Source organism: Streptomyces sp. bgisy159 (assembly GCF_965341775.1).
Classification (GTDB): Bacteria; Actinomycetota; Actinomycetes; order Streptomycetales; family Streptomycetaceae; genus Streptomyces.
Window position 1 is genome coordinate 1 of record NZ_CBDQZH010000001.1, and the last position, 54,113, is coordinate 54,113.

The 54,113-nt window shown below is 74.5% G+C and carries 55 protein-coding genes and 1 pseudogene (1 of these 56 running past the window's edge); 26 read left to right on the forward strand and 30 right to left on the reverse strand.

The window, feature by feature from the left end; translation table 11 throughout:
* Positions 1–336 precede the first annotated feature (336 nt).
* Positions 337–669: a MerR family transcriptional regulator gene (locus ACSLTV_RS00005; RefSeq protein WP_432133682.1), complete on the forward strand. Its 333-nt coding sequence runs from the start codon at positions 337–339 to the stop codon at positions 667–669.
* 229 nt (positions 670–898) lie between these two features.
* Positions 899–1,102 carry a cold-shock protein gene (locus ACSLTV_RS00010; RefSeq protein WP_007383480.1) on the forward strand — a complete coding sequence of 68 codons (204 nt, stop codon included), beginning with the start codon at positions 899–901 and terminating at the stop codon, positions 1,100–1,102.
* A 158-nt stretch (positions 1,103–1,260) separates the two neighbouring features.
* Here the strand turns inward: ACSLTV_RS00010 and ACSLTV_RS00015 are convergent, their stop codons facing one another.
* The 3 genes from ACSLTV_RS00015 to ACSLTV_RS00025 form a co-directional block, all read right to left on the reverse strand.
* On the reverse strand, positions 1,261–1,695 hold the full coding sequence (locus ACSLTV_RS00015) for a VOC family protein (protein ID WP_432133681.1): 435 nt from the start codon (positions 1,693–1,695) through the stop codon (positions 1,261–1,263).
* A gap of 136 nt (positions 1,696–1,831) precedes the next feature.
* Positions 1,832–2,731 carry an LLM class flavin-dependent oxidoreductase gene (locus ACSLTV_RS00020; RefSeq protein WP_432157503.1) on the reverse strand — a complete coding sequence of 300 codons (900 nt, stop codon included), beginning with the start codon at positions 2,729–2,731 and terminating at the stop codon, positions 1,832–1,834.
* A gap of 35 nt (positions 2,732–2,766) precedes the next feature.
* Entirely contained in the window at positions 2,767–3,789 is a 1,023-nt protein-coding gene (locus ACSLTV_RS00025) for an aldo/keto reductase (protein ID WP_432133679.1), read from the reverse strand.
* Between the two features lie 167 nt (positions 3,790–3,956).
* On the opposite strand from ACSLTV_RS00025, the gene ACSLTV_RS00030 reads away from it, so the two are divergent.
* The gene (locus tag ACSLTV_RS00030) at positions 3,957–4,553 is read left to right on the forward strand and encodes a TetR/AcrR family transcriptional regulator (protein ID WP_432133678.1); all 597 of its coding nucleotides are present in this window, start codon (positions 3,957–3,959) and stop codon (positions 4,551–4,553) included.
* 166 nt (positions 4,554–4,719) lie between these two features.
* Complete coding sequence (locus ACSLTV_RS00035; RefSeq protein WP_435611391.1) at positions 4,720–5,175, forward strand: SRPBCC family protein; 456 nt, start codon at positions 4,720–4,722, stop codon at positions 5,173–5,175.
* 105 nt (positions 5,176–5,280) lie between these two features.
* On the opposite strand, the gene ACSLTV_RS00040 is transcribed toward ACSLTV_RS00035, so the two are convergent.
* Together ACSLTV_RS00040 and ACSLTV_RS00045 are read right to left on the reverse strand one after the other, a co-directional pair.
* Positions 5,281–6,006 carry a flavodoxin family protein gene (locus ACSLTV_RS00040; protein ID WP_432133676.1) on the reverse strand — a complete coding sequence of 242 codons (726 nt, stop codon included), beginning with the start codon at positions 6,004–6,006 and terminating at the stop codon, positions 5,281–5,283.
* Between the two features lie 310 nt (positions 6,007–6,316).
* Complete coding sequence (locus tag ACSLTV_RS00045) at positions 6,317–7,138, reverse strand: DUF2182 domain-containing protein (protein ID WP_432133675.1); 822 nt, start codon at positions 7,136–7,138, stop codon at positions 6,317–6,319.
* A gap of 162 nt (positions 7,139–7,300) precedes the next feature.
* On the opposite strand from ACSLTV_RS00045, the gene ACSLTV_RS00050 reads away from it, so the two are divergent.
* The gene (locus ACSLTV_RS00050; RefSeq protein ID WP_435611392.1) at positions 7,301–7,930 is read left to right on the forward strand and encodes a DUF4396 domain-containing protein; all 630 of its coding nucleotides are present in this window, start codon (positions 7,301–7,303) and stop codon (positions 7,928–7,930) included.
* A 52-nt stretch (positions 7,931–7,982) separates the two neighbouring features.
* Here the strand turns inward: ACSLTV_RS00050 and ACSLTV_RS00055 are convergent, their stop codons facing one another.
* The 6 genes from ACSLTV_RS00055 to ACSLTV_RS00080 form a co-directional block, all read right to left on the reverse strand.
* On the reverse strand, positions 7,983–8,582 hold the full coding sequence (locus ACSLTV_RS00055) for a MepB family protein (protein ID WP_435611393.1): 600 nt from the start codon (positions 8,580–8,582) through the stop codon (positions 7,983–7,985).
* A gap of 24 nt (positions 8,583–8,606) precedes the next feature.
* On the reverse strand, positions 8,607–9,044 hold the full coding sequence (locus ACSLTV_RS00060) for a luciferase family protein (RefSeq protein ID WP_432133672.1): 438 nt from the start codon (positions 9,042–9,044) through the stop codon (positions 8,607–8,609).
* A gap of 120 nt (positions 9,045–9,164) precedes the next feature.
* The gene (locus tag ACSLTV_RS00065; protein ID WP_432133671.1) at positions 9,165–9,860 is read right to left on the reverse strand and encodes a hypothetical protein; all 696 of its coding nucleotides are present in this window, start codon (positions 9,858–9,860) and stop codon (positions 9,165–9,167) included.
* Positions 9,844–10,335 (reverse strand): RNA polymerase sigma factor, encoded by a 492-nt coding sequence (locus ACSLTV_RS00070; protein WP_432133670.1) that lies wholly within the window; start codon positions 10,333–10,335, stop codon positions 9,844–9,846. The genes ACSLTV_RS00065 and ACSLTV_RS00070 overlap by 17 nt, the downstream gene beginning before the upstream one ends.
* Positions 10,336–10,374: 39 nt before the next feature.
* On the reverse strand, positions 10,375–11,049 hold the full coding sequence (locus ACSLTV_RS00075) for a class F sortase (protein ID WP_432133669.1): 675 nt from the start codon (positions 11,047–11,049) through the stop codon (positions 10,375–10,377).
* Positions 11,046–11,489 (reverse strand): sortase-dependent protein, encoded by a 444-nt coding sequence (locus tag ACSLTV_RS00080; protein ID WP_435611394.1) that lies wholly within the window; start codon positions 11,487–11,489, stop codon positions 11,046–11,048. Before ACSLTV_RS00080 ends, ACSLTV_RS00075 begins: the two co-directional genes overlap by 4 nt.
* 332 nt (positions 11,490–11,821) lie before the next feature.
* On the opposite strand from ACSLTV_RS00080, the gene ACSLTV_RS00085 reads away from it, so the two are divergent.
* The 3 genes from ACSLTV_RS00085 to ACSLTV_RS00095 all read left to right on the forward strand — a co-directional run bounded on the left by ACSLTV_RS00085 (position 11,822) and on the right by ACSLTV_RS00095 (position 15,729).
* Positions 11,822–13,432 (forward strand): carbohydrate-binding protein, encoded by a 1,611-nt coding sequence (locus ACSLTV_RS00085; protein ID WP_435611395.1) that lies wholly within the window; start codon positions 11,822–11,824, stop codon positions 13,430–13,432.
* Between the two features lie 130 nt (positions 13,433–13,562).
* A complete protein-coding gene (locus ACSLTV_RS00090; RefSeq protein WP_432133666.1) occupies positions 13,563–14,309 on the forward strand; it encodes a DUF4142 domain-containing protein in 747 nt (248 codons plus the stop codon).
* A 418-nt stretch (positions 14,310–14,727) separates the two neighbouring features.
* Positions 14,728–15,729: an NAD-dependent epimerase/dehydratase family protein gene (locus ACSLTV_RS00095; protein WP_432133665.1), complete on the forward strand. Its 1,002-nt coding sequence runs from the start codon at positions 14,728–14,730 to the stop codon at positions 15,727–15,729.
* Positions 15,730–15,765: 36 nt separating this feature from the next.
* Here ACSLTV_RS00095 and ACSLTV_RS00100 read toward each other — a convergent pair whose 3' ends face one another.
* The gene (locus ACSLTV_RS00100) at positions 15,766–16,878 is read right to left on the reverse strand and encodes a sensor histidine kinase (protein WP_435611396.1); all 1,113 of its coding nucleotides are present in this window, start codon (positions 16,876–16,878) and stop codon (positions 15,766–15,768) included.
* Between the two features lie 2 nt (positions 16,879–16,880).
* Entirely contained in the window at positions 16,881–17,645 is a 765-nt protein-coding gene (locus ACSLTV_RS00105; RefSeq protein ID WP_432133663.1) for a response regulator transcription factor, read from the reverse strand.
* 103 nt (positions 17,646–17,748) lie between these two features.
* Here ACSLTV_RS00105 and ACSLTV_RS00110 point away from each other — a divergent pair, with 103 nt between their 5' ends.
* From ACSLTV_RS00110 to ACSLTV_RS00120, 3 genes are all read left to right on the forward strand, one after another.
* Positions 17,749–18,441, forward strand: a complete 693-nt coding sequence (locus ACSLTV_RS00110) for a glycosyltransferase family 2 protein (protein ID WP_432133662.1) — start codon at positions 17,749–17,751, stop codon at positions 18,439–18,441.
* A 247-nt stretch (positions 18,442–18,688) separates the two neighbouring features.
* A complete protein-coding gene (locus tag ACSLTV_RS00115; protein ID WP_435611397.1) occupies positions 18,689–19,318 on the forward strand; it encodes a TIGR04282 family arsenosugar biosynthesis glycosyltransferase in 630 nt (209 codons plus the stop codon).
* Entirely contained in the window at positions 19,315–20,079 is a 765-nt protein-coding gene (locus ACSLTV_RS00120; RefSeq protein ID WP_435611398.1) for a class I SAM-dependent methyltransferase, read from the forward strand. Before ACSLTV_RS00115 ends, ACSLTV_RS00120 begins: the two co-directional genes overlap by 4 nt.
* A 403-nt stretch (positions 20,080–20,482) precedes the next feature.
* Here the strand turns inward: ACSLTV_RS00120 and ACSLTV_RS00125 are convergent, their stop codons facing one another.
* Positions 20,483–21,889: a molybdopterin-dependent oxidoreductase gene (locus ACSLTV_RS00125; protein WP_435611399.1), complete on the reverse strand. Its 1,407-nt coding sequence runs from the start codon at positions 21,887–21,889 to the stop codon at positions 20,483–20,485.
* Positions 21,890–22,129: 240 nt separating this feature from the next.
* Between ACSLTV_RS00125 and ACSLTV_RS00130 the strand changes: the two genes are divergently transcribed.
* The 3 genes from ACSLTV_RS00130 to ACSLTV_RS00140 all read left to right on the forward strand — a co-directional run bounded on the left by ACSLTV_RS00130 (position 22,130) and on the right by ACSLTV_RS00140 (position 25,534).
* A complete protein-coding gene (locus ACSLTV_RS00130) occupies positions 22,130–23,437 on the forward strand; it encodes a hypothetical protein (RefSeq protein ID WP_432133734.1) in 1,308 nt (435 codons plus the stop codon).
* 184 nt (positions 23,438–23,621) lie between these two features.
* Positions 23,622–24,635 carry a trypsin-like serine peptidase gene (locus ACSLTV_RS00135; RefSeq protein WP_432133658.1) on the forward strand — a complete coding sequence of 338 codons (1,014 nt, stop codon included), beginning with the start codon at positions 23,622–23,624 and terminating at the stop codon, positions 24,633–24,635.
* A gap of 101 nt (positions 24,636–24,736) precedes the next feature.
* Complete coding sequence (locus tag ACSLTV_RS00140; RefSeq protein WP_435611400.1) at positions 24,737–25,534, forward strand: hypothetical protein; 798 nt, start codon at positions 24,737–24,739, stop codon at positions 25,532–25,534.
* A gap of 40 nt (positions 25,535–25,574) precedes the next feature.
* Here ACSLTV_RS00140 and ACSLTV_RS00145 read toward each other — a convergent pair.
* A pseudogene (locus ACSLTV_RS00145) lies at positions 25,575–25,712 on the reverse strand (hypothetical protein); the annotation flags it as partial.
* A gap of 117 nt (positions 25,713–25,829) precedes the next feature.
* On the opposite strand from ACSLTV_RS00145, the gene ACSLTV_RS00150 reads away from it, so the two are divergent.
* Positions 25,830–27,377: a lysyl oxidase family protein gene (locus ACSLTV_RS00150; RefSeq protein ID WP_432157493.1), complete on the forward strand. Its 1,548-nt coding sequence runs from the start codon at positions 25,830–25,832 to the stop codon at positions 27,375–27,377.
* 15 nt (positions 27,378–27,392) lie between these two features.
* On the opposite strand, the gene ACSLTV_RS00155 is transcribed toward ACSLTV_RS00150, so the two are convergent.
* Positions 27,393–28,184 (reverse strand): M23 family metallopeptidase, encoded by a 792-nt coding sequence (locus ACSLTV_RS00155; protein WP_435611401.1) that lies wholly within the window; start codon positions 28,182–28,184, stop codon positions 27,393–27,395.
* Between the two features lie 227 nt (positions 28,185–28,411).
* Between ACSLTV_RS00155 and ACSLTV_RS00160 the strand changes: the two genes are divergently transcribed.
* From ACSLTV_RS00160 to ACSLTV_RS00170, 3 genes are all read left to right on the forward strand, one after another.
* Positions 28,412–28,897: a hypothetical protein gene (locus tag ACSLTV_RS00160; RefSeq protein WP_432133654.1), complete on the forward strand. Its 486-nt coding sequence runs from the start codon at positions 28,412–28,414 to the stop codon at positions 28,895–28,897.
* Positions 28,898–29,086: 189 nt separating this feature from the next.
* Complete coding sequence (locus ACSLTV_RS00165; RefSeq protein ID WP_435611402.1) at positions 29,087–30,013, forward strand: LAETG motif-containing sortase-dependent surface protein; 927 nt, start codon at positions 29,087–29,089, stop codon at positions 30,011–30,013.
* A 191-nt stretch (positions 30,014–30,204) separates the two neighbouring features.
* Complete coding sequence (locus ACSLTV_RS00170) at positions 30,205–32,124, forward strand: protein kinase domain-containing protein (RefSeq protein ID WP_435611403.1); 1,920 nt, start codon at positions 30,205–30,207, stop codon at positions 32,122–32,124.
* A 31-nt stretch (positions 32,125–32,155) separates the two neighbouring features.
* On the opposite strand, the gene ACSLTV_RS00175 is transcribed toward ACSLTV_RS00170, so the two are convergent.
* Positions 32,156–33,121 (reverse strand): nucleoside hydrolase, encoded by a 966-nt coding sequence (locus ACSLTV_RS00175; RefSeq protein ID WP_432133651.1) that lies wholly within the window; start codon positions 33,119–33,121, stop codon positions 32,156–32,158.
* Positions 33,122–33,164: 43 nt separating this feature from the next.
* Entirely contained in the window at positions 33,165–34,382 is a 1,218-nt protein-coding gene (gene thrS / locus ACSLTV_RS00180; RefSeq protein ID WP_432133650.1) for a threonine--tRNA ligase, read from the reverse strand.
* 461 nt (positions 34,383–34,843) lie between these two features.
* On the opposite strand from thrS, the gene ACSLTV_RS00185 reads away from it, so the two are divergent.
* A complete protein-coding gene (locus tag ACSLTV_RS00185; RefSeq protein WP_432157490.1) occupies positions 34,844–35,653 on the forward strand; it encodes a hypothetical protein in 810 nt (269 codons plus the stop codon).
* A gap of 47 nt (positions 35,654–35,700) precedes the next feature.
* On the opposite strand, the gene ACSLTV_RS00190 is transcribed toward ACSLTV_RS00185, so the two are convergent.
* The 3 genes from ACSLTV_RS00190 to ACSLTV_RS00200 all read right to left on the reverse strand — a co-directional run bounded on the left by ACSLTV_RS00190 (position 35,701) and on the right by ACSLTV_RS00200 (position 38,203).
* Positions 35,701–35,970, reverse strand: a complete 270-nt coding sequence (locus tag ACSLTV_RS00190) for a hypothetical protein (protein WP_432157489.1) — start codon at positions 35,968–35,970, stop codon at positions 35,701–35,703.
* Between the two features lie 57 nt (positions 35,971–36,027).
* The gene (locus ACSLTV_RS00195) at positions 36,028–36,747 is read right to left on the reverse strand and encodes a GAF and ANTAR domain-containing protein (protein ID WP_432133647.1); all 720 of its coding nucleotides are present in this window, start codon (positions 36,745–36,747) and stop codon (positions 36,028–36,030) included.
* Between the two features lie 112 nt (positions 36,748–36,859).
* On the reverse strand, positions 36,860–38,203 hold the full coding sequence (locus ACSLTV_RS00200) for a tetratricopeptide repeat protein (protein WP_435611404.1): 1,344 nt from the start codon (positions 38,201–38,203) through the stop codon (positions 36,860–36,862).
* A 180-nt stretch (positions 38,204–38,383) separates the two neighbouring features.
* Between ACSLTV_RS00200 and ACSLTV_RS00205 the strand changes: the two genes are divergently transcribed.
* Positions 38,384–38,554, forward strand: coding sequence for a hypothetical protein (locus tag ACSLTV_RS00205; RefSeq protein ID WP_432133646.1), 171 nt, complete (start codon positions 38,384–38,386; stop codon positions 38,552–38,554).
* A 32-nt stretch (positions 38,555–38,586) separates the two neighbouring features.
* Here ACSLTV_RS00205 and ACSLTV_RS00210 read toward each other — a convergent pair whose 3' ends face one another.
* The 3 genes from ACSLTV_RS00210 to ACSLTV_RS00220 all read right to left on the reverse strand — a co-directional run bounded on the left by ACSLTV_RS00210 (position 38,587) and on the right by ACSLTV_RS00220 (position 41,793).
* Positions 38,587–39,045: a PPOX class F420-dependent oxidoreductase gene (locus ACSLTV_RS00210; protein WP_432133645.1), complete on the reverse strand. Its 459-nt coding sequence runs from the start codon at positions 39,043–39,045 to the stop codon at positions 38,587–38,589.
* A gap of 83 nt (positions 39,046–39,128) precedes the next feature.
* The gene (locus ACSLTV_RS00215; protein ID WP_435611502.1) at positions 39,129–40,400 is read right to left on the reverse strand and encodes a hypothetical protein; all 1,272 of its coding nucleotides are present in this window, start codon (positions 40,398–40,400) and stop codon (positions 39,129–39,131) included.
* A 220-nt stretch (positions 40,401–40,620) separates the two neighbouring features.
* On the reverse strand, positions 40,621–41,793 hold the full coding sequence (locus ACSLTV_RS00220; RefSeq protein WP_432133731.1) for a PP2C family protein-serine/threonine phosphatase: 1,173 nt from the start codon (positions 41,791–41,793) through the stop codon (positions 40,621–40,623).
* A gap of 220 nt (positions 41,794–42,013) precedes the next feature.
* Between ACSLTV_RS00220 and ACSLTV_RS00225 the strand changes: the two genes are divergently transcribed.
* Positions 42,014–42,484, forward strand: a complete 471-nt coding sequence (locus ACSLTV_RS00225; RefSeq protein WP_432133644.1) for a hypothetical protein — start codon at positions 42,014–42,016, stop codon at positions 42,482–42,484.
* Positions 42,485–42,547: 63 nt separating this feature from the next.
* Here ACSLTV_RS00225 and ACSLTV_RS00230 read toward each other — a convergent pair whose 3' ends face one another.
* Complete coding sequence (locus ACSLTV_RS00230) at positions 42,548–43,363, reverse strand: alpha/beta fold hydrolase (RefSeq protein ID WP_432133643.1); 816 nt, start codon at positions 43,361–43,363, stop codon at positions 42,548–42,550.
* Between the two features lie 77 nt (positions 43,364–43,440).
* Here ACSLTV_RS00230 and ACSLTV_RS00235 point away from each other — a divergent pair, with 77 nt between their 5' ends.
* Positions 43,441–44,784 carry a PLP-dependent aminotransferase family protein gene (locus ACSLTV_RS00235; protein ID WP_435611405.1) on the forward strand — a complete coding sequence of 448 codons (1,344 nt, stop codon included), beginning with the start codon at positions 43,441–43,443 and terminating at the stop codon, positions 44,782–44,784.
* A gap of 210 nt (positions 44,785–44,994) precedes the next feature.
* Here ACSLTV_RS00235 and ACSLTV_RS00240 read toward each other — a convergent pair whose 3' ends face one another.
* Complete coding sequence (locus ACSLTV_RS00240; RefSeq protein WP_432133641.1) at positions 44,995–45,885, reverse strand: hypothetical protein; 891 nt, start codon at positions 45,883–45,885, stop codon at positions 44,995–44,997.
* Between the two features lie 181 nt (positions 45,886–46,066).
* On the opposite strand from ACSLTV_RS00240, the gene ACSLTV_RS00245 reads away from it, so the two are divergent.
* Positions 46,067–46,588, forward strand: coding sequence for an SH3 domain-containing protein (locus ACSLTV_RS00245; RefSeq protein WP_432133640.1), 522 nt, complete (start codon positions 46,067–46,069; stop codon positions 46,586–46,588).
* A gap of 320 nt (positions 46,589–46,908) precedes the next feature.
* Here ACSLTV_RS00245 and ACSLTV_RS00250 read toward each other — a convergent pair whose 3' ends face one another.
* From ACSLTV_RS00250 to ACSLTV_RS00265, 4 genes are all read right to left on the reverse strand, one after another.
* Positions 46,909–47,751, reverse strand: coding sequence for a carbohydrate ABC transporter permease (locus ACSLTV_RS00250; RefSeq protein WP_432133639.1), 843 nt, complete (start codon positions 47,749–47,751; stop codon positions 46,909–46,911).
* Between the two features lie 17 nt (positions 47,752–47,768).
* On the reverse strand, positions 47,769–48,776 hold the full coding sequence (locus ACSLTV_RS00255; protein WP_432133638.1) for a carbohydrate ABC transporter permease: 1,008 nt from the start codon (positions 48,774–48,776) through the stop codon (positions 47,769–47,771).
* A gap of 79 nt (positions 48,777–48,855) precedes the next feature.
* Positions 48,856–50,196, reverse strand: coding sequence for an ABC transporter substrate-binding protein (locus ACSLTV_RS00260; RefSeq protein WP_432133637.1), 1,341 nt, complete (start codon positions 50,194–50,196; stop codon positions 48,856–48,858).
* Between the two features lie 270 nt (positions 50,197–50,466).
* Entirely contained in the window at positions 50,467–51,486 is a 1,020-nt protein-coding gene (locus ACSLTV_RS00265) for a LacI family DNA-binding transcriptional regulator (protein WP_432133636.1), read from the reverse strand.
* Positions 51,487–51,718: 232 nt separating this feature from the next.
* Between ACSLTV_RS00265 and ACSLTV_RS00270 the strand changes: the two genes are divergently transcribed.
* The 3 genes from ACSLTV_RS00270 to ACSLTV_RS00280 all read left to right on the forward strand — a co-directional run.
* Complete coding sequence (locus tag ACSLTV_RS00270; protein WP_432157486.1) at positions 51,719–53,128, forward strand: mucin-1; 1,410 nt, start codon at positions 51,719–51,721, stop codon at positions 53,126–53,128.
* 59 nt (positions 53,129–53,187) lie between these two features.
* Positions 53,188–53,544: a hypothetical protein gene (locus ACSLTV_RS00275; RefSeq protein WP_432133634.1), complete on the forward strand. Its 357-nt coding sequence runs from the start codon at positions 53,188–53,190 to the stop codon at positions 53,542–53,544.
* Between the two features lie 94 nt (positions 53,545–53,638).
* Positions 53,639–54,113, forward strand: the 5' portion of a protein-coding gene (locus ACSLTV_RS00280; protein WP_435611406.1) for an endonuclease/exonuclease/phosphatase family protein. 434 nt of this gene lie beyond the right edge of the window; only the first 475 of its 909 coding nucleotides appear in the window; its start codon is at positions 53,639–53,641; its stop codon lies beyond the right edge, outside the window.

Genomic DNA, 54,113 nt, shown 5'->3' on the forward strand with positions numbered 1-54,113 from the left:
ACCCACCCGGCGCGGCGCGGCGCGGACAGGAACGCGAAAGCGGTCTGCTCCGCCTCGCTCCGCGTCCTCGCCATGACAGACGCCACAGGGCCTCGCTCGTCCCCGTCCGGACCCGTCCGGACGCCGCCGCCGACGCGGACCCGCCCCCGTACGGCCCGACCCGACGGCAAGGAATCCGTACGGGACGGTGGCGGATATCTGCCGGGGCCGGAACAGATTTCCGGGGTGGCGAGGTTAGGGTTGGGGCCGCAGGGTGCCGTCGGGCGGACCGCGGGCCCGGTGGGCCGGCGGGGCCGGCGCGGGACCCTCACCCTGTCCCCCGACGACGAAGGCTTCATGTCCGCCGCGAACTCCCCGGCCCACAACCTCGACGACGACGACTACCCCGCCTACACCATGGGCCGGGCCGCCGACATCCTCGGAACCACGCCCGCCTTCCTCCGGGCGGTCGGGGAGGCGGAACTCATCACCCCGCTGCGCTCCCGGGGCGGCCACCGGCGCTACTCCCGCTACCAGCTGCGCGTCGCCGCCCGGGTCCGCGCCCTCGTCGACCGGGGCACCCCGGTGGAGGCCGCCTGCCGGATCGTCGTCCTGGAGGATCAGCTGGAGGAGGCGCTGCGGCGGAACGAGGAGATGCGCCGCGGACCGGACGACGGTCCGGCCGAGTGAATATCTGTCGCGGCGGCAGCAGAATTACAGGCCGGGCGTCGCAGGATTTCTTTATTCCCTTCGGGTGAGAATCGAAATGTGTCCCGGCGCTTCGAGTTCGACCGTGTTACCGTGATAGCCGTTGCAGTTTGATTGCCGGAGATTTTTCACGGTCTTCCACAGGGTGATCATCGCGCGACCCGGGATCCGCACGGTGTGGATTCCGGAACTGCCCCTCAGGGAGATTCATATGGCATCTGGCACCGTGAAGTGGTTCAACGCGGAAAAGGGCTTCGGCTTCATCGAGCAGGACGGCGGCGGCGCCGACGTGTTCGCGCACTACTCGAACATCGCCACCTCCGGCTTCCGCGAGCTTCAGGAGGGCCAGAAGGTGACCTTCGACGTCACGCAGGGCCAGAAGGGCCCGCAGGCGGAGAACATCGTTCCCGCCTGACGCTGACGCATACCACGGGCCGGGGCCCGCGCTCTCGGAGCGCGGGCCCCGGCTTTTGTGCGCGCGGGGCTCGGCGAGCGCCCACGGCCACCCCCTCGGCAACCGTCGGCCTCCGGCCTCGGCCGGCGACCGACGCCACCACCTCGGCCACCCCGGCCTCAGCGAGCGCCCGGCACCTCCTCCGTCACGCCGTTCAGCGGGGAGGACGGATCGCTTCCGTACGGGCGGGTGAGTACCTCCAGGCCGTGCCCTGCCGGGTCGCGGAAGTACACTCCGCGGCCCCCGTCGTTGCGGTTGATCCGGCCGGGGTGCCGGCCCGCCGGGTCGGCCTGGACCGGGACGCCGTCCGCCACCAGGCGGGCGAGCACGCCGTCGAACTCCTCTTCGGACACGAGGAACGCGTAGTGCTGCACGGGTACGGGGACGTCGGTGTCGACGGTCGCGAAATCCAGCGTGACGCCGTTCGCGGTCGTCACGGGCAGGAACATCCCGGCCGGTTCCCCGACCTCCAGCCCCAGGATCCCGGCGAGAAAACGGGCGGACCTCTCCCGGTCGTGGGAGAGAACGATGGTGTGGTTGAACTCGACTGACACGGGTCAATGCCTCCACGGGCATCTCCACGGCGCCTCCATGCCTCACCCGGCCGGTGACCGACACGCGATGCCGCGCCGTGGATCGTAGACACCGGCGCCCCGGGACGTCGAGCGGTTTCCGGACGGACGGCTCGCCTCAGGGGTGACCGGCCACCGGCTCGGGCCGGTCCGGCAGGACGTGGGCGGTGAGCCACCGTGCCACGGACGGCGGGAAGGGGGCCGGCAGGCCCAGCACGATGTGGCGGAAGCCGGCGGCGAGGGCCGCGTCGACGGCGTGGCGGGTGCCGGCCGGGTCGGCGTAGTCGACGGGGAGGTGGATCGAACGGGTGAGGGTCGCCGGGTCGCGGCCGATCTCGGCGCAGCAGCGGTCGAGGAGGGCACTGCGGCGGACGGCGTCGTCGATGTCGCCGCCGGGGATGTTCCACAGGTCGGCATGGGCGGCGGCCACCCGCAGGGTGGCCAGGGAGCGTCCGCCGACGAGGATCGGCGGGTGCGGGCGCTGCACGGGTTTCGGGTTGCCGAACGCGCCGGTGAGCCGCACGTGGTCGCCGTGGAAGTCGAAGGGCTCGGTCTCGGTCCACAGGCGCCGGATCACCGTGCACGCCTCCGCGAGGCTCGCCACCGCCCGCTCGGTGTCGTGGAACGGCAGACCGTGGGCCGCGTACTCCCGCCGGGCCAGGGGGTGGCCCGGGCGGGAGCCGACGCCGATGCCGAAGTCGAGCCGGCCGCCGGAGACGATGTCGACCGTCGTGGCGATCTTCGCCAGCATCGCGGGTGGCCGGAAACGGTTGCTGGTCACCAGCACGCCGAGCCGCAGCCGGCGCGTGTGGGCCGCGAGGGCCGACAGCAGGGTCCAGCCCTCGTACGTCGGGCCGTCCGGGTCGCCGCCGATCGGCATGAGGTGGTCGAACAGCCAGGCGTGGTCGATCCCGGGTGTGGCGTCGGCTTCCCGCCACACGCGCAGGACGTCCTGGTAGTCGACCTGGGAGGGGGCGGTGAGGATGCCGAACGTGGGTCGCTGGGCGGGGGGTGACATGGAGGTCGGTCCTTTCGGCGGGGTGCAGGCGGGTGTCAGGGGCGGCGACGGAGGGACGGCGTGAGGAGGGCGGGCGGGGTGTCGGACTTCTCGTGGGCGGCGAGGTCGGTTCCGGGGGCGACGATCGCGTCGACGGCGTCCAGGACGTCGGCGGACAGCACGGTGTCGGCCGCGGCGAGCTGGGCGTGCAGGTGGGCGAGGGTGCGCGGGCCGATGAGGGCGCTGGTCACCCCCGGGTGGGCGGTGACGAACCCGAGGGCCAGCTGGATCATCGTCAGGCCGGCCTCGTCGGCGACCCGGGCCAGCCGTTCCACGGCGTCGAGCCGGGCCTGGTTCGCGGGCACGGTGAGGTCGAACCGGTCGGGCAGGATCCGGGAGCGGTGGGTGTCGACGTCGCGGCCCGCGCGGACCGCGCCCGACAGCCAGCCCGACGCCAGCGGGCTCCACGCCAGCACCCCGAGCCCGTACTCCTCGGCGACCGGCAGGACGTGGGCCTCGATGCCCCGCTGCAGGATCGAGTAGCTGGGCTGTTCGGTGACGTAGCGGCTCAGGCGGTGCTCGCGGGCGGCCCACTGCGCCTGCACGATGCGGTACGCCGGGAAGGTGGAGGAGCCGAAGTAGCGGATCTTCCCGGCGCGCTGAAGGTCCGTCAGGGCCGACAGCGTCTCCTCGTCGCCGGTGGTCGGGTCCCACCGGTGGATCTGGTAGAGATCGACGTGGTCGACGCCGAGGCGGCGCAGGCTGTCGTCCAGGGCGGTGACCAGCCAACGGCGCGAGCTGCCCCGGTGGTTGCGCTCGTCGCCCATCGGCATGGTCGCCTTCGTGGCCAGCACGATGTCCTCGCGCCGCCCGGCGACCGCCTTGCCGACCATCCGCTCCGACTCGCCCTCGCCGTACATGTCGGCGGTGTCGATGAGGTTGATCCCCGCCTCCAGGGCCGCGTCGACGAGGGCCGTCGCCTCCTCCTGTGTGGTGCGGCCGATCGGGCCGAAGTTCATCGCGCCGAGCGCGAGCGAGCTGACCTGCACACCGGTGCGGCCCAAGGTGCGGTACTGCATGACTGTGGTCCTCTGGTCGTGGGGGTGTCTGGGTGTCCGGCGTCTGGGTGTCCGGCGTCTGGGAGAATGAGAAACGGAACGGTGTTCCGGTACGCCCGTCGAGGACGATACGGAACGCTGTTCCGTTTTGGCAAGCGGGTACGGCGGTGACAGGGAGAGGGTTCGACGTGAACGAGAGCGGCAAGGGCGCGGAACCCGCGGTTCCGGCTCCGGCCCGGCGCAAGGACGCCCGGCGCAACAAGGAGGCGCTCCTGGAGGCGGCCGCCACCGTCTTCGTACACAAGGGCGTGGACGCACCGGTGCGGGAGGTCGCGGCGGCGGCGGGCGTCGGCCTGGGCACGATCTACCGGCACTTCCCGACCCGCGCGGAACTCATCATCGCCGTCTACCGCCACCAGGTCGACGCCTGCGCCGACGCCGGCCCCGCGCTGCTGGCGACCGCCGCCAGCCCGTACGCGGCGCTGGCGCAGTGGATCGACCGGTTCGTGGACTTCCTCGTCACCAAACACGGGCTGGCAGGCGTGATGCAGTCCGACAGCGCCGGCTTCGAGGCGCTGCACACCTACTTCCTCGACCGTCTGGTGCCGGTCTGCGCGGCGCTCCTGGAGGCTGCCGCCGACGCCGGAGAGATCCGCGCCGACCTCGACTCCTACGAGCTGATGCGCGGCGTCGGCAACCTCTGCGTCGGCGCCGACACCGACCCCCGCTACGACGCGCGCCGCCTGGTCGCCCTCCTGGTGGCGGGGCTGCGCCGACCGCTCTGAAGCCGAGGTCCCGGCATACGGCGGCGCGACCGACCGCCGGCCGCCTCGCCGTACGGGGCGGATGTGCTCATCCTGGACAGGGGGTCACCCGGTCATCCAGTCACCCGACCGGACACCGGGCCGGACACCGGGCCGGTCATCCGGTACGACGACGAGGCGGCGGGCCATGGGCATCGACGTGACCGTGCGGCGGGAGATCGCGCTGCCGCCCGAGCGGGTGGCCGCGTACGCCATGGACTGGCGGCACGACGCCGAGTGGACGCAGGGCATCCGCCGGGCGGAGCTGACACGGGAGGCGGACGGGGGCGGTTTCGGGACGGGCGCGGAGGTCACCCGGGCCGCCCGGTTCCTCGGGCGCCGCATCGACTACGTCCTGCGCGTCACCGCGTACGACCCGCCGTGGGTGCTGGACATGGAGTCCGTGGTCGCCCCGATGCCGATGCGTGTCACCTACTCCTTCCAGCCGTACCCGGGCGGCACCCTGGCCGCCATCAGGGTGCGCGGCGGGCCGGCCGGGCCGGCCCGCGTACTCGCCGGGCCGATGGCCCGGCAGGTGCGGCGCGCGCTCGGCAAGGACCTGCGGGACCTGGAGCGGCGGCTCACTCGTGACCAGGCCCCTTGATCACGGGCGTCGTCGGCGGTCACCGCCCGCGGCCCGCCCGGGTGTGCCGGGCGGGGCAGGGCCGCGCGGCCGTCCGGCCCCGCTCGCCCTCACCGCCCGGTCACGTCAGCGGTGCTCGGGGTTCTGCGCGTCGGGGCGGCAGCCCGCGTCCCACTGGGTGCGCTGGTTGCCGTGGGCGGGGATGCCGCCGGCCCGCTTGAGCAGGGCCGCCACGTGCATGAGGTTCCAGGTCATGAAGGCGGTGTTGCGGTTGGTGAAGTCGTTCTCGGGACCCCCCGAGCCCGGGTCGAGGTACGACGGACCGGGGCCGGCCGGGCCGATCCAGCCGGCGTCGGCCTGGGGCGGGACGGTGTAGCCCAGGTGCTGGAGGCTGTAGAGGACGTTCATCGCGCAGTGCTTGACACCGTCCTCGTTGCCGGTGATCAGACAGCCGCCGGCCCGGCCGTAGTAGGCGTACTGCCCGGCCTCGTTCAGCAGGGCGGAGCAGGCGTAGAGCCGCTCGATCACCTTCTTCGTCACCGAGCTGTTGTCACCGAGCCAGATCGGGCCGCAGAGCACCAGGATGTCGGCGGCCATCACCTTCTCGTACAGCGCCGGCCAGGCATCGGTGGCGAAGCCGTGCTCGGTCATGTCCGGGTAGACGCCGGGCGGGATGTCGTGGTCCACGGCCCGGACCACCTCAGTGGCCACGCCCTGGCCGTCCATCAGCGCCCGGCTCTTGTCGATCAGCCCCTGGGTGTGGCTGAGCTGCGGCGACGGCTTCAGTGTGCAGTTGACGTAGAGGGCGGTGAGGTCGTCGAACCGGTAGGGGTCGGGGACGGGAACGGTCATGCGGCTGCTCCTTCAACGCGGTCGCTCGGCGCGGGTCTCGGCGCGGGTCTCGGCGCAGCTTCTCGCGCCGCGTCCCTTTTGTCATTGATTGCCCCGCCGTGGTCATCAAGACGTCATTTCTCTCGGCGCCCTTTCTCTCGGCGCCCTTCCTCTCGGCGTCGCTGCGCGGCCCTCACCCGGAGTCGTTTCGCGGCCCTCACCCGGCGTCGCTGCGCGGTCTTCCCCCGGCGGCCTTTCGCGGCCTTCCTCCGGCGCCCCTGTGCGGTTCGCACCGGCGCCGGCCGCCGGCCGCCGAGTCGGCGGCCGGGCCTCACATCCCGCCCATGGAGGACCCCGAGTCCCGCAGCCCCGGCAGCAGCCACTCCTGGAACGGCTCGAACGGCGCGAGCACGGCCAGCACCAGGAAGGCCACGCCCATGACACGGCCCAGCGCCGGGCCCCGGGACCACAGCTTCTCCAGAAAGATCACCACGGAGAGCCCCGCCATCGCCGCGAGGTTCATCATGCCCAGCGGCACCAGGACCACCATCAGCCCGGCGCAGCAGCCCACGCAGTACGCACCGTGGTGGACACCCACCCGCAGATCCCTGACCGGCGGCCGGAAGCCGGCGTAGTGCACCAGGTGGCCCATGGGGTTGCGGCAGTGCCGCAGGCAGACGTGCTTCAGCGGTCCCAGCTGGTAGAGGCCGGCCAGGAGGAAGGCCGCGGACCCGATCCACCGCCCGGCGTCCGGGTGGCCGGCCACCACGTCGCCGGTCAGCGCCAGCACGCCGTACGCGAGCACGCCGAAGGCCGACCAGGCGATCAGATAACCGGTGACGACCTCGCCGGTCCGCAGGGCCCGGCTCCAGCCGGCGGACTGCCGGCCGATCCCGCGCACCCAGGTGATGGCCACCGGCGCCATCGACGGCAGCATCATCGCCGCCATCATCGTGACCCACAGCAGCAGGAACAGCGGGAGCGCCATCCCCATCGTGCCCGGCTCGACCCCCATCTCCCGGGCCTGCCCGGCCGTGAGGACCCACGCGGGTACGGCGATCAGCGAGACGAGGACCCAGGCGACGGCGAGTTCCCGCCTGGGCAGCAGCCCGGCGCCGCCCGCGCTCGGCGCGGACTCTCGACTGGGACGCATGGCGTGCCTCCTACGAGCCTCTCCAGCACACCACGCCATCGGTGCCCCCGCGAATCGGCGGAGACCTCCTCGACGGAATACCCCAGGGGGGTATATGGTTCCTGCTCGTGAGGCCGGGAACACCGGGCTCGCGCACACCACACCGGATGGGGGACGCAGGTCATGGAACACACCGCGCAGCAGGGGACACACGAGAGCCACGAGAACCACGGCGGCCGTGAGGCTCACGCCGGTCGTGACACGCACGGCACCGGCGCGGGCCACGCCGGCCACGGAAGCCACGAGGGCCACGGCCACGACAGCCATGCCCACGCCGACACGCACGCCCACGCCCACGCCCACGCCGGCCATGGCGGCACCTCCTGGGCCATGGCGATGAGGGCCACCCTGCACTGCCTCACCGGGTGCGCCGTCGGCGAGATCCTCGGCATGGTGATCGGCACCGCGCTCGGGTGGGGCAACGCGTCCACCATGGTCCTGGCCGTCGTGCTGGCGTTCGTCTTCGGCTACTCCCTCACCCTGTACGCGGTGGCGCGCGGCGGCCTGGACCTCAGGTCGGCCGTCCGGATCGCGCTGGCCGCCGACACCGTCTCGATCGCCGTGATGGAGCTCGCCGACAACGGCATCATCGCCCTGATACCGGACGCCATGGACGCCCAGCTGTCCGACGCCCTCTTCTGGTGGGCCCTGCTCGCCGGCTTCGCCGTGGCCTTCGCGGTCACCACCCCGGTGAACAAGTGGATGATCGGCCGCGGCAAGGGCCACGCGGTGGCCCACGCCCACCACCACTGACCGCGCCCGGACGGAGAGAGGGCCCCCGCCCGGCACGGGTGACGGCGGGGGATCAGTGGTGACGCGAGGACGTGCCGGTGCCGGCCCCGCCCGCCGGGTGGTAGAGCTCCCGGGCGCGGGCCAGGTCGACCGGCCCGTCCTGCGGCAGATGCAGGAAGAAGCCCAGCTGCCACGCCTGCGCCGTGCCGGCCTGGCGGTTGGGCGGGGTCACCCAGGGCGGGTAGACGCGGAAGGCCCGTTTCCCTCCGGTGCCGTTCGCCGACACGACACCGTGCCGGCGGAGCGCGTCCGGGGGAAGGACGAACTGGCCGAAGTGGTGGTCGTCGCGGGTGCTGATGACGAAGAGGTCGACGGGGTCCGTGACGTCGAAGGGCTGGATGGGCCCGGCCGGGGACCTCTTCCAGACGGTGACGAACTGGCCGGCCTTGGTGGGGGTCGTCCTGGCCGCGCGATACCGGACCGCGAGGCCGTCCAGGGTGAACGTGTGTGCGGCGTACTCGGCGCTCTCGGCCTCGGGCACCGGCAGCGAGCAGACGAACCCGCAGGGGTCGTAGACGAGCGCCTTCGCCGCCATGAGGTCCTGGTGTGCCGGAGCGCCGTCCGACCACGGCTCGGGACGGGGTTCGGCTGGGCGTTCGTGGTCCGTGGTCATGCGCCCACCCTGTCACGACGACTTTCAGACCAGCGGCGCGTCCCGGGGCACCAGCATCACCCGGTGGCGGTTGCAGTGGGCCGCGGCCGAGCCGCTGGGGGCCGTGCCGGGCCGTTCCCCCCGCGGAGCCTGGTGGGCCGGAAGGTTCGGGTGGGCCTGGTGGGCCTGGAGGGCCATGCTCACCAGGCTCAGCAGCAGGTGCACATCGGCATCGCAGTCGAGGTGGACGGTCACCCAACGGGAGCCCGGCAGCAGCCGTATGGCCGTGGAGGCGCGCAGGTCGGCGGCGAAACGGTGGATCGCGGAACCGGTGAGGTGCAGATCGACCTCGTGGTCCGAGTGGAAGTGGACTATCTCGGCGTGCGGGGTGCTCAGCGCCCGGCCCGTGCCGCAGGAGGCCGGACCTTCGGTGAGGTCGCGCCAGGTTTCCAGGTGAGCCATGGCTCGCTCGGCCGGAGTCATGGCACCCATCGTCGCCGCATCACCCCGGCGACACCAGACATTGAGCGAACCGTAACTCGGACGTGAGGCTTCCGCTTAAGCTGTCCCAACCCCGCGCGGGGGAAAGCCTTTTCGGCCGCCTCAGGGTCTCCCCGACGTATCCGGCTCGGTGCCGGGCCCCGGTGCGCCGGTCGCCGGGCTGGGCGTGCCCCCGTGGGACGTCGGCGACCCGCTCCGCTGACGCGAGGGGGTCGGGGCGGTCGTGGGGACCTCGCTAGCGGACGGCGTGCCGGGCGTCGGGACCACCGACGGCGAGAGCGTGGGCCGGGGGGTGTCGACCCCGCCGGAGAACGAGGGCGGCGGGGCCAGCGGCGGTGCCGGAGACACGGGGACATCGGAGCCACGCCCCAGCAGTACCGGTACCGCGACCAGCACCGCCACCACGCAGCCGACCCCCGCCGCCACCGCCGTACGGGCCAGCCTGCGCCGGTGTGCGGCCCGCCGGATCGCCTCGTAGCGGCCGGGCGGCGCGCCCAGGAACTCGGGACGGGGGCGCAGGATCACCGCGAGGGGGTCGTCCCCGGCCGCGAGTTGCTCGGCCGAAGCACCGCCGGGGTGACTCCCCTCACGGAGAGCCGCGTCGGGCAGACCCAGGTCCCCGAAGCCCCCGTCCGGCATACCCCTGCCGGGAAGCCCACCGCCGCTGCCGCCGTCACCACCGAGCCCACCACCGCCGGCCCCACCGTGGCTGGACCTGCCCCCCTCGGCCCCGCCACCGTGGAGTCCGTCGTCGTCGAGGCCGTCATCGTCGAGTCCGTCGTCAAAGCGTGCGGTCAAGGTCTCTCCTCAGGTGTGCGCGGAGCAGTTCCCGGGCCGCGTGGAGGTCGGCCTTGACGGTTCCTTCCTTCCGGCCGGTCAGCACGGACACCTCCCGGATCGGCATGTCAGCGTAGTAGTGCAGGAGGATCGGCACACGCAGTCGCTCCGGCAGCGACCGCACCAGCAGCCGGACCGCGGGATCGGCCTCCTCGCCCTGCGCCCGCACCACCGCCTCGGACCCCGCCCGCCGCACCGCGCTGCGCTCGCGCTCCAGCTTGCGCCAGTGGTCCCGGACGAGGTTCGCCGCCGTGACGTAGAGGAAGCCTCGCGGTTCCTCGACGGATGTCCACCGGGCCCAGAGCCGGGTGAACGCCTCCGACGCGATCTCATGAGCCGTCTCGTCGTCGTCCACCAGCCGACGGCACCAGCCCGCCAGCCGGGGGTAGAGGGCGGCGAACAACTCGGACGCCGCCCTGTCACGGGACCGTTTCAACGTTCTCCAGAATCAACGGGGTTGCGGACCATACTGCTGTCAGGCGACCAGCGCGGCGAACACGATGACGTTGTCCCGGTAACCGACGCCTCCACCGGCCCCCTCGGCGCCACCGGCCCCGGCGCCGCCGGTACGCGTGCGCGGCCCGCCGCAGGTGATCAGGCGGAGCTCGGGCCGGGCCACGTCCCCGTAGACCTCCGCCGTCGGGAAGTCGGCCTTCGCGACCGTCCGGACGGCGGTGACGGCGAACTCCGGTGCGCCGCCGTCGTCCAGGCGGGGCAGGATCCGGTCCCCCGGGCGCAGCCGCCCGAGGTTCTTGAAGACGCCGTCGCCGTAGGCGCCCACCGTGACGTGGCCGAGGATGACGGAGGGGCCGGTCCGGCCCGGCACCGGCGAGTACCGGTACCAGCCCGCCCGGTCGTCGTCGGTGACCGGCGGCACCTCCACCGTGCCGTCCGCCGCGAGCCCGAGGCGCAGCAGCGGGGTGTCGACACCGATGGCGGGGATTCTCAGCCGCACCGGACGCACCGCGCCGGGGCCGCCGGTTGCCCGGTCCGCCCCGGGGGCGGCGGGCGCCGACGGGGACGCGCCGCCGCGCGCGGTCCGCCGGCGGGCCGACGGCTCGACCGTCCCACCGCCGCCGCACCCCGTCAGCAGCACGCCCACGGTTCCCGCCGCCGCGACACCCAACCCGCGCCGGGAGAGCGGGGTCATGCTCCGCTCTCGGACATCCGCCTGCGCCGCCGCACGACGAAGACCAGCGCCCCGCCGGCCGCGACCGCCGCCGCACCGCCGGCCACCGCCCCGCCGCGGGTTCCGTCCGCCGGCCCCTCCGTGGCGACCCCGGTGTCGGGCGCCCCGGACGGCACGACGGCCACCTGCCCCGAGGGGGTGGAGGGTACGGGCGTCGGCACGGCGGTCGGCGCCGTGGTGGGGACGGGGCTCGCCGCCGGGTTCGCCTCGGACGGCACCACGCTCGGCACTGCGCTCGGCACCGTGCTCGGCACCGGGGTGGGCGCCGTCTTCGCCGTCGTCCCCGCCTCCGCCGGGGCCGGCACCGGCCCCCCGTCCGCGACCGCGGTCCCGGCTCCGGCCCCCAGCGCCGCCATCGCCGCGCACACAGCCGCCGCCATTGCCCACGTGGTTCGCCTCATCGGCTCGTTCCCCTTCGCTCGTCTCGTTCCGGCCGCGCTGAACGGCGATCGGACCGACCGCGCTGATCGCGCTGATCACCCCGACCGCGCTGATCGCCGCGGTCGGACCGGCCGCGCCTGATCGCGCAGACCGAGCCCAGAGACGAGCGAGCCCCGAGCCGCGTTGCAAAGAGATGGCAAAGCCCCGCAGCTTGTTCACATAGCTGAATGCTGATCACGTACGCGTCTATTGACGCGGGCACGCCACCCCTCCTACTTTCCGGAGAAAGCGCTTTCCAAGAGCCATCGCGGCACGGCACCCGCATGCCCGCCACCACCCCCTGGAGACGAAGATGCACCTGCGAACGACGCCCCGGCGAACGGCCTGCCTCGCACCGGCCCTCGCGTCCACCGCCCTCCTGGCCGGCACCCTCGTCGCCCTCACCGGCACCACGGCCGAAGCCGCGACCACCGCCTACGAGGCCGAGTCGTCCGCCGCCGTCTGCACCGGCACCATCGACTCCGACTGGTCCGGATACTCCGGCAGCGGCTTCTGCAACGGCACCAACACCGTCGGCGCCTACGCCCAGTTCACGGTGAACGCCCCGGCGGCCGGCACGGCGCAGCTCACCTTCCGCTTCGCCAACGGCACCGCCGGCGCCCGTCCCGCCGACCTGATCGTCAACGGGTCCACGGTGCAGTCCCCGTCGTTCGAGCCCACCGGCGCCTGGTCCACCTGGGCCACGAAGACGGTGTCCGTGTCCCTGAACGCGGGCGGCAACACCATCCGCCTGAACCCCACCGGCTCCGCCGGTCTGCCCAACCTCGACCGCCTCGACGTCGAGACCGGCGGCACGACCACCCCGCCCACCGGCGGCGCGCTCTACGTCGCGCCGAACGGCACCGACGGGGCGGCCGGCACCCGGTCCGCGCCCACCACGCTCACCTCGGCGATCAGCCGGGTCGGCTCCGGCGGCACCATCTACCTGCGCGGCGGAAGGTACGACCACTCCTCCACGATCACCATCCCGCAGGGCAACGACGGCACCTCCGGCGCCCGCACCACCCTGGCCGCCTACCCCGGCGAGACGCCGGTGCTGAACTTCTCCGGCCAGAGCGAGAGTTCGTCGAACCGCGGGCTCCAGCTGATGGCCTCGTACTGGCACGTCCAGGGCATCGTCGTCGAGCGCGCCGGCGACAACGGCATCTACATCGGCGGCAGCCACAACGTCGTCGAGCGGACGATCACCCGCTACAACCGGGACACGGGGCTGCAGCTCGGCCGGATCTCCTCCTCCACGCCGAGCAGCCAGTGGCCGTCCGACAACCTGATCCTCAGCGCCGAGTCGCACGACAACGCCGACTCCGACGGCGAGGACGCGGACGGCTTCGCCGCGAAGCTCACCACCGGCCCGGGCAACGTCTTCCGGTACGCCGTCTCGCACAACAACATCGACGACGGCTGGGACCTCTACACCAAGACGGCCACCGGCCCCATCGGCCCGGTGACCATCGAGTACTCCCTGTCCTACGGCAACGGCACGCTCAGCGACGGCACCGTGAACGGCAACGGCGACCGCAACGGCTACAAGCTGGGCGGCGACGGCATCGCGGTCGACCACGTCGTCCGGCACAGCATGGCCTACAAGAACGGCAAGCACGGGTTCACCTGGAACAGCAACCCGGGCAGGATGGCCGTCTCCGCCAACCTCAGCATCGACAACGCCACCCGCAACTTCTCCTTCGACAACGGCAGCACCGCGGTGTACCGCGACAACACGTCGTGCCGGTTCACCGTCAGCGGCTCCAACGACAAGACGGTCGGCGACGCCGACGGCTCCAACCAGTTCTGGACCGGCTCCAACGGCTCCCGCTGCTCGGCGTACTCGGGTGCCCTCGGCTGGTCCTACGCCTCGGACGGCCACCTGGTCGTGACGCTCGGCGGCAGGCAGATCACGCTGTAGCCCCGCGCCCTCACTCCACCTCGGCCGGTCCCGGCGGCGGCGAAAAAGTCGCCACCCGATTGATCGGACCGGCCGCCGGATCCGTACTCTCCTGTGTTCCGGCCACGAGAACCGTCCCAGTGGAGGCCTGATGCCCGTCACACGCAAGCTGGCAGGATCCGTCCTGGTGGCGGGTGCGCTGACGTTGACCGTCGCATCGCTGGCGTACCCGACGATGCTCGGCGTGCAGAAGACGACGGCCAACAAGGACCGGATCGTCCGCGAAACCCCCTACGGGCCGCTCACCGAGGCCGACCGCGACTTCGTCGTCAAGGTGCGGGCGGCCGGGCTGTGGGAGTACCCGCTCGGGGAACTGGCGATGGAGAAGGGGTCCACGCCGCAGATGAAGGAGGCGGGGGCGCATCTCGTCGTGGGGCACGCGGGCCTCGACGACCTGTGCCGCAAGATCGCGCCCGAGCTGGACATCGACCTGCCCAACCAGGCGAGCCCCCAGCAGCAGCAGTTCGTGGCGACGTCCGCGGCGTTGTCGGGGCGGCAGTTCGACAGCACCGCCGCCAACATCATGCGCGTCACCCACGGCCAGATCTTCCCGGTCATCGCCAAGGTCCGCGCCAACACCGAGAACACCCTGGTCCGGCAGCTCGCCGACCTCGCCAACGACACGGTGCTGGACCACATCACCGTTCTGGAGAAGACCGGCGTCGTCAACTTCGACCAGGTCAACCTCCAGCAGACCAGCCCGCCCAACCTCCCCGCCGACCAGCTCACCCCGCCGCCGCCGCAGCCCGGCTCCCCCATCGTCGTCCTCACCGCGCGCCCGGACCTCAACGTCAACACCAGGTCCCCGGCCCCCACTCCGGCACCGTCGGCGGGCTGAACCCGGCCTCTGTCGACCGGTGTTCGCGGGTGTATCAGCCGGCGGTGCGGACCTCCGCCCCGTTCGTTCGCTCAGGACGCACGCGGCGCCCGTCAGCAGGGAGCAGGTCCTTGGCCCGGCGGTGGGGGAACGGACCGGCGGACCGTCGACCAGGGGGGCGGGTTCGCGGGGCACCGTCGGGCGCCCGCCCATGTCGACGCGCGCCATGAGTTCGGCCACCCGCGCCCACGGAAACGTCCCGCCCGCGCCCCCGCCCGTTGCGGAAGCGGGCGACGCCCTGACCGACGGCGGGCGTGCGCGGCCCGCCGGCTCCGGGATCGGCCCCGGCTCCCCCGGGTGTCGCCCGAGAGGCTTACGGAGTGGTGACGTGGTGTCGTGGCTCGGGGTGCCGGGGGCCGGGGCGGCCTAGCGTGGGGGGATGCGCGTACTGGTCACCGGCGGTGCCGGTTTCATCGGGTCACATGTGGTGGATGCCCTGCGGGAGCGGGGACATGAGGCGGTCGTGTACGACGTGCGGGGTGAGCCGGCGCGGGACGTGCGGGATCCCGCCGCCGTCGCGGAGGCGCTGGACGGCGTCGACGCGGTGTGTCACCAGGCGGCGATGGTCGGGCTCGGCAACGGGGTCGCGGACGCCGCCGAGTACGTCTCGCGCAACGACCTGGGCACGGCCGTACTGCTCGCCGCCATGGCCGACGCGGGCGTACGGCACCTCGTGCTGGCCGGGTCGATGGTCGTGTACGGGGAGGGGCGCTACGAGTGCCCCCGGCACGGTGTCGTCCGGCCTGGGCCGCGTGCCGTCGAGGAGCTGGACGCGGGACGGTTCGAGCCGCTGTGCCCGGAGTGCAAGGAGGACCTGGTGCCGGGGCTGGTCGGCGAGGACGCTCCCGCCGACCCGCGCAACGTGTACGCCACCACCAAGCTGGCCCAGGAGCACCTGGCCGCCGCGTGGGCCCGGTCGACCGACGGCAGCGCGGTCTCGCTGCGCTACCACAACGTGTACGGGCCGCGGATGCCCCGCGACACCCCGTACGCCGGTGTCGCCTCCTTCTTCCGCTCCTCCCTCGCCCACGGCCGCCCGCCCCGCGTGTACGAGGACGGCCGGCAGCGGCGCGACTTCGTGCACGTCCGGGACGTGGCCGCCGCCAACGTGGTCGCGCTGGAGGCGGGGGTCGCGGGCGAGACGCCCGGCGGGGTGCTCGCCGCCTACAACACGGGCAGCGGCGACCCGCACACCGTCGGCGAGATGGCCGAGGCGCTGGCCGCCGCCGCCGGTGGCCCCGCCCCGGCCGTCACCGGGGAGTACCGGCTGGGCGACGTACGGCACATCACCGCCGACTCCTCCCGGCTGCGCGCCGCCTTCGGCTGGCGGCCCGAGGTCGCCTTCGCGGACGGGATGCGGGAGTTCGCCCGGTCCGAGTGACCGGGAGGCGGCTCGTCCGAGTGACGGGGCCGCGCCTCACGCCCGCTGCGCCACCGGCAGGGTCACCTCGAAGCGGCAGCCGCCCGGGATGTTGCGGACGGTGGCGCTGCCCCGGTGGGCCTCCACGATGCCCCGCACGATGGCCAGGCCCAGTCCGGCTCCGGCCGGCGGGGTCCGTGCGTCGGTGCCCCGCCAGCCGGTGTCGAAGACACGGGGCAGGTCCTCGGCGGGGATGCCGCCGCAGCCGTCGGTGACCGACAGGACGACGCCCTCGTCGGAGCTCTCCGCGGCGATCATGACGGTGCCGTCGGCGGGGGTCCGGCGGATCGCGTTGACCAGCAGGTTCCCCAGGACCCGGCTCATCTCCTTGCCGTCCACCTCGACCGGCACCGGGTCCACCCGCTGCCCCACCAGCCGTACGCCGTACTCGCGGGCCAGCGGGTCGACGCCGGCGAGGGCGTCGCCGACCAGGTCGTACAGGGATATCCGGCTGGGGCTGAGCGGCAGGGTGCCCGCGTGGATGCGGGACAGTTCGAAGAGGTCGCCGACCATGTCGTTGAGGCGTTCCACCTCGGTGCGGATCTGGCGCAGATAGCGGTGCGGGTCGGCGGCGACGCCGTCCTCCAGCGCCTCCGACATGGCGCGCAGACCGGCCAGCGGGGTGCGCAGGTCGTGCGAGATCCAGGCGACCAGTTCCCGCCGGGACGTCTCCAGGGCCCGCTCCCGCTCCCGCGACTCGGCGAGCCTGGCGCTGGTCGCCGCCAGTTCCCGGCTGAGCGCGGCCAGTTCGGCGGTGGCGGGCGCGGCCGGCGCGGCGAACTCGCCGTCGCCGAACGACCGTGCCGCGACGGCGAGTTCGCGGCTGCTCGCCACCACCCAGCGGCCCAGCAGCAGCGCGGTGAGGAGAGAGACCACGGCCGCCATCGCCACCACGGTGGTGACGACGGTCAGGTCGTGCGGGGAGAGGAACATCGCCCAGGCGACGGCGAGGGTGCCCGCGAGCATGGCGGTCACGCCCACGGCCGCCACCACGGCCAGCGACGCGGTCAGCGAGCGGCGGCGGACCAGCCGCAGCACGGCCGCGCCGGCCAGACCGGTGGCGGCGGCCCCGGCGAACGCGTAGAGGGCGATGAGGAGGGTGTCGCGCATGCTCAGGCCGCCCCTTCCGCGCCGGCCGGGTCGAAGCGGTAGCCGACGCCCCACACCGTCTGGATGAGGCGGGGGCGGGCGGGATCGTCCTCGACCTTGCCGCGCAGCCGCCGCACGTGGACGGTGACGGTGGACAGGTCGCCGAAGTCCCAGCCCCACACCTCGCGCATCAGGTCCTCCCGGCTGTAGGCCTGTCCCGGGTGGCGCAGGAAGAACGCGAGGAGGTCGAACTCGCGCAGGGTGAGGGCGAGTTCGGTGCCGCGCTTGGTGGCGCGGCGGGCGGCCGGGTCGACGGTCAGGCCGGCCGCGCCCAGCGGCCGGGCGCCGGGGCGGGCCGGACCGCCGTCACGGGGGCGGGTGCGGCGCAGCACCGACTCCACGCGCAGCACCAGTTCGCGGGGGCTGAACGGCTTGGTGACGTAGTCGTCGGCGCCGACCTCCAGGCCGAGGATCCGGTCGTCCTCGTCGCCGCGCGCGGTGAGCATGATGACCGCGACCGGGGCTCCCCGGTCGCGCATCCGGCGGCACACCTCCAGGCCGTCCATGCCGGGCAGCATCAGGTCCAGTACCACCAGGTCGGGCCGGTGGGCGGCGGCGCGGGTCAGGGCCGTCGGGCCGTCGTCGGCGCGGTCGACGACGTAACCGGCGCGGTCGAGGTATCCGGCGACGACCTCGGCGACGGTGGGGTCGTCGTCGACGACCAGGACACGGGACCCCGCGTGCGCCGGGGTGTCCTCGCGGGGCGGCTGGTACGGCTGCTGGTGCATGCCTCCAGCGTCGCACCGTGCCCGCCCGCGCGGGGGACCCTCACGGCGACGTCCGCGTTTCGTAAGGACCGCATGTCCGGATTGCCGGTTTTGCATTCGTAGGGTGAACCCCGTGACGACCTCACCACCGACGCAGGACGTCGACGTCGTGCTGCCCTGTCTCAACGAGGCCGAGGCCCTTCCCTGGGTCCTCGGCCGTATCCCGGACGGCTGGCGCGCGATCGTCGTGGACAACGGCTCCACCGACGGCTCCGCCGACCTCGCCCGCTCCCTCGGCGCCACCGTGGTGCACGAGGAGCGCCGGGGCTTCGGCGCCGCCTGCCACGCCGGGCTGACCGCCGCGACCGCCGACGTCGTCTGCTTCTGCGACTGCGACGCGTCCCTCGACCCCGGGCTGCTGGTGCCCTTCGTGCGGGAGGTGAGCGACGGCGACGCCGACCTCGTGCTCGGCCGGCGGCGCCCACAGGCCCGGGGCGCCTGGCCGGCCCACGCGCGCGCCGGCAACCTCGCCCTCTCCCGCATGCTGCGGCGCCGGACCGGAGTGCGCCTGCACGACATCGGGCCGCTGCGGGCCGCCCGCCGCGACCGGTTGCTCGGCCTCGGCCTCACGGACCGGCGCAGCGGCTATCCGCTGCAGATGGTCGTGCGGGCCGCCGACTCCGGGTGGCGGATCCGCGAGTACGACGTGCCCTACCGGCCGCGCACCGGAAAGTCCAAGGTCACGGGGACGTGGCGCGGGACGTGGCAGGCGGTCCGGGACATGAGCCGGGTCCTCTCCGAGGGGGCGGTCCGGTGAGGCGCCGTGGCGCGCCCGAGTCGTCCTCGCCCCGGCCGCCCTCACCCCGATTGTTCGCGTCCCGATTGTTCGCGTCCCGGTCGTTCGCGTCCCGGTCGTTCGCGTCCCGGTCGTTCGCGTCCCGGTCGTTCGCGTCCCGGTCGTTCGCGTCCCGGTCGTTCGCGTCCCGGTCGTTCGCGGACGGGCCGCCCCCGGGCGGGGCGCCCTCCGTCCCAGTCAACCCGCACCCCACCGAACGGAGCGCCCGATGACCACCTTGCTCGTCATCGCCAAAGAGCCCCTGCCCGGGCGGGTGAAGACGCGGCTGACGCCGCCCTTCAGCCCCGTCGAGGCCGCCGCGCTCGCGGAGGCCGCGCTGGCCGACACGCTCGACGCCGTGGCGGCGGCGCCCGCCGCCCGGCGGGTCCTGGTGCTCGACGGCGAGCCCGGCCCCTGGCTGCCGCCCGGCTTCGAGGTCGTACGGCAGTGCGCGGGCGGGCTCGACGAACGGCTGGCGCACGCGTTCGCGCGCCACGCGGGCGGGCCGGCACTGCTCATCGGGATGGACACCCCGCAGGTCACCCCGGAGCTGCTGACCGTCGGCTTCGCGGACTGCGACGCCTGGTTCGGGCCGGCGGCCGACGGCGGCTTCTGGGCGCTGGGCCTGGCCACACCCGACCCGGCGCTGCTGCGCGGCGTGCCGATGTCGACGGCGCACACCGGCGCCGCGCAGCGCGAGCGGCTGACGGCGGCGGGGCTGCGGGTGCGGGAGCTGCCGTGCCTGCGGGACGTGGACACCGCCACCGACGCCGAGGAGGTCGCCGCGCTGGCCCCGGACGGCCGCTTCGCCGCCCGGCTCGCCGCCCTCGCCGCGCCCGTTCCGGCGGGCCGCCGATGAGCAGCGCCCCCGAACTCACCGTCCCCGCCCCCGCCTGGGCGGCCTCCGACCCGTACGCCACCGCCCTGCGCGCCGGTCGCGGCCCCCTCTTCCTTCGCCGCACCGACGGCTGGCTGCTGCCGCTGGAGGTCGAACGGTGGTGTGCCCGGGCCGACCTGGTGGACCGGGCCGTGCTCGACCGCTGCGAGGGCGCCGTCCTCGACGTGGGCTGCGGCCCGGGCCGGCTGGTCGCCGAGCTGGCGGCGCGCGGCCGTACCGTCCTCGGCATCGACGTCAGCGAGGCGGCCGTCGCCCACACCGAGGCTCTCGGCGGGCAGGCGCTGCGCCGCTCGGTGTTCGACCCGCTGCCCGGCGAGGGCCGCTGGGGCACCGTCCTGCTGATGGACGGCAACATCGGCATCGGCGGCGACCCGCGCGCCCTCCTGGACCGAGCGGCCCGGCTGCTCGCCCCGGGCGGGCTGCTGATCGCCGAGACGGCGCCCGTGGACATCGACGAGCGCGCCCACGTGCAGGTCGTCGACGTCGCCGACGCCGACGCGCCCGACGCCCCGTTCCCGTGGGCGCGCCTGGGCACACCGGCCCTCCTGCGGTACGCCCGCGGCTGGCGGCGGGCCGGTCAGTGGAGCGCCGGGGGACGCTGCTTCGCCGCTCTGCGCACCCGCACCGCCAGCAGCAGCGCCGAACCGGCGAAGAGCACGCCGGTGATAAGCAGCCAGTGGGCGAGGAACGGCTCCGTCGACAGCCCGGACGCCGCCCGGTAACGGCGGTCCACCGAGCCGCTGATCAGCGGCCACCACACCAGGAGCAGCAGCGCGGACAGCGCCGCCGGCACCCGCACGTACAGCGCCCACTCGCGGCGCCGTGCGGCGCCGAAGCCGCGCAGGACGGCCCGGTCGGCGAGCGCGTACACCGGGAGCAGCACGAGGTCGTGCAGCAGCGCGGCGCCGACGAACCACACCGCCACCCCGAACCAGTCGTCGGCGAACAGCCGCACCCCCGCGTACCCGGCGAGCGCGAACGAGGCCGCCAGCAGAAGGATCTGGAAGGGGCTGCCGAGCGGCAGCCGGACGGCGGGCCGCGTCCTCAGCACCTTCAGCGCCCTCTCCTTCAGAGCCCTCGCCCTCAGCACCGTCGTCTTGCGTGCCCTCGTCCTCAGTGCCGTCATCACAGGTCTCCGAAGGTCATCCGGGCCACCCACTTGGTGTTCAGCACCCCGGGCGCGGCGGGCACGATCACCCGGGCCGGGTGGCCGTGGTCGGGGGACAGTTCCTCGCCGTTGACGTGCAGGGCGAGCAGGGAACGCGGGTCGGCGACCTGGTTGGCGCGCAGCGCGGCCCGGCGGAAGGCGCCGCGCCGCTGCAGGGACTCCACCAGGACGTCCGGCGGATCACCGTCGTACCCCACGAGCGCGGCCAGGTCCCGCAGCCGCACCCCGCGCCACCACTGGTCCGAGGTCGACCAGCCCTCGACACAGGCGATCGGCAGCGCCGAGCTGTGCTGGGGGAGCCGGAGCAGATCGGCCCGGCCGAGCCGGACCGTCGCGCCGTCCCGGCCGACGACGACCAGCCGCCACGCCTCGTCGGTGGTCTCGGCCGGCACGATGCCCGCGTAGGCGGCCGTCTTGTTGATCTGGAAGCCGTTCGGGCCGCTGCCCGGCTCGGCTCCGCCGTGCGGGGCGAGCAGCGCGGTGCGCCGCAGCGGACCGTCGAAGTTGCGCCCGACGCTGGTCAGGAACATCAGCAGCGAGCCTCCGCCGACGAACCACAGCGCCCCGCGCCGGGAGACCGTCGGCGGCTCGGGGCGCGGCGAGACGAGATCGCTGTCCCCGTCCGCGCGCCCGGCGGTCCGGCCGGCCTCGGCGGTCGTCCGGACGGCCTGACCGGCCTGACCGGCCTGACCGGCCCGGTCGGACTCGCCGGACTCACCCGCCTGGCTGGACTCTCCGGTTTGGCCGGGCTCTCCGGCTTGGCCGGACTCACCGGTGCGGCCGGACTCGGTGCGCATCCGCCGTACGTTCCGTACCGCCGTCGGCAGCTTCAGCGCCGCGTGCGCGAGGAACGCCGCGAAGAACACCCACGCGCCGTAGAAGTGCAGCGGGTAGAAGGAGCCGGGGAACACGTACTCCAGCTGGACGTTGAGCACGCCGGTCGTGAACTCGAAGAGCGCGCCCCCGACCAGCAGCAGCAGCGACAGCCGCTCCAGCGCGTGGGCGAGGGAGCGGGCCGGGGGCAGGGTGAACAGCCTCGGCACCACCGACCACAGCTTGGCCAGCAGCACCGGGATGAGCACCAGCCCGAGGGTGACGTGGACACCCTGGTTGAGCCGGTACAGCCAGGGCGGGTCGGTCGGCCAGGAGAACAGGTAGAAGCCGAGGACGCCCTTGTCCGGCGTCATGTCGTTCACCGGCGAGAGGTCCGGGTTGTAGGCGGCGTACGAGACGAGCCCGGTCACGAACAGCACGGTGATGCCGACGAGGAGGACGAGCCCGAGCACCGAGGTGAACCAGGGTCCGCGCAGCGGGCTGCGCCAGAAGCCGGGCGAGGTGGGAAGCCGGAGGCGAGGGTCGCGCATGCCTCGACCGTAGGCCGGGAGAGGGCCCGAAAAGCCCCTGCGACCCATGACGAAACGCTGACGTCCGCCGTGTGCGCCACCCATCGGAGCGCCGTCCGCCCTAGCGTGCCGGGTGTGATCCCCACACAGCCACGATCCGGCACAGACACCGACACGACCACCACCACGGGCACCGATCCCGGCACGGGCGCCGGGAAGCGCCCGGGAACCGGTACCGGCGCCCGCTCCGCGCGACGCGACCTGTGGGCCGCCACCGCCGCCGCCCTGCTGGTGACGGCGGCGATCGTCGTCGGCCGGCACATCGAGGACACCGAGCACACCCTCTACGTGCACTGGGCGCCCCTGGCGGCGACGTGGGACCCGCACCTGGGCCCCGGCACCCCGGCCGCCGTCCTGGTGGCCGGGGCCACGATCGCCTACGGCCCCCGGCTGGCCGACCGGCTGCCGTGGCGGGCGCTGCTGGCGGCGGCGTGGGGGACGGCGCTGGCCTGGATCTGGTCGCTGGCCCTGATCGACGGCTGGCACCGGGGCATCGCGGTCCGGCTCACCACCCGGTTCGAGTACCTCCAGGTCGTGCCGGACCGCTGGCGGGACATCCCGGCGACGCTGCGGACCTTCACCGACCACATCCTGATCGGCGCCCCCGACAACTGGCCCGCCCACGTCGCCGGGCACCCGCCCGGCGCCACGCTCACCTTCGTCCTCCTCGACCGGATCGGGCTGGGCGGGGGCGGCTGGGCCGGGGTCTGGTGCGTCACCCTCGGTTCGACGGCGTGCCTGGCGGTGCTGGTGGCGGTCCGGGCGCTGGCCGGCGAGGCGCTGGCCCGGCGGGCGGCGCCGTTCCTGGTGCTGGCGCCGGCCGCGGTGTGGCTGGGCGCCTCGGCGGACGCCTACTTCGCGGCGGTGGCCGCGTGGGCGGTCGCCACGCTCGCCCTGGCGCTCACCCGCCGGTCCGCGGCGTGGGCGGCCCTGTCCGGGCTGCTCTTCGGCCTGACCTGCTACCTCTCGTACGGTCTGACGCTGTTCGCGCTGATCGCCGGCGCCGTCCTGCTGCTGGGCCGGCGCGGTCTGCGCGCCCGGGGCCTCGCCCTGCTGCCGCCGCTGCTGGCCGGGCTGGCGGTCGTGCCGGTGGCGTTCACCGTGGCCGGTTTCTCCTGGTACGAGGGGTACGACACCCTGGTCACCCGCTACTACCAGGGCGCCGGCGGGGTCCGCCCGTACTCCTACTGGGTGTGGGCCAACCTGGCGTGCACGGTGCTGATCACCGGCCTGGCGACCGCGGCCGGCCTGGGCCGCGCGGCCGGCGCCCTGCGCGCCCCCGCGACTCCCGCGGCGCGCCGCCTGGCCGTCCTGACGGGGGCGGCGCTGCTGGCCGTGGTGGCCGCCGACCTGTCCGGCATGAGCAAGGCGGAGACGGAGCGCATCTGGCTGCCGTTCGCGATGTGGCTGCTCCCGGCGGGCGCGTTCCTGTCCCGGCCCCGCGCCTGGCTGGCGGCCCAGGCGGTCGTCGCGCTGCTGCTGAACCACCTGCTGTACACGGACTGGTGACGGGCGGGTGAGCCGCCGTCCACAGCCTGTGGACGAACGTCCGCACCACGGGAACGCACGGCGGCTGACCCGGCACTCCGTCAAGCCCCCTGAAAATCAGGCCTGTTGGTTTTCCCTAAACAACCTTGACCCCTCAACGCGCGCGAACTTACGTTCGGTTGCCCCTTACTGAACGGAGTGCAGCGTGACGTTACGAACCCAGCACGGCACGGCCCGGCAAGGACTGCGCAGCCGAGTCGCCGCCTCCCTCGCGACCCTCGCCCTGGCGGCCCTCTCCCTCACCGGAGCGGCCTCGACCGCCCCGGCCGCCGCCACGGAACCCCTCGCCGCCACCACGAGAGCGCCCGTCGACCTCCCCGGCGTGAACGGTCTGAGCCGGACCGCCCAGGAACGAGCCGTGGCCGGCTACTGGACCCCCGAGCGCACGGCCGAGGCCCTCCGCAACGGCACGCGTGACGACGGCGCCGGCACCCGGGACGACGGCACCCGCACCGCCGCCCGCGCCGCCGCCACCGCTGACGCGCGGGCCCTGGACGCCGGCCCCGGCCTCGACCCGGTCGGGAAGATCCTCTTCAACTACGCCGGCGGCTCACCCGGCTCCTGCTCGGGCACGGTGGTGAACACCCCGGCCGAGACCCTGGTGATCACCGCGGGCCACTGCCTGTACAGCGACGACGGCTGGCACAAGAACATCGCCTTCGTCCCCGCCTACGACGGCACCGAACCGCTCGGCGTGTTCACCGCCTGGAACATCGCCGTCGACCCCAAGTGGAGCACCGAGGAGGACGAGCGCTACGACTACGGAGTCGTCATCACCCACGACAACGCGGCCGGGGAGACGGCGGCCGACGCGGCGGGCGCCTTCGACGTCGCGATCGACCGGGGCACCGTCAACCCCGTGACCATCGTGGGCTATCCGGCGGTGGACGGGTACGACGGACGGCACCAGGAGTTCTGCGAGAGCATCAGCGAGCCCTCCCTGCCGCCCCGCGACGTGATCACCGCCGACTGCTCGAACATGCGGCAGGGCGCGAGCGGCGGGCCCTGGCTGATCGACTACGACCCGGCGGAGGAGATCGGCGACATCTACGGCGTCAACGGCCAGGCCAACGAGGTACTCGTCACCACCTGCAAGTTCACCCAGCGCACCCTGGACTTCGTCGTGCTGATGGACCAGCTCGCCGCCGCCCGGCCCTAGGGTGCTTCCGTCGCGACGCCGCGGAGGTCCGTCGAGAGGACCTCGGCGATGCCTCAGCCGGGTCCAGGGCTGTCCGGTGACGGCACGGAAGGAGCAGCCACATGACCTCCACGCCGCCCCCGGACGAGCCCTCCGACCGGCCCGAGCGGGGCAGGAAGCCCCGGTGGAAGCGGGAGGGCCGGCCCCGGCCCGAGGGCCGGCCCGGCGACCTGTCGGAGTACTGGACGCGGGAACGCGTCGCCCGGGCCCGCCCGCCCCGCACACCCCGGCACCCGCCCGTCCGCCACGCGGACTTCCCACGCGACACCCCGTACCTCCTCGACCCGGCGGCACCGGACCCGTTCCCGCGGGTCCCCCGGCACGGCCGCCCGGTCTGCTGGCTGCTGCCGGCGGACCGGCCGAGCCCGGCGGCCGTACGCCACGGCCTGCGCCGGCTGCTCGCCGCCGAGCTGGGCGAGGACGGCGCAGGCGGGGCCGGGGACCCGGCCGGTCCGACGGACGCCGCGGCGGACCCGGAGCCCTGCCCGGCGTGCGGGCTCCTGCACGGCCTCGTCGCCGGGCACGGGCCGCGACGGGTCCACCTCGGGTACGCGCGGGAGCCCGGGGCGGTGCTGTTCGCCCTGTCCGACACCCCGGTCGGCGTCGCCCTGGTGACGTCCGCCGACGCGGAGGACGAGGACGCGCTGCGCGCCGCCCGACTGGCGGCCCGCCGGCTCGCCCTGGAACGGGCGGCCGAGCGGGGCCGGTGCGGGCCGGGCCGCCCCGGCCGGCCGGCCCACGACCTGGCCTACGTCGCCGTACCGCCGCCGCTGGTCGGGTGCGTGGTCTGGCAGGAGGCGCGGCCGCGGGAGGCGCCGGTCCCGCCCCGCCCCGGCCCCACCCCACGCGCGCCGCGATGAGCCGCCCGCACGCAGGGGACGCCGTGCGGGTGGTGTCCACCTCCACGTCGTGGACGACGCCCCGGTGGACCGGCTCGGCCTGGGCAGCGGCCGTCCCGGCGTCCCGGCGGACGCCACCGGCCCACAGCCCGTGGAGGCCGTCAGGACCCCGGCCTCCCGAACGTTTCCGCGAGCTCACCCGATCCGTTGAAGTCTTCCCCAACAGGCAACCTCAGTAAGGGTTTTACTCCTCTCCCAGGGTGCTCACAGTCATTGTCCGACGCCTCTGACCAAGGCACTCGCAGACGAGGAACCGATGACCAGTCAGCAACACCGCAGGGGAGCAAGGCGCGCGGCGTTCGCCACGGGGGCCGCACTCGCCGTCGTCGCCGTCACCGGGGCCGCCCCCGGCGTCGGCGCCGCCCCGACGTCCAAGCCCTCGAAACCGCAGCTGAAGCTGATCGCCGCGACGCAGTCCGTGACGCTCGACCGCTGGTCGGGGGAGCCCGGGGTCTACCTCGACCTCGGCACCTACCTCACCGTCGACGGGGCACCGCTGGAGTTCCGGGTGACGCGCGCGTCGTACAAGGACCCCGTCGTCGCCCGGCAGATCCTGCGCGACGGCCGGAGGACCACGTCCCGCACCCTGCCCGCGGGCCTGGTGAAGGACTTCAAGGGACTGCCCGGCTTCCTGCAGGTGTCCGTCACGGACGCCGCCGGAAAGGAGGTCGTGAAGACCGCGGGCACCTTCTGCCCGAACAACGCCGCCGGCCGGCTGCGCCCCGACGCGCCGGCCACCTCGCACTACCCGGAGAGCTGCCCGGAGAACCCGTTCACCCTCGGCTCGGTGTGGGGCGTGGAGAAGGGCTGGGCGGCCCGCACCGGCACCGTCGACTACGAGAACCCGGTGGACCTGCCCGCGGGCGAGTACACCGCCAAGGTGTCCGTCGCCAAGAAGTACCGGGACCTGTTCGGCATCCCCGACGACCGGCCCACCATCAAGGTCACCGTCCGCGACGTCGGCGACGGGGACACCGGCGGGGGCAGCGAGGAGGGCGGCACGGCCCCGCTGCGCTCCGCCGCCCGCGCGGACCACGGCGACGCCTCGCACGGCGCACCGCGGGCCGCCGCCCGGCGGCCCTCCGGCCCCGCCCGCGTCCCGGCGAACACCCCCAGGCCGGACCTGCGGTCCCTGCCCGCCTGGGGCATCGCGATCACCGACGGGGAGGACGGCGACGCGCCGGGCCGGGACTACCTCGCCTTCAGCGCGACGGTGTGGAACGCCGGCCCCTCCCCGCTCGTCGTGGACGGCTTCCGCAAGCCCGGCCAGGACCTGATGGACGCCTACCAGTACTTCTACGACGGCAAGGGCAAGCAGGTCGGCTACACGCCCACCGGCACCATGGAGTGGGACGCCCGCGACGGGCACGAGCACTGGCACTTCACCGACTTCGCCGTCTACCGGCTGCTCAGCGAGGACCGCACCAAGGAGGTGCGCAGCGGCAAGGAGGCGTTCTGCCTGGCCAACACCGACGCCGTCGACTACACGGTGAAGAACGCCAACTGGCGCCCGTACAACACCGATCTGTCGACGGCCTGCGGCGAGCAGAACACGATCTCCGTGCGGGAGGTCCTCGACGTCGGCTCCGGTGACACCTACAGCCAGTACCGGCCCGGCCAGTCCTTCGACATCACGGACCTGCCGAACGGCACGTACTACATCCAGGTGACCGCCAACCCGGAGAAGCGCCTGCACGAGGCGAACCTGAAGAACAACGTCTCCCTGCGCAAGGTGGTCCTGGGCGGCACGCCCGGCGCCCGCACGGTGCAGGTCCCGCCGTACGACCTGGTCGACGCGCCGTAGGCGCCGGCCGGTCCGTCACCCGCCCACCCGGACGTCCTTGCGCCGCAGCCACGGCAGCGGCGCCACCGAGGACCCCAGGTACGGGGTGACGCGCACCTCGAAGTGCAGGTGCGGGCCGGTCACGTTGCCGGTGGCGCCGGACAGCCCCAGCCGCTGTCCGGCGCGCACCCGCCGGCCCACGCGGACGTCGATGCGGGACAGGTGGGCGTACTGCGTGAAGTAGCCGTCGCGGTGGCGGACGAGGACCTGGTTGCCGAAGCCGTCGCCGCACGTCGCCGCCCGCACGGTGCCCGGCCCGACGGCGTGCACGGGGGTGCCGGAGTTCACCGCGAAGTCCTGGCCGGTGTGCCGGTGCTTCCACCGGCCGCCCTTCTCGGCGTACCCGGCGGTCAGCCGGTAGCCCCTCACCGGCGCCCGCCAGGAGGCGTCCGAGCGGCCCGACGAGGGCCGGGACCGGCCGGTGGGGCAGTGGCCGGCCCGTCCGTACCGGTCGACGGCGACCGGGTCGCCGCGGTGCCGCTGCACCGCCCACAGCGCGTCCCACAGGCGGGCGCGGATCTCCTTGCGACGCCGTTCGGCGGCCCGCACCTTCTCCTTCGGTGCGCCCGACTCCCGCAGGCGGTCGACGCGTTCGCGCGCCCGTTCGTGCTCGCCGACGGTCCGGGCGGCCGGGCCGGCCGCTCCGACGGCACCCGCCGCACCGGCCGGGCCGCCGGCCACGACGGGGGCGGCGGCGAGGATCACCGACAGCGCGGTGACGGCGACCGTGCGGGGGACTCGGCGGTACGTGCGGTGTTCTCGTCGCATCCTGGGATCATCGGACCGGATGCCGTGCGCACCCGCCCGCCGTCCGCCCACACGCCGGAGATTCCTCCGGGCGGCGCAGCCGTCGGCGCGCCCCGGCGCGCTCCGGGCGGAGGGCCGGCCCGCGAGGTGGCCCGTACGGGTGCGTGGACATGCGGGCGGGCGGGCAGCGGCTTTGACTGGAGACGGCGTGCACACGTCCGGCACGTATCCGACTCTGGAGGCACACCATGCCCGCTCACCGGTCACGCCGGGCCGCGGTCGCTGCCTGTGCGGTGGCGCTCGTCGTCCTCACCGGCTGCTCCGACGACGACAACCAGTCCGACGGGCCGCAGCAGGCGGCCTCCGCCGCGGCCTCCCTGGCCTCGAAGGCGGCGTCGGCGCTGGCGTCGGCGACAGCGGAGGCGGGGCAGCGGTTCGACGAGATCAAGGGCGGTATCGACGTCAAGGACGACGTCCGGCTCGGCGAGGTGACGACCGAGGACGACGGGCACGCGCGGGTGCCCGTGTCCGCCGAGAACACGACCGACGGCGCCAAGACCATCGCCGTCCAGGTCAACTTCACCGACGCCTCGGGGTCCTGGCTGGACACGGTCGTCGTCACCCTCTCCGACGTCGGCGCCGGCGACACGGCCGACGCCACCGCCCGCAGCCACCGCGACCTCAGCGGCGAGAACGGCGTGAAGGCGACCGTGGAGCGGGCCGTCCGTTACTGACGGCCAACCGGACCGCGAGGTTCCCACCCCGGCGGCGCAGGCCCTGAGCGGCCGGCGCAAGTTGACAGGCACATGCACGGGCACAACCATGTGGCCCACACTGTTGCACATTTGACCAATGGGCCCGGTGTTTCTTCTGATCTGACCAATCAGCCCTGGCATTCCTGGCATTGCCAAGATGGGATCCGCATGTCCATAGCGAGACGTGTCACCATGCGACGCCTTCTCGGGGTGAGCGCCGCGTCACTCACCCTGTGCGCCGCCTCCGTCGCCGCCGCCTCCGGAGCCTGGGCCTCCAGCGGGCCCGGCGGGGAGGGCTGGAAGTCCGGCGACGCCTACCGGCCGGGAACGGGAGCGGGCACCGAGACGGGCACCGACCGCTGCCAGTTCTCACTCGACGGCACGCACTTCTTCGACTCCGTCCGCGTCGACGACCAGAACCTGAAGCCGACCTCCGACGGCAAGGTCCACGTGACCGTCCGCGCCGCCGACAAAGCCACCACCTGCACCGCCTCGCTGGCCTCCTACCTGGCCCACGGCGCGGACTTCAAGACCTCCGGCGAGCAGGTGTTCGTCGACTTCGACACGGTGACGGTCGAGCCCGGCGCGACCGGCACCCTCGACATCGCGGTGCCGGACGCCGGCTGCTACGCGCAGATCGACCTGTACCGGGGCGCGGTCAAGTTCGACGGCCGGCACGACGCGAAGGACGGTTACGAGCACGGCGACCTGCCCAAGGGCCCGGACCGCCCGGTCATCAAGGACAAGCTGATCGCGGCCTGGAACGGCGGCACGAAGGACTGCACCGCCGAGCAGCCGCCCACCGAGCCCGAGCAGCCGCCCGCCGAGCCCGAGCAGCCCCCGGCCGAGCCCGAGCAGCCGCCCGCCGACGACAAGCCGTCCGGCACCCCCTCCGAGTCGGCGCCGGCGCCCACCCCCAGCGCCTCCGAGTCCACGCCGGCCCCCGCCCCCACCCCCAACGGCGGCGGCGGGGACCTCGCCGAGACCGGCGGCGGCGACCACACCGCGTTCATCGCGGGCGGTGCCGCCGTCCTCGTCGCGGGCGGCGCGGCCATCGTCGTCGCGACGCGCCGCCGCCGCGCGGCCGGCGCGTAACCCCACCGCGCGACGGACGGTCGCGATCCCGGCGGGCGCCCTCGGCAAAGGGCGCCCGCCGGCTCGTCCGGGACGGCACCCGGCCGTTGCACGAGCGGCCCGACGGCGGTCCCCGGTCGTCCACCCCCACCGTGAACACCGGCCTCTTCCTTTAGCCTTGGGCCCGACGGGGGCTGAGCGGGGAGATCGACATGCAGGCACTGGAACCGGACGATCCGCGCGGCATCGGCTCGTACCGGCTGCTGGGCAGGCTCGGCGCGGGCAGTATGGGCCGGGTCTATCTGGGGCGCAGCGCGGGCGGGCGGACGGTCGCGGTCAAGCTCGTCCATCCGCACTTCGCGCTCGACCGCGAGTTCCGGGCCAGGTTCCGGCGCGAGGTGGAGGCGGCGCGGCGGGTGGGCGGCGAGTGGACCGCCCCGGTGCTGGACGCCGATCCGGACGCCGCGCAGCCGTGGGTGGCGACCGGCTACGTCGCGGGGCCGGCCCTGGCCGACGCGGTCGCCGAGCACGGTCCGCTGCCCGTCCGTTCGGTACGGCTGCTGGGCCGGGGGCTGGCGCAGGCGCTGACGGCGGTGCACGCCGAGGGACTCGTCCACCGGGACGTGAAGCCGTCCAACGTGCTGCTGACCGTCGAAGGGCCCCGGCTGATCGATTTCGGCATCGTTCGAGCCACCGACGGCACCGCCTCCCTCACCGCGACCGGCGCGTCGGTCGGCTCACCCGGCTACATGGCACCCGAGCAGATCCTCGGTGAACGGGTCACCGGTTCCGCGGACGTCTTCTCCCTCGGGGCGACCCTGGCCTACGCCGCGACCGGCGCGGCGCCATTCCCGGGCGACTCCTCCGCCGCGCTGCTCTACAAGGTCGTACACGAGGAGCCCGAACTGGGTTCGCTCGGAGGCGAGTTGCGGGAGCTGGTGGCCGCCTGCCTGGCCAAGGACCCGGCAGCGCGGCCCACTCCCGCCGACATCGCCACGACCCTCTCTGAGGGAACCGGGGCCGGTGGCGGATGGCTGCCGACACCGGTGGTCGAACAGATCGGCCAGGCGGCCGTCGCGCTGCTGCACCTGGAGTCCTCGCCCCCGGCGCACGCGCCCGAGCCCGGTCCGTCGGGTCCGGTCGCGTTCAGCAGCCCCGCCGTCGGCGTCTTCGGCCCGCCGCCCGAGGAGGGCGCGTCCGCGCCGGGCACCGCCCTGCTCCAGCCGTCGGGGCAGGACCCCACCCGGGCGGAGTCCCCCCGCGCAGTGCCGCCCGGGTACGCCGCCGGCGCACCCCAGGCGCCGGCCGCACCGCCTGCCCCGAGCGGCGGCGCCGAGCAGGGGCGCACCGTGCCCGCCGCCGACGCCGGGTGGGGGCCGCCCTCGCCGCACGGCACCCGGTCCGGCCCGCAGCCCGGGACGCGGCCCACGCAGCCACTCCACCCGCCCTTCGCCTCCGCCCCCTCGCACCCGTCCGGTCCGTACGGCGACGGCGTCACGGCCGGCGCGCCGCGGCCCGGCCGCCGCACGAGCCGCACCGTCGCGGTGGCGGTGACCGCCGCCGTCGCCGCCGCCGTGCTGACGGTCACCGGCGTTCTCCTCCTCGACCGGTGGCCCGGACAGGGCGGCGACGCCGGGGACGGCCCCGACGCGTCGCGGTCGTCCTCGTCCGACGACGGCGCGGACGGCTCGCGCGCGCAGCCGTCCCCGCCCGGCACCGGCGCCACCACCTCACCCACCGCCGCCGCCGAACGAGCCGTCACGGTCCCACAGGCCTTCATCGGGACCTGGGCGGGCGACGTCGAGGAGCCCAACGCCTTCTCCGAGCACGTCCTCACCGTCGAGTTCACGGGCGGGAAGCGGAACGAGGAGGTCGCCCGCTCCACCGACCACCTCGCCCTGACCACGGTCGACGTGAAGTGCCACGCCCTCGGCACCCTCGTGTCGGCCACCGACACCTCCATCCGCGTCCGGGAGCGCGTCGACCCCTACCACCCGAGTTCGCCGGGCCAGTGCCTGACGAGCGACGTCGTATGGCTGTTCACGCTTCAGGAGGACGGCACCCTGCGCTACGAACCGGAGGGCGCCGCCCCCGGGCGCCGGGCGGGAACGCTCTCCAGAACGGACCGCTGACGCCGGGCACCGCCCCTCCGCGGAGGCCGGCCTACGGCCCGTAGCCCCCGACCGTGGCCACGTACAGCTCCGCCCAGCGGTCCGCGTCCACGTCCGACGCCACGTCCAGCAGGGCCTGTTCGCGGCCGTCGCCGTGGATCTCGGCCTCACCGGGGTGGCGCCGGCGGTCGACGACGGTCTGGCCGCGGGTGGGTCCGGTCGACAGCGAGACCTCGACGGGCAGCAGGCGGGTGGTGAGCCCGGCCGGGTCGGCGACCGCGCAGACCGCGCCCGCGTCGCCGATGCACCGGCCGGAGTCGTCGGCGTCCGCTCCGGCCGGGCGGTGCAGCAGGAGCCGTCCGGCCAGCCGGGCGCCGGGTTCCGGGCTGCCGTACAGGCGCCGCGCCTGTGCGTCGCTCACCACGACCCGCCGGAACACGTCGAGCGCGTACATCGTGGTCGGCACCCCCGCCCCGAGCAGCACGGCAGCCGCCTCGGGGTCGTGCCACACGTTGAACTCGGCGACCGGCGTGGCGTTCCCGCAGGCGACCGCGCCGCCCATGAACACGATCCGCTCGATGTTGCGGACCACCTCCGGGTGGGTGCGCAGCAGCAGGGCGATGTTGGTGAGCGGTGCCGTCGGGATCAGGGTCACCGGGCGCGGCGCGGCGAGGATCTCCCGCCGCAGGAGTGCCACGGCGTCCACGTCGACGGGGCGGCGGCTCGGCGCGGGCAGCCCGAGGTCGCCCATCCCGTCCAGGCCGTGCCAGGGGGCGACCCGGGGCACCTCCAGCAGCGGCCGCTCGGCTCCCCGCGCGACCGGGATCGCGGGAGCCCCGGCCTGCTCCAGCACGGTCAGCGTGTTGCGGACCACCCCGTCCACACCCGTGTTCCCGGCGACACAGGTCACCGCCCGCAGCTCCAGCCCCGGATGCCGCACGGCGAACAGCAGCGCCAGCGCGTCGTCGACACCGGTGTCACAGTCCATGATCACGGGGGTGGGCAGGTCGTCGGCCATGGGAAGCTCCTTCCGCCGGCCGCGAGCCTAGAACCCCCGGCCCTCACTCCCACAGCGCGTCCCCGCGCGCGGCGACCCGTTCCTCGATACGGCCCAGCAGTTCCCCGGTCGGCAGCACCCCGGGCCGGCGGCCGTCCCGCAGCCGTACGTCGGCCAGGCCGGCCGCCGCCTCCCGCTCCCCGACGACCGCGACGTAGGGCACCAGCCGGGCCGCGCGCACCCGCGCCCCGAGGCTGCCGCCGTCGGCCGGGAACAGCCGCGCCCGCAGCCCCGCCGCCTCGGCGCGCTGCACCAGCTCCCGCGCCCGCTCGTCCTGAGCGCCGGTCACCGGCAGGACCGCCAGCCGCAAGGGCGCCAGCCAGACCGGGAACGCCCCGCCGTGCCGCTCGATCAGGTGCGCGACCGCCCGCTCCACGCTGCCGACGACGCTGCGGTGCACCATCACCGGCCGGTGCTTCGCGCCGTCCGCCCCGACGTAGTGCAGGTCGAACCGCTCCGGCTGGTGGAAGTCGATCTGCACGGTCGACAGGGTCGACTCGCGGCCCGCCGCGTCCGCGATCTGGACGTCGATCTTCGGACCGTAGAACGCGGCCTCGCCCGCCGCCTCCTCGTACGGCACGCCGGACGCGTCCAGCACCTCCCGGAGCAGAGCGGTCGCCCGCCGCCACAGCGCCGGGTCGGCGACGTACTTGCCGCCCTCGCCCGGCAGCGACAGCCGGTGCCGTACCGCGCGGATGCCGAGGTCGGCGTAGGCGCGGGCGATCAGCCGCAGTGCGGCGCCGGCCTCCTCGGCCGCCTGGTCGAGGGTGCAGAAGACGTGCGCGTCGTTGAGGTGGATGGCCCGTACCCGGGTCAGACCGCCGAGCACCCCGGACAGCTCCGCGCGGTACATCCCGCCCAGCTCGGCCAGGCGCAGCGGCAGTTCGCGGTGACTGTGGGGCCGGGAACGGTAGATCAGCGCGTGGTGGGGGCACAGGCTGGGGCGCAGGACGACCTGGTCGCTCCCGCCGAGGTCCATCGGCGGGAACATGTCGTCGCGGTAGTGGTCCCAGTGGCCGGAGAGCTCGTACAGCTCCCGTTTGCCGAGGACCGGGGAGTGGACGTGCCGGTAGCCCGCCTCGCGTTCGACGCGGCGGACGTACTCCTCCAGTTCGTGCCGGACGATCGCGCCGTCGGGCAGCCAGTAGGGGAGGCCGGCACCCATCAGGGGGTCGGTGTCGAAGAGATCGAGTTCGCGGCCGAGACGGCGGTGGTCGTGCATGGTCCCTCCAGGGATCGGGGGGGAGGGCACCGGGGGTGGGGGCGGGAACGCCGAAGCCCCGGGGCACCCGCCCCGGGGCTTCGGTCTGCGCGTTCAGGTGTCAGCGCGCCGCCGGGGTGGTGTCGTCCGGCGTCGTCGTGAGTGACGGGTTGGCGCGCTTCATGAGGGGACCGTAGCGCCGGCGGCGAGCGCGGCGCGAGGGGTTTTGCGGGGGCGGGCGGTAGCGGTGGGCGGGGCCGCGGGCCGCTTACCCCATACGGACCGCAGCGGTGGTGAGGGGGCGGCGGGGGTGGTGCCGTGGGAGGGGGCGCCCCCGCCGGGGAGACCCCCGCACCCCGTCGAGACGCGCCCCCGCGCCGGAGCCCTCACCCGCACCCGCGAGAGCCCCCGCCCGGGAGCCTGACCGCACCCCGCCGTGGAGAGCCCCCCGGCCCCACGGCCCCCGCCAGGAGGCAGCCCCGATGATCCCCCGGATTCTCGACCGTCGTCAGCTGCTGCGCCCCGCCGTCCTGATCGGAACCGGTGCGCTCATCGTCGGCGGGTGCGCGGGGCTGGGCCTGGAGCATCCGGCGACCGCGCCCCCGCCGACCCCGACGGTGGAGTCGTCGTCGCCCGCGCCGCAGGCGAGCGCGGGCAGTGCGCGGGGCGGTCTCACCGACGCCCAGGCGCACGCGGCGCTGATCACCGTGTCCGACCTGGGGGCGCCCTGGGCCCCGACGCGCGGCGCGGCCACCTGGCGGGACGGCCTGCTGAAGGCCACCACCCCGGTCGCCGAGTGCCGACGACTGCTGGACGCGCTGTACACCGACGAGTTGCTGGGCGGCCCCGCCCGCGCGGACATCGCGCTCGACAACGCCGACACCGGTGCCCAGCTGCGCTTCCAGATCGGCGGGCAGAAGCCGCAGGACGTGGACCGGACGCTGGCCTGGCTGGCGACGATGCCGCAGACGTGCGCCCGGTTCACGGCGACCGCGCCGGGCGGCACGGTGCAGGACGTCCGGGTCGAGGCGGCGGCGCTGCCGGAGGTGGGGGACGCGCGTCAGGGGCTGCGCGTCCGGCTGGAGAGCGTGCCGGAGGAGAGCGAGGGCGACGGGGACGCAGAGCCGGTCACCCTCACCCTCGACGTCGCGGCCGTACGGGTCGGCGAGGACGCGTTCGCCCTCACCAACGGGGGGCTCGGCGACGTTCCGAACGAGGCGACCCAGGCGGCCGTCCAGCTCGGGGCGCTCCGCCTCGCGGACGTCCGCAAGCAGGGCCGGGTCGAGGTGTGACGCCCCGGCCTTCCGGGAGGCCCGGGCGCCTCACAAGGCCCGGTGCCTCACGGGACCATGCGCTCCACCGCGTCCTTGGCCTCCTTCAGGCCGGCGTCCGTCAGTTTGCGGTACAGCTTGATCGCCTCGATCTGCCTGCCGTCCCTCGCCAGCGCGGCCACCTCGTCGAGGCGGGGCACCGCTTCCAGCCCGAGGTGCCCGAGCATCAGGTCGATCTTGCGCTCGACGCGGGCCAGGCGGCGCTCGACACGGGCGGCGCGGAAGTCGTTGGCGGTGTAGAGCAGCAGGCCGATGATGACGATCGCGGTTATTTCCATGGCCGTTGATCCTACGGAGGCCGCTCCGGCCGGGCCGGCCCGGCGCGCCCCGGCGCCTCACTCTCCGTACAGGTCGTAGGGGGTCCGGCGTCGGCTCACCACCTCGTGCGCCAGGTCCCGCACCGTCCGCCCCTGGACGAAGGCGCGGGCCCGCAGCCGCACCAGGGCCTCGTCGGCGTCGACGCGCAGCTGGGCCATGACCATGCCGACGGCCTGGTTCATCTCCGCGTGGTCGGCGGCCGACGGGCCGGGCCACAGGCGTGCGCCGTCGGCGTGCCGGGCCAGGGAGAGGAGGACGTCCACGGTGGCGGCGGCCACCGTGTGCGCCACCCGCAGATCACCGCGGGTCAGCGCCCCCGGGACCTCGCAGTACAGGTCGAGCGTTCCCACGCACGGCGTCCGCGACCCCGCTCCCAGGGGCAGGGCGTGAATCGCCCGGATACCGGCCGCCGCCGCCTGCGGGGCGAACAAGGGCCAGCGGGAGGCGTCCCACCCGCCCGTCAGCTCCGTCGCGTGGACCGGCGCGCCGATCGCCGCGGCCCGTACGCACGGGCCCTCGCCGAGGGTGACCTGAACCGCCATCAGCCACTCGGCCCGGGCGTCGCTCGCGCCCAGCAGGAGGGGGACGCCGTCCGCGCTCAGCGCGGTACTCGCGCCGCCGACCGGCAGCAGCCGCACCGCCACGGCGCACAACCGCGCCGGCTCCTCGCCCGGCTCCGCGCCGCGCAGTTCGTCGGCGATGACCTCGCTCACGCGGTCCTGGTCGCGCACGCGCATCACCTCCGGGCGATCGTCGTCCCGGCCCCCGTCCGCGTCTCCGGCTGCCGACCCGCTCTCTACGCGCGCCGCGTACCCCCGTGACCGGCGGTGAAAACGCGACGCGGGCCGGTCAGAGGGGCGGCTGGGCCGGGGACGGGCCCAGGGTCGTGGTGCCCGGCGCGGTGCGGTGGCCGAGCCCGGTGCGGTAGGCGTCGAGGGCGGCCTCGGGGCGGCCGGTGCGCCGCAGCAGGTCACCGAGGAGACGGCACAGGTCGGCGAGGTCACCGGCCGCCCCGGCCCGTTCCAGCAGGCTCAGGGCGCGGACGTAGTGCTCCTCGGCGGCCTCGGTGTCGCGGGCGTCCTCGGCGATGATCCCGAGCAGCCGGTGCGCCGCGGCGGAGTGCACGGCGCCGCGCTCGGAGGTGAGCTGCCCGAGCACCTGCCGCAGGAGGTCCGCGGCCTCCCCCGACCTGCCGCGCCGGTGCAGCACGTCGGCCAGCTCGACGGCGACCTGACTGCTGTACAGCGCCGCCCCCTGCGCGTCCAGCATGGCCTGCGCCTGCCGCAGCTCGGCCTCGGCCTGCCCCAGCTGCCGGTCCTGCGCGTAGACGTACCCGCGCATCCAGTGGCAGTTGGCCAGCTCGGTGCGCAGCTGCAGCTGGCGGTACAGCTCGCTCGCCTTGGCGAGGGAGACGTCGGCCTCGGCGAGCCGGCCCTCGGCGAGCAGGGTGCGGGCGACGGAGCGGTGCATCCGGGCCACCAGGGCGGGGTCCTGGACCCGCGGTGCCAGGGCGAGCGCGAACTCGGCGGCCTGGGCGGCGCGGGCGTGCGCCCCCATGTCCATGTAGGGCCCGATGGCGGAGGCGTACAGCAGCAGCAGCGCGTCGGGGTCGTGCAGACCGCCCCGGTTCAGCTCGTCGAGCGTGGACTCCAGCAGGTACACCGCGTACCGCAGCTCACCCGCGAGGTAGTGGCAGACGGCCCGGCCGCGCAGCGCGGGCACCCGGGCGGGCAGCGGCGCCTCGGCCAGCGCGGCCTCGGCGCGTTCGAAGTGGTCACGGGCGGCTTCGAGGTCGCCGGTGGCGATGCCGCACTCCCCGAGCCCCAGCAGCGCCTCGGCCCGCTCCTCGGCGAGCCCGTGTCCCTCGGCCTCGGTGTGCAGCGCCGTGTACCGCCGGGCCGCCTCCTCCGCCTCGCCGGTGGCGAGGGACTGCCGGGCCTCGGTGAGGCGCAGCCGCAGATCGGTGACGAGGCGGGCGGAGCGGCCGGTCGCCAGTTCCTCGAAGTCCACGCCGAGCCGCTCGGCGATGTGGCGCAGCGCCTCGTCGGAGGGCCGCACCCGGCCGGCCTCCAGCGTGGACACGTAGGCCGGTGTGTAGGCCGGCTCGGCGAGCTGCCGCTGGGTGAGCCCCCGCCCGATCCGTAACCGCTGCACCCGACGCCCGATGACCTCGGGATCGTCCCGCTCTCCCACAGCCCGACTCACCCCAACCCCCCATGGGACTCTTGCCGTTCGGCTCGCACAGCCCCTAGGTTAAACGCTGTATTAACCGTGCTTAACACGGTGCTGTAACAGCTGGGCACCGTGTGCCCGCCGATGTCCCTGTCCCTCCGGCCCCCGGGCCGCCGGATTCGTCGACGTTGCGAGGTCGTCGTGCACGAACGCGCTTCCAACCGCCTCGCCAGAGGCCTGGCCGCGGCCCTCGTAGCGGTGACGACGCTCCTCCTGGCGGCCAACGCCGGCCCGGCCGAGGGCGACCCCGCACCGGCCCACGAGCCCCTCACCCGTCAGGCCCCGGCGCAGCCGTCGCCGCTGGCGGAGTGACCCGGGCGCCGTCGCGTCCGTCGCCCACCGGCTCACCCGCTGACGTCGAGCGCCGTGCCGTACAGCCGGTCCACCGTCAGCCGGATCACCACGCGGCGCTCGGCGACCAGCTGCCGCAGGAAGCCGTCCTCGTCCTGCGGCCTCGCCTCCGGCGGAACCATCCCGAGCAGTTCCCGCCCGACCGCGTCGCCGGCGACCGCCGTCACCTCGGACACCTCTGCCTCCCCCTCGGCCACGGCGAACGACCACACGTCACCTCCCTGCACGTGCAGCGCCGCGCGCGGGTCGCGCCGCAGGTGCGCCGCCTTGGCCCGGCCCGCCGTGGTCGAGAACCGCACGACGCGGGCCGCCGGGTCCCAGCTGTACAGCATGGTGGTCAGATGCGGGTGGCCACTGCGCCTGACGGTGGCGAGCGTGCCGAACCGCTGCCCGCCGAGCAGGTCGGAGAGGGCTTCGTCGGACAGGAGGCGAGGTGCTGGTCCTTGGGTCATGACTGGCCCAACCGCCTTTCCCGGCACGTTATTTCAGCGCGGCGGCGAGGACGGGTGAGGGCGGGCGAGCTCTCTCCTCCCGGCTACGCCTGCGTCTGCAACTGCCGCAACTGGCGGCGTACGTGGTCCAGTGCCCCCTGGCGGCGCCCGGGTACCCGGCCGCGCAGGTCGGCCAGGGCGGGGCCCAGCGCGCGGGCACGGGCGGGGTCGGGTATGCGGCCCCACTGGTGGTGGGCCCGGTCGACGGCCGCCTCCACGGGGGGCGCGTCGGCGGGCTGGCCGGCGGTCAGGCGGGCGTCCGCGACCGCGAGCCAGGTGCGGCAGCTGCGTTCGGCGTCGCCCGCGAACATCGCCAGGTCGGCGCGGACCTCCATCCAGTGCAGCGCCTCGTCCGAGCCGGGGCCGCCGGCGGTCAGCGCGGCCTGTTCCCGGCGGGCGGCCAGCGCGTCGGCCTCGGTGTGCCGGCCCGCCTGCACGGCGGCGGCGATGGCCGCGTGCGGGTCCGGGCACCCGGCCTCCGCCTCGGGCCCGGGCTCCCCGGCCGCCGCGACCCCCGCGGGTCGCGCGACGGCCTGGCCGTGCGGGTGGGCGGGGGCCGTCGCCGCCGCGGCGGGCGGGACTACGGTCCGCCGCACCGGGTGTCCGAGGGCGTGACCCGCCGGTACGCCCCCGGACGGGACCACCGGTACGCCCCCGGACGGGCCCGCCCCGGGCATCCCGCCGGCGCCGCCCGCCGTCAGCACCAGGTCGCCCACCTCTCCCTCGCCCGCGATGCGGCTGAGGGCCAGCTGGTGGAGCTGGTCCAGCGGGGGCCGCACGCCGCTGCGCAGGATCGTCGCGACGGTCCGCATGTACGTCGGGGCGGCGACCGCCCGCCGGCCCGGGGGCGGCGCGATCCGGCCGTAGAGGGCGATGTGGTGGCCGCAGTCGGGGGTGTGGCCGCGCAGCCACGCCCAGCTCTCCGGGTCGGCGTGGAGGTCGACGACGACGGCGGTGGTGCCGGGCGCGCGCAGCCGCAGTTCCTCCCGGAGCCACTGCCAGGGCAGGGCGGTGTACCGGACGGACGCCGGGGTGGTGCGGGCCAGCGCCAGGTGGGGCTGGTGGGCGCGGCGGTCGAGCTGGAGCTGCCCGGTGATGAAGAGGGTCAGCGGACCGGGTGCGGTCGCCGCGGCGCGCAGCCGGGTCAGGACGGCCTGCGGTTCCAGGGGGTCGGCCAGTTCGACGACGTTCGCGGTGTCGGTGCCGGCCAGCACCCCGGGCGGCACCGCCGCGAGCACGGGCAGCACCGACGCGGCGTCCACCAGGCGGCCCTTGCCGACCGGCGAGGCCGCGAGCAGCAACACGGCTCCGGGCACGGTTCCCTGCCCCATGGCTCCTCCCCCCTGTGGATCACGTACGCCAGCACCGTAACCTCTGCGGCTGCGAAGAGGGGCCTCCGGACCGCCAACGGCCACCCGTGAGGGGGTGACACGTCCTCGGCGCCCGGCGGAGTCGGCCCTGCCCCGCGGAGTCGGCCCCGCCCCGCGGAGTCACGGTCGGCCCCGCGGAGTCACGGTCGCCGCCGCGGACTCTGGGTCAGCCCCGCCCCGACCGCCGCACCGCGAAGATCGTCGTGTCGTCGCCCAGCCTGCCGCCGCAGTGCCGCAGCGTGCCGTCGCGGACGAGCGCGACCAGCCGGGACGGCTCGGCGAGGCCGGGGTCGCGGCCGGTGGCGCGGGCCAGTTCCTCGGCCAGGGGGTAGAAGGCGCCGTCCGCGTCGCGGGCCTCGGTCACCCCGTCGGTGAACAGCAGCAGGGTCTCGTCGGGCGCGACGGGCACCCGCCGTACGCGGAACCGCTCCGCGCCGCGCGTCAGTCCGCCGAGACCGATGGGGAGGCGGTCGCCCAGGGGCAGCGGTCGTACGCCGGTGGGGCCGACGACGAGTGGCGGTTCATGGCCGAAGTCGACCACCTCGACGACGTCGGCGGTGTCGCCCGCCCCCGGACCGGCCGGCGGGAACCCCAGCAGGACGGCCGTCGCGAACCGGTCGTCGTCCTCGCGGGCCAGCGCCTCGATGTGCCGCTGATGCCGCCGCATCCGGGTCTCCAGCCGGTCGGCGACCGTGGCGAGGTCGCGCTCGTGGTACGCGGCCTCGCGGAACGTGCCGAGCAGCGCCGCCGCCGTCTCGACCGCGCCGAGCCCCTTGCCCTGGACGTCACCGAGGAGGACGCGGGTGCCGTGGGGGCCGGGCTGGATGTCGTAGAAGTCGCCGCCGACCCGGGCGTCCGCGTCGGCGGCGAGGTAGACGGCCGCGTGCTCCAGACCGCCCCAGGGCGACGGCAGCGGACGCAGCACGGTCCGCCGCGTCGTGTCGGCGATGTCCATCATGTGCAGCATCCGCTGCTCGCCGCGCAGCCGCACCTCACAGGCCAGGACGGACAGCACACCGCCGACCGCGACCAGCGCGAAGTCGCCCGGCCCCGACCGGTACTCCTCGGGCAGGGCCGTGTCGATGCCGAGGAAGGCCGCGAGGGACAGCACGGCGAACGCGGCCGTCGTCCACACCCCGCACAGCGCGGCGGCGATGGCGGAGACGAACACGCACCAGGAGACCATCCGGAAGTTGCCGGTGGTGCTGAAGTCGGCGACGGTGATGGCGACGAGCAGGAGCAGCGGCACCACCCAGGTGACACTGCGGCCCCGGAACCGCAGCAGCTGCTGGCGGCGCAGTACCTCGCGGCGCCGCGGTCGCTGAGGGCGCACCCCGATCGCGTCGACGGTGCGGGCGCCGACCTGTCGTCCGTCGCCTGTCACCAGCCGCAGCCCTCCCGTCTCACCGAGCGCAGCCCTCCGTGCACCGTGGCCTTCGGCTCCCTGCCCAGCGAAGCACGGGGTACGGGGGGCCGCATCCGGGCACCCGACTTGCCTCCGGCCCCGCCCCGGTGTGCTCTGGAAGGCGGGGACGAGGAGACGGAGAGAGGAGCGCGCCATGGCTCATGCGGCACCCGCCCCGGGCAGGCCCCCCGCCCGGACCGGCCGGCCCGGCCCGCCCGCCCGGCGTTCCGGGACCCCCGATGTCTTCGACGAGCGTGTCCACCGCGTCGCGTGGTGGGTGAGCGCCGTCGCGCTCGGACTGATCTACGGGTACTGGGCGGCCGCCAACCGCCGTTCCGGTGGGCCCATCACCGGCTGGAACCTGCTGTTCGGTTTCGTCACCGCGGCCGTGTTCATGCTGCTGTTCCTGGCGGTGCACGTGGTCGCGCCGCGGCTGAGGCGGGAGCTGCACGCCCTGCTGTGGACGGCGTTCACGGGATGCGCGTTCGGGTTCCTCTACAGCCAGAGCGGGGCGAGCGTGCTGCGCTCGGCGGTGATGTCCCTGGCGGTGGCGGCGGCGGCCTTCGCGGTGATGTTCTACCGGTACTACACGCACGAGGACGCGGAGGGCCACCGCATCCGCTGACCCGGCAGGCCGGAGCGCGGTCTACGCCTCCGGGCCCGCGCCCCCTGTGCTGCCTCGCCGCGGCTACGCGTCCACGCGCCGCAGGAAGTCCGCCAGCACCGCGTCGAACGCCTGCGGTCGCTCCAGGTTCGGCAGGTGGGCGCAGCCCGGCAGGACGGCCAGGGTGGAGTCGGGGAGGGCGGCGTGCATGGCCCGCGCGTCCGCGACCGGCGTGTACGCGTCGTCCTCGCCGACCACCACCAGGGCGGGGCAGCGGACGCGGGTGAGCAGGGCGCGGTAGTCGGGGCGGTCGGCGCGGCCGCGCAGGGCGGCGGCCGCGCCCTCGGGGTCGGTGGCGGTCATCATGCGGTGGACGTGCGCCTTGACGTGGGGTTCCGCGTACGGGGCGACCATCTTCTCCAGGACCTCGTCGGCGTAGCCGCGCATGCCTTCGGCGAGCAGCCGGTCGGCCGTGGCGTTGCGGGCCGCCTTGCCGCCGCCGGTCTCGGCCGCCGGGAAGGTGTCCGCGAGGACCAGGCCCCGGACACGGTCGCCGAAGCGGGCGTAGCACTCCATGGCGATCTGGCCGCCCATGGACAGGCCGGCCAGCACGAACGTCTCCACCTTGAGGTGGTCCAGCAGTTCCTCGATGTCCTCGGCGAACCGCGACAGCGGGACCCGGCCCGGTGTGACGGGGGAGGCCCCGTAGCCGCGCAGGTCGGGCGCGACGACCCGGCGCTGCGGGGCGAACGTCTCGATCTGCGGGGTCCACATGGTGCGGTCGAAGGGGTGACCGTGGACGAGGACGAGGGGACTGCGAGGAGCGCGAGGGGTGAGGGGGGCGCGGGCGCCGCGCCCGGTATCCGCACCTCTGTCCTCGTATGCGAGGAAGGGGGTCATGGCGCCGACCCTAGGACGCGGCCCTTGCTCGGTGCAATAGAATCTTTGCCCTCGGTGCAATCCAGGGGGGGCAAGGCATGAGCGACTACCGGCGCATCGCCGACCGCATCGCACAGGACATCGCCGACGGGCGACTCCGGGCCGGCCAACGCCTGCCGCCGCAACGGCAGTTCGCGCGACGCCACCACATCGCGCCGTCCACCGCCGGCCGGGTGTACGCCGAACTGGTGCGGCGCGGACTGGTGGTGGGCGAGGTCGGGCGGGGCACCTTCGTACGGGCCACGCCCGAGACGCCTCCCGGGCGGGCCCTGGTCGAGGCGACCGGCACCGCGGCACCCGTGAACCTGGAGCTCAACTACCCGCTCGTGCCGGGCCAGTCGGAACTGCTCGCCCCCGCGCTGGCGCCGCTGCTGCGCCCGGACGCCCTCGGCGAGGCCCTGCGACCCGCCGCCGCGACCGGCACCGCGGCGGCCCGCGAGGCGGCGGCGGACCTGCTCGCCGTACCCGGCTGGCGACCGCGGCCCGAGCAGCTCCTGTTCACCGGCAACACCCGGCAGTCCATCGCCGCAGCCCTGGCCTCGCTGGTCCGGCCGGGCGGCCGGGTCGGGGTCGAAGAACTGACGTATCCGCTGGTCAAGGAGATAGCCGCGCGGCTTGCGATCAGGCTGGTGCCGCTCGCGGGCGATGCGGAGGGGGTACGGCCGGACGCCGTCGCCGACGCCCATCGCGCGGGCCCGCTGTCCGCGCTCTACCTCCAGCCGGCCCTGCACAACCCGACGACGCGCGCGACCGGCGCCGCCCGGCTGCGGGAAGTCGCCGACCTGATGGGCCGGTTGTCGCTTCCCGCCGTCGAGGACCGCGTCTGGTCCTTCCTCCGCCCGGACGCGGTGCCGCTCGCCGCCCACGCGCCGGCGCTCACCCATGTCGTCGACGGGCTGTCCAAGCGGGTCGCGCCCGGACTGAGCGCGGGCTTCGTCGTCGTACCACCGGACCGGGTGGAGGCGGTGGCCCACGCGGTGCGGTCCGGGGGGTGGGGCGCGGGACGGTTCGCGCTGGAGGCGGCGGTGCGGTGGGCCGGCGACGGGACCGTGGCCCGGCTGGTCGCGGCGAAACGGGCGGACGCCGGGGTGCGCCAGACGTGGACGCGTGACCTGCTCGGCGCGTACGGTGCCCGGACCGACCCGGGGGCGTACTTCGCCTGGTGGGAGCTGCCGGCGCCGTGGCGGGCGGACACCTTCACCGCGGCGGCCGCCGCCCACGGCATCGCCGTGACCCCCGGCACGGCGTTCCCCGTCGACCCGCACCGCACCCCCGACGCGGTCAGACTCGGCCTGGCGTCGGCCCCGCCGGAGCGTCTGACCTGGGCGCTCCGTACGCTCGCCGACATCGTGCGGGGAACGTCCCCCGAGGCCGGCGCCTGACCCGACACCCAACACCGCGGCGCACGCCACCTCGGGCGCCCACATCGGGCACCCCACCGCGGGCACCCCACCGTGAAAACCCACCGTGAAACCCACCACGCGCGAGCGCCTCACCCCAGCCGCGACCCCGCGACCCCTCGACCCCGAGGCCCCTCGGCTCCCCCCACGACACACCGCGACCCCGCCCGCGCCCGGCCCCGCCCCCCCGGGTCAGACCCGCGTCCGCGCCGCCGCGCCCGGAGGGGACGCCGCGTGTGCCGCTCGGCGGCGTCGGGTGCGGGCCAGGACCCGGGGGCGGCGGCTGAGCCAGGTGGCCGCCGCCGCGGTGAGGCCGAGGGCCAGCAGGAGCCAGGACGCGGCGCGCAGGGTCCCGGTGAGGGCGTCGTAGACGGCCGCGGCGGCGGGCCGGTGGGCGGGGTCGGCGAGGTCGGACAGGGTGAGGTGGCGGCCGACGGCCACCGCAAGGCCCAGGAGCGCGCCGCCCAGCGCGGTGCCGAGGGCGGTCGCGGTCACCGCGCGGCGGCGCCGCACGGCGAGCGCGATACCGGCCGCGGCGAGCGCGACGGCGGCCACGGGAAGCCAGAGTCCGGCGAGGTCCAGCACGTGATAACCCTTCCGCAGGGCCGCCAGCTCCCGGGCGTCCAGCACCGCGACGGGGCGGTGTTCGACGGGGACACGGGCAGCGAACGGGACGTTCTCGTCGGCGAGTTGACGTTGCAACGGGGAGGTGACGGCGGCCAGGTCGACGGTGACCGGGCCGGAGCGGCCGTCGTCGTGCAGGGCGGACATCACCGCGGTGTGGGTGGCCGCGTTCCCGGCGTCCCACGCGGCACGGAAGGCGCGGGTCGCGGTGAAGGAGTGCGCGGCGTCCTCGGCGAACGCCGGTGTCAGGCCGGTCTCCCGGGCGATACCGTCCCCGACCGTGGCCGCCACGGCGTCCCGGATCGCCGGGTCGTCGGCCAGCGGGCCCATCGCGGTGACGTACCGGTGTGTGTCCGTCAGGCCGTACGCCGCCCAGGCCGCCAGCGTGCCGAACGGCAGCAGCAGGCAGGCCAGGGCGATCAGGACGGCCGACAGGCCGGTCCGCAGACGGTGCGACACGGTTCCAGGCAAGGCCGCGGGCGGGGCGGGCGCGAGCGGGGTGGGCCGTACGGGTGAGAACCGCTCCGGGTACACCGCGGGGGCCGTCCCCGACGCCGCCCGGACGTGGGGATTCCGTCCTCCGGTGGAGAGTTCACCCGAACGGGTGTTTCCTGGAGATCGGGGAGAAGGAGGCCGATTCATGCGCACCACTCCGGCCCTGCGGATCCTGGCCGCGGCCCTGCTCACCGGGGGCACCTTCGCCGTCGCGGCGGCGGGCACCCCGGCGTCGGCAGCCCCGCCGACCTACGCCGAAGGACTCGGTGGCGGCGGGCTCGGCGGCCAGACCGCCGACCATGGCAAGCGGCCCGTCCGGGGCACCGTCGTATCCCGCACCCCTCTCAACGTGCGGCAGGCACCCACCACCCACTCACCCGTCGTCGACAGGCTCGCGCCCGGCAGTCAGGACCGTGTGCAGTGCATGGTCCGCGGACAGAGCGTGAACGGCAACCCGTACTGGTACTGGCTCGTCCACACCCGGGCGTGGGCCAGCGCCGAGTTCATCGACACCCACGGCACCTGGGTCCCGGCCTGCGCCGACCCGTGCCCGCGGTGGAAGGACGGTCACTGGACCAACTGGGACGACGACTGGGCCGACACCGCCTGGGGCGCCTCGGTCACCGTCTCGCTCACCATCTCGGGCCGCCTCCACGGCACTTCCTGAGCCTCATCGGAATCCGGGGCGGCCGACCCCGGCGGTCCGGTGAGCGGAGGGATGAGGGAAGCGAGGGCCCCGGCGGGCCCGACCCGCCGGGGCCCTCGCACGCCGGCGTCGGACACCGGTGCCGCGCGGGTCGGCGACAACGGGTGTTCCTCGGCCAGGTCCGTCACCGCTCCCCGGCGCAGGGAAACCCTGGTCGATGCCGACTCGGGGCAGGGCAGGGCCGGAAGGTGCAGCCGTTTCGACATGGCGAAGGACGGGACCCTCAGCCCGTCGCCCTGACGTTCGCCTGACGTTCGCGGATACGCGCGCGCGGGCGCGGCTCAGCCCTTGACCGCCGAACTCGCCACGCCCTGGACGAACCAGCGCTGGAAGAAGGCGAAGACGATCAGTACGGGCAGGACCAGCAGCACGCCGAAGGCGAGGATCTGGCCCCAGTCCGGCGGCTGCTGGCCCTGGAAAACGCTCATCTCCAGGGGGAGCGGGCGCACCGACGGGTCGGAGACCATCAGGACCGGCCAGAGGAACGATCCCCACTGGATGAGGAAGGTGAGGATCGCGACCGAGGCGAACACCGGCCTGGACATCGGCACGATGATGGCGAAGAAGGTGCGCCACGGCCCGGCCCCGTCCAGCCGGGCCGCCTCCTCGATGCTCGGCGGGATCTTCCGGAAGAACGTGTGGAACTGGTAGATGGCGAAGGCGTTCGCGACGAACGGCACCGCCTGGATCCACAGCGTGTTGCGCTGGCCGTTGAACATGTAGAACAGCGGCACCGCCACCGACTCGAACGGGATCAGCATCAGCAGCAGGACCAGCGTGAACACCGCGTTCTGGCCGCGCCACCGGAGCCGCGTCAGGCCGTACGCGGCCATGGAGTTGACGAACAGTCCGCCGGTCACCACCACGAACGCCAGCAGCACCGAGACGCCCATGAACTGCCAGAAGTGGCCGGTGCTGTCGGAGCTGAGGCTGTCGAGGACGGCCGTGTAGTTGTCGAACGACAGATGGGTGGGCGCGAATCCGGACAGCCCGCCGAGCACCTCGTCGGACGGCTTGAGGCTGCCGAGGAAGAGATAGAGGGCGGGGAGGGCGAAGAGGAGCGCCAGGCCGCTCAGGACGGTGTAGTCGAGGACGCGGCGGACGGGTGTGCGGGTCATGGCCATGGTGCGGTCGGCCCTCCCTAGGAGTCGTTGTCGGGCCGGACGACACGGCGCTGGACGATCGTCAGGACGAGGACGATCAGGAAGAACACCACCGTGATCGCGGAGGCCTGTCCGATGTTGTTCTGGTCGAAGGCCGTGGTGACGGCCTGGTACATCACGGTGCGCGTGGCGTTCTCGTCCAGACCGCCGCCGCGGATGAGGATGTACACCTGGTCGAAGATCCGGAAGGACAGCACCGAGGTGAGCATCGCGACGAACACCAGCGTGCCGCGGATGCCGGGCAGGGTGACGTGCCGGAACCGCTGCCAGCGGGAGGCCCGGTCCAGCTCGGCGGCCTCGTAGAGCTCCTCCGGTATCTGCTGGAGCCCGGCCAGCAGGATGACCATCTGGAAGCCGACGCCCTGCCACACCGACAGCACGATGATCGAGGCCATGGCGGTGGCGCCGTCGCCCAGCCAGTCGAAGGCGCCCCAGTTCCCGAAACTCACCGCGTCCAGCGCGGAGTTGAGCATGCCCTGGTCGCTGCGGGCGAGGATCAGCCGCCACACCACGGCGACCAGCGCCATCGGGAAGACGACCGGCATGAAGAAGAGCGACCGGAACAGCCCGATGGCCTTCAGCTTGCGGTTGAGCAGGATCGCCAGACCCAGCGCCAGCGCCGTCTGCAGGGGTACGACGACCGCGGCGAAGGTCAGGTTGTTCAGCAGCGCCCGCAGGAACGGGCCGGACAGGTCGGGGTCGGTGAACAGCCGCCGGTAGTGCTCGACGCCGAAGAAGGCGGGCTCCAGGGGGGAGCCGAGGCGGACGTTGTAGAAGGAGAGCACGACGGCGTAGCCGAACGGGATGCCGACGAAGGCGAGCAGCCCGACGACGGCCGGGGCTGCCATCAGCAGCCCGTGCAGCCGGTCGCGGTTCCCGCGCGGCCGGCGTGCGGAGTGCGCGGGGGACGTGCGGGACGCCGGGGTCTGGCGGGCGGTCTGCGCCCGGCCTGGGGCCGCGCCGTGCGCGGGTTCCACGGTTCTCACGGGGAGGGTCCTCTTCCCGGCGGGGCGGACGCGGCCGGCTCTGCGCCGCCGGCCCGCCCCGGCCGTTGGGTCCTGCGGGTTACGGGATCTCGTAGCCGGCGTTGTCGGAGAAGTCCCGGTCGATGGCGCGGGCCGCCTTCTCCAGGGCCGACTTGGGGTCGGTGCCGCCGTAGATGGCGTTCAGTGCCTCACTGAACTTCGCGGTGACCGTGGGGTATCCGGCGGTCACGGGGCGGGTGACGGCGACGCAGGACCGGGTGATGTCCTTGTCGCCGCACGGCTTGGCGAGCTGGTCGGCGAAGAGCTGGAGCGGGCCGCCCTGCTTGTACAGGTCGCTGGCGGCCAGCGCCGACTTGGTGCCGGGCACCGCGCCGTTGGCCTTCGTCATCGCGCCGACGTTGGCGTCGTTGAGGAGGTAGTCCAGGAAGACGCCGGAGGCCTTGGCGTTCTTGGTGCCGGCGCCGATGCCCCAGGCCCAGGAACCCTGCCCGGTCTTCGGGCCGTTGCCGAAGTCCGGCAGCGGCAGCACCACCAGGTCGTCGCCGAGGGCCTCGCTGTAGGCGGGGTACATCCAGTGCCCGACCCAGCTCAGCGCGACCTTGCCCTTGGCGAAGGCGTTGCCGTCGGTGTTCGGGTCGACGTACGTCTTCCAGGACTGGAAGGTCTTCATGGCCGAGACGACGTCCGGGCTGTCGAGGACACCCTCGGCCTTGCCGTTGCGCAGCAGGCCGCCGCCGGCCGACCAGACGATCGGGGAGAAGCCGTAGGTGCCCCACTCGCCGGCCAGACCGTACTGCTCCGATATGTCGAGGACCTTGCCGTCGGCGTCCTTGGCCTTCAGTGCCGTGAGGGCGGCGCCGAACTCCTGCGCCGTCCAGGCGTCGCCCACGCCGGTCGGGTACTTCACCCCGGCCGCGTCCAGCAGCTTCTTGTTGCCGTACATGCCGAGACCGGAGTCGAACATGCCGAGCCCGTAGTGCTTGCCGTCGATCTCGCCCTGCGCCTTGATGGCGTCGGTGGCGTTGGCGAGGGTCTTGACGGAGAGGTGGTCGTCGACCGGGGCGAGCTTGCCGTTGTACACGAAGTTGGCCATCGTCGGGCCGTCGAACTCCAGCACGTCCGGCAGTTCGGAGGCGGCGGTGGCCGTGATGGTCTTGGTGTAGTCGTTCTCGGGGATCAGCTTCAGCTCGGCCTTGACGTCGCTCTGCGAGGAGTTGAACGACTTCACCGCGTTCTGCAGCGCGGCGGCCTCGCCGGCCTGGCCCTGGTGGGCCCAGACGCTGATGGTGCCCTTGCCGCTGCCCTCCTCGGCGGAGGCTCCGCTGCCGCCGCCCGAGCCGCAGGCGGCCAGCGCCGCCAGGGGCAGCAGGGTCAGGGCCGTGAGGGCCGTGCGACGGTACCTTCTGTCTCCGTTGATCATGGTTGGTGCCTCCGTGCGGGGATGAGCGAGGGTGTGCCGGGGGTGCGTGGGGGGAGCCGCGGGACCTGAACTGAACCGGGGCCGCGGAAACCAGGGGGGACTCGCCGGACCTGCCTGGTCCGGGAGGAGCGGGGAGCAAGCGGGCAGGGGAGGGGGAGGAAGCGGGCGAGGGAGGGGGAGGAAGCGGGCAGGGGAGGGGAAGGGAGCGGCGGAACTCGGGAACGGCGAACGGTGGTTACGAGGGCTCCGACGGCGCGGACGGCCGCCGGTTCACGACGCCCCCCGGCGGCCCGGCGGCGCCGTCGTCTCGCGGAGGACGAAGCGGATCGGCATCTCGACGGGGCGGGGCGGCCCGGCGTCCGGGTCGTCGAGCTGTCGCAGCAGCTGCCGGGCGGCCTCCTCGCCCTGCGCCGCGACCGGCTGGGCGACGGTGGTCAGACCGACCACCTCGGACAGCTCGTGGTCGTCGAAGCCGACCACGGAGACGTCCTCGGGGACCCGCAGCCGGTGCCGGCGCAGGGCGCGCAGCGCGCCCATCGCCATCTCGTCGGACTGGGCGAACACGGCGGTCGGCGGATGACGCAGCGCCAGCAGATCGCTCATGGCCCGCTCGCCGCCCTCGACCGTGTAGCCGCCGTCCGCCTCCAGCGCCGGATCGTGCTCGACCCCCGCGTCGGCCAGCACGTCCAGGTAGCCCTGGCGGCGGTCGAGCGGCGTGGTCCAGTGCAGCGGCTCACTGGCCCCGGAGATCATGCCGATCCGCCGGTGCCCGAGGTTCACCAGGTGACGTACGGCGCTCTGCGCGCCGCCCCGGTCGTCGATGCCGATGACGGTGAAGCCGGGCCGGGGCCCGCCGACCGTGGTGGCCAGCGGCACGTCGAGCGAGCGCAGGGCGGCGGCCTCCTCCGGGTCGGGGATCAGCAGGGACAGCACGGCGTCGACCCGCTTGCGGATCGGCAGACTGGTGAAGAAGCGCTTGCGCGCCTCGGGCGAGCCGAGGTTGTAGAGCAGCACGTCGTACCCGGCCGCGCTGAACACCTGCTCGGCGGCGTCCAGCACGGTCCCGAAGAACCAGCGGCCGACGTACGGCACGACGACCCCGATGGTGTGGGTGCGTCCGCTGGCCAGGCTGGAGGCCGAGCGGGAGGCGGTGTAGCCCAGTTCGGCGGCCACCGAGACGATCCGCGCCCGCATCTCCTCCGACACGCCGGGGCGGCCGCGCAGGGCGCGGGACACGGTGGACGCCGAGACGCCGGTGGCCTCGGCGACATCGGTGATGCTGACCGTCACGGGACGCTCCTTGATCGGGTTCGGCCGCGGCGTGAGCGGCGAGTGACGAGACCGTAAACCCGCCCACCCTGTTGCGCAAGCGTTTGCGTTGAGTTTTACTTCGACTTCCCATCAGAAGAGCTCTCACCAGCCAGGAAGCAGCGCACACGTTTGAGTACGATCGCCGGGACCGAGTCCCGGAGTACCCGCGTGCCGTACACCGCGTGCCGCTGCCGGCAGACAGGACCTGTCCATGCGATACGCCCCGCCCGGCCTCTGCGTGAACGACTTCGACCTTCTGCGCGCCCCGGACGGCACCTACACCGTGCTGCACCTGCAAGGCCCGTGGACGACCGAGTTCGACCACCTGCGCATGGAGACGTCGTACGGCCGGGCCACCTCCGCCGACCTGGTCCACTGGGAGCCGCAGGGCACCGCCTTCGGCAACGGGCTGCCGGGCCGCTTCGACCAGCAGGCGGTGTGGACCATGCACGCCTTCCCGCACGGCGACGGCATGGCGATGTACTACACCGGCGTCGCCGGGCTGACCCCGGGCGGCTGGCCGTTGCAGTCGGTCGGCCTGGCCTACTCCGACCGCACCGACGGCACCGGCTGGCGCCGCCACGGCACCGGGCCCGTCGTCGAGGCGGACCCCCGCTGGTACCGCACCGGTGAACGCATGGGCTGGCGCGACCCCTTCGTCGTACGCGACGACGAGTCCGACGGCTGGGTCATGGTCGTCTGCGCCGCCGACGCCTCCCTGCCGGTCGAGGTCAGCGGCTGTGTCGCCTGGGCGACCTCCGACGACCTGGAGCACTGGACCGTCCACCCGCCGCTCCTGTCCCCCGGCGACGTCGACGAGCTGGAGTGCCCGGTGCTCGAACGCCTCGACGACGGGAGCTGGTTGCTGCTCGGCTCGATCGGCGCGACGCGCGGCTTCGAGGCGTGGACCGCCCCGCGGCTGCGCGGCCCGTGGACCCGCCGCGGCCCGCTCGGCCCGACGGGCGCGTACGCCCCGCGTGTCGTCCGCGCCCCCGACGGCTCCCGCGTCGTGCTGCACACCACCCCCCGCCGTATCGGCCTGACCGACGGCGGCGACCTCTGCCGCGGCATGCTCGCCCAGCCCAAGTCCCTCGTCATGGAGAGCGGCGCGGACGGCGACGGCGACGGCGACACCGGCGGTGACAGCACCACGGGCGGGCACGGCACCGGCGGCGGGTCGCCCCGGCTGCACTGGTGGGCGGGGCTGGACCGGTGGCTCGGGGAGCCGACCCACGAGGCCGTCCCGCACGCGGTCGGCGACCTGGACCTCACCGGCCGCACCGAGGTCGTCCTGCGCACCGACGCCCCCGGCGGTGGCCGGCCCGCCCTCACCGTCGGCTGCGACGGCAAGAACCTCTGGGCCACCGGCCCCGACGGCCTCCGCCTCGCCGAGACCGCCCTCACCGAACCGGCCGCCAGACTGCGCGTCCTCACCGTCGGCGAGTACGTGGAGGTCTACGCCGACGGCGTGTTCGCCCTCACCACCCTGTGCTACTCCGGCCACCCCGCCCCGTGGACCGCGCTCACCGACGGGCCCGCCCGCCCGGTCCCCGTCCGCCCCGTCCGCCTGCCCGACCCGCACCGCGACGACGCCTCGGCCGTCTGGCCCGGCCCCCGCTGAGCGGAACCCGCACGGATATCTCCTGGCCCGGCCTCCCGCCGTACGTCTACCGTCACCGCATGTCCACGACCACCCCGGCGACCACCACCCTGTGGCGCCCGACCGGCCCCGAGGAACTCGCGCTCGTCGAGGCGTCCGGCTGGACCGCCTGGCCGCCCCGGCTGCCCGAGCAGCCGATCTTCTACCCGGTGCTCGACGAGGAGTACGCGATCCGGATCGCCCGGGACTGGAACGTGCCCGCGTCCGGCGCCGGGTACGTGACACGCTTCCAGGTGGAGAGCGGGTTCCTCCGGCGGTACCCGGTGCGGCAGGCCGGCGGGAGGACCATCCTGGAGCTGTGGGTGCCGGCGGAGGAACTGGATGAGGTCAACGCGCACATCGTGGGACCCATCGAGGTCGTACGGGAGTTCCGCTGACGTGGCGGACGAGGCGGGCGGGCCGGGCGGGCCGGGCGGGCCGGGCGGGCCGGATCGGCGCGGGCGGCGGCCGGCGCGGGCGGGGTGCGCAGGTGTGCTGCTGGCGGCCGTGAGCGCGGTCGTCGGGTGCCGGACCGCCGACGTCGACGGAGTGACGCCCGTACCGCAGGTGCTGGCGTTCCTGCCCTGGCTGCTGGCGCCGACCGCGCTCGCGCTCGCCCTGTCGCTGCTCGCCCGGTGGTGGACCGGGCTGGTCTGGGGCGTGGCCGTCCTGGGCCTGCTGGCCTGGTTCATCGAGCCGTACGGCGTCACCGACGACCCCGGCGGCAGGCCGGTCGCCGGGCTGCGCGTGCTGACGGCGAACGTGGAGTTCGGCCGGGCCACCGGCTCCCTCCTCGACGCCGTCCGCCGGGACCGGCCCGACCTCGTCTTCGTCACCGAGTGCGAGGAGGGCTGCCGGACGGTCCTGGCCCGCGAGGCGGGCGCCGACTACCCGTACCGGCAGGGCGTGCCGGGCACCAGCTCCGCAGGGTCGCTGATCCTCAGCCGGCACCCCCTCACCCCGGCCG

What these genes read in the sequence shown, in the direction of transcription:
- ACSLTV_RS00005 (WP_432133682.1), top strand. Translation starts at nt 337, where the DNA reads ATGTCCGCCGCGAACTCCCCGGCCCACAACCTCGACGACGACGACTAC.
- ACSLTV_RS00010 (WP_007383480.1), top strand. Translation starts at nt 899, where the DNA reads ATGGCATCTGGCACCGTGAAGTGGTTCAACGCGGAAAAGGGCTTCGGC.
- ACSLTV_RS00020 (WP_432157503.1), bottom strand. Translation starts at nt 2,731, where the DNA reads ATGTCACCCCCCGCCCAGCGACCCACGTTCGGCATCCTCACCGCCCCC.
- ACSLTV_RS00025 (WP_432133679.1), bottom strand. Translation starts at nt 3,789, where the DNA reads ATGCAGTACCGCACCTTGGGCCGCACCGGTGTGCAGGTCAGCTCGCTC.
- ACSLTV_RS00035 (WP_435611391.1), top strand. Translation starts at nt 4,720, where the DNA reads ATGGGCATCGACGTGACCGTGCGGCGGGAGATCGCGCTGCCGCCCGAG.
- ACSLTV_RS00040 (WP_432133676.1), bottom strand. Translation starts at nt 6,006, where the DNA reads ATGACCGTTCCCGTCCCCGACCCCTACCGGTTCGACGACCTCACCGCC.
- ACSLTV_RS00045 (WP_432133675.1), bottom strand. Translation starts at nt 7,138, where the DNA reads ATGCGTCCCAGTCGAGAGTCCGCGCCGAGCGCGGGCGGCGCCGGGCTG.
- ACSLTV_RS00050 (WP_435611392.1), top strand. Translation starts at nt 7,301, where the DNA reads ATGGAACACACCGCGCAGCAGGGGACACACGAGAGCCACGAGAACCAC.
- ACSLTV_RS00055 (WP_435611393.1), bottom strand. Translation starts at nt 8,582, where the DNA reads ATGACCACGGACCACGAACGCCCAGCCGAACCCCGTCCCGAGCCGTGG.
- ACSLTV_RS00060 (WP_432133672.1), bottom strand. Translation starts at nt 9,044, where the DNA reads ATGACTCCGGCCGAGCGAGCCATGGCTCACCTGGAAACCTGGCGCGAC.
- ACSLTV_RS00075 (WP_432133669.1), bottom strand. Translation starts at nt 11,049, where the DNA reads ATGACCCCGCTCTCCCGGCGCGGGTTGGGTGTCGCGGCGGCGGGAACC.
- ACSLTV_RS00080 (WP_435611394.1), bottom strand. Translation starts at nt 11,489, where the DNA reads ATGAGGCGAACCACGTGGGCAATGGCGGCGGCTGTGTGCGCGGCGATG.
- ACSLTV_RS00085 (WP_435611395.1), top strand. Translation starts at nt 11,822, where the DNA reads ATGCACCTGCGAACGACGCCCCGGCGAACGGCCTGCCTCGCACCGGCC.
- ACSLTV_RS00090 (WP_432133666.1), top strand. Translation starts at nt 13,563, where the DNA reads ATGCCCGTCACACGCAAGCTGGCAGGATCCGTCCTGGTGGCGGGTGCG.
- ACSLTV_RS00095 (WP_432133665.1), top strand. Translation starts at nt 14,728, where the DNA reads ATGCGCGTACTGGTCACCGGCGGTGCCGGTTTCATCGGGTCACATGTG.
- ACSLTV_RS00100 (WP_435611396.1), bottom strand. Translation starts at nt 16,878, where the DNA reads ATGCGCGACACCCTCCTCATCGCCCTCTACGCGTTCGCCGGGGCCGCC.
- ACSLTV_RS00105 (WP_432133663.1), bottom strand. Translation starts at nt 17,645, where the DNA reads ATGCACCAGCAGCCGTACCAGCCGCCCCGCGAGGACACCCCGGCGCAC.
- ACSLTV_RS00115 (WP_435611397.1), top strand. Translation starts at nt 18,689, where the DNA reads ATGACCACCTTGCTCGTCATCGCCAAAGAGCCCCTGCCCGGGCGGGTG.
- ACSLTV_RS00120 (WP_435611398.1), top strand. Translation starts at nt 19,315, where the DNA reads ATGAGCAGCGCCCCCGAACTCACCGTCCCCGCCCCCGCCTGGGCGGCC.
- ACSLTV_RS00125 (WP_435611399.1), bottom strand. Translation starts at nt 21,889, where the DNA reads ATGCGCGACCCTCGCCTCCGGCTTCCCACCTCGCCCGGCTTCTGGCGC.
- ACSLTV_RS00140 (WP_435611400.1), top strand. Translation starts at nt 24,737, where the DNA reads ATGACCTCCACGCCGCCCCCGGACGAGCCCTCCGACCGGCCCGAGCGG.
- ACSLTV_RS00150 (WP_432157493.1), top strand. Translation starts at nt 25,830, where the DNA reads ATGACCAGTCAGCAACACCGCAGGGGAGCAAGGCGCGCGGCGTTCGCC.
- ACSLTV_RS00155 (WP_435611401.1), bottom strand. Translation starts at nt 28,184, where the DNA reads ATGCGACGAGAACACCGCACGTACCGCCGAGTCCCCCGCACGGTCGCC.
- ACSLTV_RS00160 (WP_432133654.1), top strand. Translation starts at nt 28,412, where the DNA reads ATGCCCGCTCACCGGTCACGCCGGGCCGCGGTCGCTGCCTGTGCGGTG.
- ACSLTV_RS00165 (WP_435611402.1), top strand. Translation starts at nt 29,087, where the DNA reads ATGTCCATAGCGAGACGTGTCACCATGCGACGCCTTCTCGGGGTGAGC.
- ACSLTV_RS00170 (WP_435611403.1), top strand. Translation starts at nt 30,205, where the DNA reads ATGCAGGCACTGGAACCGGACGATCCGCGCGGCATCGGCTCGTACCGG.
- ACSLTV_RS00175 (WP_432133651.1), bottom strand. Translation starts at nt 33,121, where the DNA reads ATGGCCGACGACCTGCCCACCCCCGTGATCATGGACTGTGACACCGGT.
- thrS (WP_432133650.1), bottom strand. Translation starts at nt 34,382, where the DNA reads ATGCACGACCACCGCCGTCTCGGCCGCGAACTCGATCTCTTCGACACC.
- ACSLTV_RS00185 (WP_432157490.1), top strand. Translation starts at nt 34,844, where the DNA reads ATGATCCCCCGGATTCTCGACCGTCGTCAGCTGCTGCGCCCCGCCGTC.
- ACSLTV_RS00190 (WP_432157489.1), bottom strand. Translation starts at nt 35,970, where the DNA reads ATGGAAATAACCGCGATCGTCATCATCGGCCTGCTGCTCTACACCGCC.
- ACSLTV_RS00195 (WP_432133647.1), bottom strand. Translation starts at nt 36,747, where the DNA reads ATGCGCGTGCGCGACCAGGACCGCGTGAGCGAGGTCATCGCCGACGAA.
- ACSLTV_RS00210 (WP_432133645.1), bottom strand. Translation starts at nt 39,045, where the DNA reads ATGACCCAAGGACCAGCACCTCGCCTCCTGTCCGACGAAGCCCTCTCC.
- ACSLTV_RS00225 (WP_432133644.1), top strand. Translation starts at nt 42,014, where the DNA reads ATGGCTCATGCGGCACCCGCCCCGGGCAGGCCCCCCGCCCGGACCGGC.
- ACSLTV_RS00230 (WP_432133643.1), bottom strand. Translation starts at nt 43,363, where the DNA reads ATGACCCCCTTCCTCGCATACGAGGACAGAGGTGCGGATACCGGGCGC.
- ACSLTV_RS00235 (WP_435611405.1), top strand. Translation starts at nt 43,441, where the DNA reads ATGAGCGACTACCGGCGCATCGCCGACCGCATCGCACAGGACATCGCC.
- ACSLTV_RS00245 (WP_432133640.1), top strand. Translation starts at nt 46,067, where the DNA reads ATGCGCACCACTCCGGCCCTGCGGATCCTGGCCGCGGCCCTGCTCACC.
- ACSLTV_RS00250 (WP_432133639.1), bottom strand. Translation starts at nt 47,751, where the DNA reads ATGGCCATGACCCGCACACCCGTCCGCCGCGTCCTCGACTACACCGTC.
- ACSLTV_RS00260 (WP_432133637.1), bottom strand. Translation starts at nt 50,196, where the DNA reads ATGATCAACGGAGACAGAAGGTACCGTCGCACGGCCCTCACGGCCCTG.
- ACSLTV_RS00270 (WP_432157486.1), top strand. Translation starts at nt 51,719, where the DNA reads ATGCGATACGCCCCGCCCGGCCTCTGCGTGAACGACTTCGACCTTCTG.
- ACSLTV_RS00275 (WP_432133634.1), top strand. Translation starts at nt 53,188, where the DNA reads ATGTCCACGACCACCCCGGCGACCACCACCCTGTGGCGCCCGACCGGC.